The sequence below is a fragment of the Nocardia sp. JW2 genome (genome assembly GCF_051843015.1).
GTDB lineage: Bacteria > Actinomycetota > Actinomycetes > Mycobacteriales > Mycobacteriaceae > Nocardia > Nocardia coubleae.
Genome location: NZ_JBPXLK010000037.1, coordinates 1 through 43,388 on the forward strand (window position 1 = coordinate 1; position 43,388 = coordinate 43,388).

42 protein-coding genes and 1 pseudogene are annotated in these 43,388 nt (G+C 68.2%); 16 read left to right on the forward strand and 27 right to left on the reverse strand.

Annotation, left to right across the window (positions count from 1 at the left end; translation table 11 throughout):
* Positions 1-205 precede the first annotated feature (205 nt).
* Complete coding sequence (locus ACSVDM_RS29075; RefSeq protein ID WP_067498562.1) at positions 206-838, forward strand: response regulator transcription factor; 633 nt, start codon at positions 206-208, stop codon at positions 836-838.
* A 3-nt stretch (positions 839-841) separates the two neighbouring features.
* Here ACSVDM_RS29075 and ACSVDM_RS29080 read toward each other — a convergent pair whose 3' ends face one another.
* Positions 842-1,621, reverse strand: coding sequence for a sigma 54 modulation/S30EA ribosomal C-terminal domain-containing protein (locus tag ACSVDM_RS29080; RefSeq protein ID WP_439268937.1), 780 nt, complete (start codon positions 1,619-1,621; stop codon positions 842-844).
* 146 nt (positions 1,622-1,767) lie between these two features.
* On the opposite strand from ACSVDM_RS29080, the gene ACSVDM_RS29085 reads away from it, so the two are divergent.
* On the forward strand, positions 1,768-3,591 hold the full coding sequence (locus tag ACSVDM_RS29085; RefSeq protein WP_439268938.1) for a GAF domain-containing protein: 1,824 nt from the start codon (positions 1,768-1,770) through the stop codon (positions 3,589-3,591).
* Between the two features lie 3 nt (positions 3,592-3,594).
* Here the strand turns inward: ACSVDM_RS29085 and ACSVDM_RS29090 are convergent, their stop codons facing one another.
* Entirely contained in the window at positions 3,595-4,740 is a 1,146-nt protein-coding gene (locus tag ACSVDM_RS29090) for a beta-ketoacyl synthase N-terminal-like domain-containing protein (protein ID WP_439268939.1), read from the reverse strand.
* Positions 4,741-4,872: 132 nt separating this feature from the next.
* On the opposite strand from ACSVDM_RS29090, the gene ACSVDM_RS29095 reads away from it, so the two are divergent.
* Genes ACSVDM_RS29095 through ACSVDM_RS29105 form a run of 3 tightly spaced genes read left to right on the forward strand, consistent with a single transcriptional unit; the run spans position 4,873 to position 8,877 of the window.
* Complete coding sequence (locus tag ACSVDM_RS29095) at positions 4,873-6,183, forward strand: diguanylate cyclase domain-containing protein (protein ID WP_439268941.1); 1,311 nt, start codon at positions 4,873-4,875, stop codon at positions 6,181-6,183.
* 13 nt (positions 6,184-6,196) lie between these two features.
* Entirely contained in the window at positions 6,197-6,535 is a 339-nt protein-coding gene (locus tag ACSVDM_RS29100) for an antibiotic biosynthesis monooxygenase family protein (protein ID WP_439268942.1), read from the forward strand.
* Between the two features lie 44 nt (positions 6,536-6,579).
* Positions 6,580-8,877, forward strand: coding sequence for a HelD family protein (locus ACSVDM_RS29105; RefSeq protein ID WP_439268944.1), 2,298 nt, complete (start codon positions 6,580-6,582; stop codon positions 8,875-8,877).
* 54 nt (positions 8,878-8,931) lie between these two features.
* Here the strand turns inward: ACSVDM_RS29105 and ACSVDM_RS29110 are convergent, their stop codons facing one another.
* Together ACSVDM_RS29110 and ACSVDM_RS29115 are read right to left on the reverse strand one after the other, a co-directional pair.
* A complete protein-coding gene (locus ACSVDM_RS29110) occupies positions 8,932-9,384 on the reverse strand; it encodes a universal stress protein (RefSeq protein WP_067498187.1) in 453 nt (150 codons plus the stop codon).
* 290 nt (positions 9,385-9,674) lie between these two features.
* Positions 9,675-10,511 (reverse strand): DUF6597 domain-containing transcriptional factor, encoded by an 837-nt coding sequence (locus ACSVDM_RS29115; RefSeq protein WP_439268946.1) that lies wholly within the window; start codon positions 10,509-10,511, stop codon positions 9,675-9,677.
* Between the two features lie 56 nt (positions 10,512-10,567).
* On the opposite strand from ACSVDM_RS29115, the gene ACSVDM_RS29120 reads away from it, so the two are divergent.
* On the forward strand, positions 10,568-11,032 hold the full coding sequence (locus ACSVDM_RS29120) for a VOC family protein (RefSeq protein ID WP_439268948.1): 465 nt from the start codon (positions 10,568-10,570) through the stop codon (positions 11,030-11,032).
* A 23-nt stretch (positions 11,033-11,055) separates the two neighbouring features.
* On the opposite strand, the gene uvrB is transcribed toward ACSVDM_RS29120, so the two are convergent.
* On the reverse strand, positions 11,056-13,236 hold the full coding sequence (gene uvrB / locus ACSVDM_RS29125; protein ID WP_067497998.1) for an excinuclease ABC subunit UvrB: 2,181 nt from the start codon (positions 13,234-13,236) through the stop codon (positions 11,056-11,058).
* 90 nt (positions 13,237-13,326) lie between these two features.
* On the opposite strand from uvrB, the gene ACSVDM_RS29130 reads away from it, so the two are divergent.
* Positions 13,327-13,851 (forward strand): DUF402 domain-containing protein, encoded by a 525-nt coding sequence (locus ACSVDM_RS29130; RefSeq protein WP_067498001.1) that lies wholly within the window; start codon positions 13,327-13,329, stop codon positions 13,849-13,851.
* A 50-nt stretch (positions 13,852-13,901) separates the two neighbouring features.
* On the opposite strand, the gene ACSVDM_RS29135 is transcribed toward ACSVDM_RS29130, so the two are convergent.
* Positions 13,902-14,324, reverse strand: a complete 423-nt coding sequence (locus tag ACSVDM_RS29135) for a hypothetical protein (RefSeq protein WP_181697694.1) — start codon at positions 14,322-14,324, stop codon at positions 13,902-13,904.
* A 120-nt stretch (positions 14,325-14,444) separates the two neighbouring features.
* A complete protein-coding gene (coaE, locus tag ACSVDM_RS29140) occupies positions 14,445-15,650 on the reverse strand; it encodes a dephospho-CoA kinase (RefSeq protein WP_439268949.1) in 1,206 nt (401 codons plus the stop codon).
* Between the two features lie 149 nt (positions 15,651-15,799).
* Between coaE and ACSVDM_RS29145 the strand changes: the two genes are divergently transcribed.
* Positions 15,800-16,012, forward strand: coding sequence for a hypothetical protein (locus ACSVDM_RS29145; RefSeq protein WP_067498193.1), 213 nt, complete (start codon positions 15,800-15,802; stop codon positions 16,010-16,012).
* A gap of 155 nt (positions 16,013-16,167) precedes the next feature.
* On the opposite strand, the gene rpsA is transcribed toward ACSVDM_RS29145, so the two are convergent.
* Positions 16,168-17,643 (reverse strand): 30S ribosomal protein S1, encoded by a 1,476-nt coding sequence (gene rpsA / locus ACSVDM_RS29150; RefSeq protein ID WP_067498011.1) that lies wholly within the window; start codon positions 17,641-17,643, stop codon positions 16,168-16,170.
* A gap of 295 nt (positions 17,644-17,938) precedes the next feature.
* Between rpsA and ACSVDM_RS29155 the strand changes: the two genes are divergently transcribed.
* Positions 17,939-18,811: a methyltransferase domain-containing protein gene (locus tag ACSVDM_RS29155; RefSeq protein ID WP_439268950.1), complete on the forward strand. Its 873-nt coding sequence runs from the start codon at positions 17,939-17,941 to the stop codon at positions 18,809-18,811.
* On the opposite strand, the gene ACSVDM_RS29160 is transcribed toward ACSVDM_RS29155, so the two are convergent.
* From ACSVDM_RS29160 to ACSVDM_RS29175, 4 genes are all read right to left on the reverse strand, one after another.
* On the reverse strand, positions 18,808-19,362 hold the full coding sequence (locus ACSVDM_RS29160; protein ID WP_067644619.1) for a hypothetical protein: 555 nt from the start codon (positions 19,360-19,362) through the stop codon (positions 18,808-18,810). The genes ACSVDM_RS29155 and ACSVDM_RS29160 overlap by 4 nt on opposite strands.
* 179 nt (positions 19,363-19,541) lie before the next feature.
* The gene (locus tag ACSVDM_RS29165) at positions 19,542-19,712 is read right to left on the reverse strand and encodes a hypothetical protein (RefSeq protein ID WP_439268951.1); all 171 of its coding nucleotides are present in this window, start codon (positions 19,710-19,712) and stop codon (positions 19,542-19,544) included.
* An 8-nt stretch (positions 19,713-19,720) separates the two neighbouring features.
* Positions 19,721-20,605 carry an SPFH domain-containing protein gene (locus tag ACSVDM_RS29170; RefSeq protein ID WP_439268952.1) on the reverse strand — a complete coding sequence of 295 codons (885 nt, stop codon included), beginning with the start codon at positions 20,603-20,605 and terminating at the stop codon, positions 19,721-19,723.
* Positions 20,606-20,670: 65 nt separating this feature from the next.
* Positions 20,671-22,005, reverse strand: coding sequence for an FAD-binding oxidoreductase (locus tag ACSVDM_RS29175; RefSeq protein WP_439268953.1), 1,335 nt, complete (start codon positions 22,003-22,005; stop codon positions 20,671-20,673).
* 70 nt (positions 22,006-22,075) lie between these two features.
* Here ACSVDM_RS29175 and ACSVDM_RS29180 point away from each other — a divergent pair, with 70 nt between their 5' ends.
* The gene (locus tag ACSVDM_RS29180; RefSeq protein WP_439268954.1) at positions 22,076-22,975 is read left to right on the forward strand and encodes a LysR family transcriptional regulator; all 900 of its coding nucleotides are present in this window, start codon (positions 22,076-22,078) and stop codon (positions 22,973-22,975) included.
* 87 nt (positions 22,976-23,062) lie between these two features.
* Entirely contained in the window at positions 23,063-24,607 is a 1,545-nt protein-coding gene (locus ACSVDM_RS29185) for an acyl-CoA carboxylase subunit beta (RefSeq protein ID WP_439268955.1), read from the forward strand.
* Here ACSVDM_RS29185 and ACSVDM_RS29190 read toward each other — a convergent pair.
* Positions 24,594-25,511, reverse strand: a complete 918-nt coding sequence (locus ACSVDM_RS29190; RefSeq protein ID WP_439268956.1) for a LysR family transcriptional regulator — start codon at positions 25,509-25,511, stop codon at positions 24,594-24,596. The genes ACSVDM_RS29185 and ACSVDM_RS29190 overlap by 14 nt on opposite strands.
* Positions 25,512-25,599: 88 nt before the next feature.
* Here ACSVDM_RS29190 and ACSVDM_RS29195 point away from each other — a divergent pair, with 88 nt between their 5' ends.
* Together ACSVDM_RS29195 and ACSVDM_RS29200 are read left to right on the forward strand one after the other, a co-directional pair.
* Positions 25,600-26,442: an oxidoreductase gene (locus ACSVDM_RS29195; RefSeq protein WP_439268957.1), complete on the forward strand. Its 843-nt coding sequence runs from the start codon at positions 25,600-25,602 to the stop codon at positions 26,440-26,442.
* 6 nt (positions 26,443-26,448) lie between these two features.
* Positions 26,449-26,784: a hypothetical protein gene (locus tag ACSVDM_RS29200; protein WP_439268958.1), complete on the forward strand. Its 336-nt coding sequence runs from the start codon at positions 26,449-26,451 to the stop codon at positions 26,782-26,784.
* Positions 26,785-26,790: 6 nt separating this feature from the next.
* On the opposite strand, the gene ACSVDM_RS29205 is transcribed toward ACSVDM_RS29200, so the two are convergent.
* Together ACSVDM_RS29205 and ACSVDM_RS29210 are read right to left on the reverse strand one after the other, a co-directional pair.
* Positions 26,791-27,270 (reverse strand): ABA4-like family protein, encoded by a 480-nt coding sequence (locus tag ACSVDM_RS29205; protein WP_439268959.1) that lies wholly within the window; start codon positions 27,268-27,270, stop codon positions 26,791-26,793.
* Positions 27,267-28,214, reverse strand: coding sequence for a hypothetical protein (locus ACSVDM_RS29210; protein WP_439268960.1), 948 nt, complete (start codon positions 28,212-28,214; stop codon positions 27,267-27,269). The genes ACSVDM_RS29205 and ACSVDM_RS29210 overlap by 4 nt, the downstream gene beginning before the upstream one ends.
* Positions 28,215-28,316: 102 nt before the next feature.
* Here ACSVDM_RS29210 and ACSVDM_RS29215 point away from each other — a divergent pair, with 102 nt between their 5' ends.
* Positions 28,317-28,964, forward strand: coding sequence for a MerR family transcriptional regulator (locus ACSVDM_RS29215; protein ID WP_439268961.1), 648 nt, complete (start codon positions 28,317-28,319; stop codon positions 28,962-28,964).
* A 119-nt stretch (positions 28,965-29,083) separates the two neighbouring features.
* Here the strand turns inward: ACSVDM_RS29215 and ACSVDM_RS29220 are convergent, their stop codons facing one another.
* The 4 genes from ACSVDM_RS29220 to ACSVDM_RS29235 form a co-directional block, all read right to left on the reverse strand.
* Positions 29,084-29,836 (reverse strand): amino acid ABC transporter ATP-binding protein, encoded by a 753-nt coding sequence (locus ACSVDM_RS29220; RefSeq protein WP_133734253.1) that lies wholly within the window; start codon positions 29,834-29,836, stop codon positions 29,084-29,086.
* A gap of 23 nt (positions 29,837-29,859) precedes the next feature.
* Positions 29,860-30,798 carry an amino acid ABC transporter permease gene (locus ACSVDM_RS29225; protein WP_067644652.1) on the reverse strand — a complete coding sequence of 313 codons (939 nt, stop codon included), beginning with the start codon at positions 30,796-30,798 and terminating at the stop codon, positions 29,860-29,862.
* A 1-nt stretch (position 30,799) separates the two neighbouring features.
* Entirely contained in the window at positions 30,800-31,639 is an 840-nt protein-coding gene (locus ACSVDM_RS29230) for an ABC transporter substrate-binding protein (protein ID WP_439268968.1), read from the reverse strand.
* Between the two features lie 192 nt (positions 31,640-31,831).
* On the reverse strand, positions 31,832-32,920 hold the full coding sequence (locus ACSVDM_RS29235; protein WP_439268962.1) for an isocitrate/isopropylmalate dehydrogenase family protein: 1,089 nt from the start codon (positions 32,918-32,920) through the stop codon (positions 31,832-31,834).
* Between the two features lie 61 nt (positions 32,921-32,981).
* Between ACSVDM_RS29235 and ACSVDM_RS29240 the strand changes: the two genes are divergently transcribed.
* Positions 32,982-33,494 carry a 2'-5' RNA ligase family protein gene (locus tag ACSVDM_RS29240; RefSeq protein WP_439268963.1) on the forward strand — a complete coding sequence of 171 codons (513 nt, stop codon included), beginning with the start codon at positions 32,982-32,984 and terminating at the stop codon, positions 33,492-33,494.
* A 49-nt stretch (positions 33,495-33,543) separates the two neighbouring features.
* On the forward strand, positions 33,544-33,918 hold the full coding sequence (gene trxA, locus ACSVDM_RS29245) for a thioredoxin (RefSeq protein WP_067644661.1): 375 nt from the start codon (positions 33,544-33,546) through the stop codon (positions 33,916-33,918).
* Between the two features lie 76 nt (positions 33,919-33,994).
* Here trxA and ACSVDM_RS29250 read toward each other — a convergent pair whose 3' ends face one another.
* The 8 genes and pseudogenes from ACSVDM_RS29250 to ACSVDM_RS29285 form a co-directional block, all read right to left on the reverse strand.
* On the reverse strand, positions 33,995-34,417 hold the full coding sequence (locus ACSVDM_RS29250; RefSeq protein WP_067644664.1) for a 2-keto-3-deoxygluconate kinase: 423 nt from the start codon (positions 34,415-34,417) through the stop codon (positions 33,995-33,997).
* A gap of 377 nt (positions 34,418-34,794) precedes the next feature.
* On the reverse strand, positions 34,795-35,568 hold the full coding sequence (locus tag ACSVDM_RS29255) for an acyl-[acyl-carrier-protein] thioesterase (protein WP_439268964.1): 774 nt from the start codon (positions 35,566-35,568) through the stop codon (positions 34,795-34,797).
* Positions 35,569-35,745: 177 nt separating this feature from the next.
* Positions 35,746-36,171, reverse strand: a complete 426-nt coding sequence (locus tag ACSVDM_RS29260; RefSeq protein WP_439268965.1) for an SRPBCC domain-containing protein — start codon at positions 36,169-36,171, stop codon at positions 35,746-35,748.
* Between the two features lie 91 nt (positions 36,172-36,262).
* A complete protein-coding gene (polA, locus tag ACSVDM_RS29265) occupies positions 36,263-38,995 on the reverse strand; it encodes a DNA polymerase I (protein ID WP_439268966.1) in 2,733 nt (910 codons plus the stop codon).
* A gap of 110 nt (positions 38,996-39,105) precedes the next feature.
* A complete protein-coding gene (locus tag ACSVDM_RS29270; protein ID WP_245655548.1) occupies positions 39,106-39,801 on the reverse strand; it encodes an ABC transporter ATP-binding protein in 696 nt (231 codons plus the stop codon).
* Between the two features lie 150 nt (positions 39,802-39,951).
* Positions 39,952-40,902, reverse strand: a pseudogene (locus tag ACSVDM_RS29275) (ABC transporter ATP-binding protein); the annotation flags it as partial.
* Positions 40,899-42,308, reverse strand: coding sequence for a branched-chain amino acid ABC transporter permease (locus ACSVDM_RS29280; RefSeq protein WP_439268967.1), 1,410 nt, complete (start codon positions 42,306-42,308; stop codon positions 40,899-40,901). The gene ACSVDM_RS29280 and the pseudogene ACSVDM_RS29275, both read right to left, overlap by 4 nt.
* Positions 42,305-43,342: a branched-chain amino acid ABC transporter permease gene (locus ACSVDM_RS29285; RefSeq protein ID WP_067498077.1), complete on the reverse strand. Its 1,038-nt coding sequence runs from the start codon at positions 43,340-43,342 to the stop codon at positions 42,305-42,307. The genes ACSVDM_RS29280 and ACSVDM_RS29285 overlap by 4 nt, the downstream gene beginning before the upstream one ends.
* Positions 43,343-43,388 lie beyond the last annotated feature (46 nt).

Genomic DNA, 43,388 nt, shown 5'->3' on the forward strand with positions numbered 1-43,388 from the left:
GGCCGCTACGCCGCTTCGCGGCGGACCCTCCTCGAGGTCGGGTCGTGCGGGGCTGGGAATGCGGTCATGGCGGACTTTGGGTGAGCGAGTTTGCTGTCTGCGCACAGGATTTGGGTGGGCGATTGTCTGTCTCTGCACAGGATTCGGGCGGGCGGATTATGTTGGACCGAACAGGGGGGACGTTCTACGTGATGAAGGGGCCGCCGTGCTCGAGGTGTTTCTGGTCGACGACCACGAGATCGTGCGGCGCGGGTTGATCGATCTGCTCGAGGGTGATCCTGAACTCACTGTGATCGGTCAGGCAGGTGGCGTGGCCGAGGCGATGGTGCGGATCAGGGAGACCCGGCCCGATGTGGCGGTGCTCGATGTCCGATTACCCGACGGCAACGGCATCGAGCTGTGCCGCAATCTGCTGGCCGAGTTCGAGGACCTGCGCTGCCTGATCCTCACCTCGTTCTCCGACGAGCACGCCATGCTCGACGCCATCCTGGCCGGTGCCAGCGGATATGTGGTGAAGAACATCGACGGGATGAAGCTGGCCGACGCGATCAAGCAGGTCGGCGCCGGTCACTCCCTGCTCGACACTCGCGCGGCCGACGCGCTGCGCGCCCGGCTGCGCCGCAGCACCGAACCGACCGGTCCCCTCGCGGGTCTGACCGACCAGGAACGGCGGCTGCTCGAACTCCTCGGCGAGGGGCTGACCAATCGTCAGATCGCGGCCCGCATGTTCCTGGCCGAGAAGACGGTCAAGAACTACGTCTCGCGCCTGCTGGCCAAACTCGGCGTCGAACGCCGCACCCAGGCCGCGGTGCTGGCGACCAAGCTGCGCGAACCGTAGAAATCAGGACGGGACGACGATGGTCAGGTCCCCGTCGTAGCGGCGGTAGAGCAGGTTGCCCCGGCCGCTGTGACTGTCGGTGAAGAACAGATACGGCAGGCCGCCACGGCACAGCACGTCCGATGCCTCGTCCTCGGCATAGACCGGGGCCGCGTCCTTCACCACCCGCACCGGCATGGCGCTGGCGGTGAGCGGCAGGTGCGCCGAGTCGCCCGCGGCGACGGTGCGGTGCTGGCGGGCCAGGCGCACGCCGTGCGGGTCGGCCCAGGTGACGATGGCGTCCTCGCCGGTATCGGCGTCGGTGAACAGATACGCGTCGTAATCCATCGCGTCCAGGACAGTGCTGGCTTCCAGCGGGGTACCGGTCATCAACGCGCAGTCCTTGCGGCGGATGATCGGGCGGGTCTCGGTGACCTGGGCCAGCGGGCGCCGGGCCGGGTCGGGCCAGGCGCCACGTGCTTCCTTACCCGCGCGGCGCGCCAGCTGACGATCCAGGCGTTCGGCGGCGAACGTCACCGCGAACCCGCCCGGCCCGGTGACCTGCACGCGGGTGAGGGTGTCGTTGGTGCGGATGTTGGCCTGCACGAGGGTCGGCTCGTCGTTTCCGCGCGGAGCGGTGACGCGCACCCGTGCCGGACTGTCGAGATGATGGCGCCGCATCACGCGGGTGATGGCACGCACCGCGCGGGTGACGTCTTGAGCCGGTACCTCGCCACGGGTGGTCACCGCGAGCTCGGGGTCGGCGGCGGTAGTCCAGTGCTGGGTGCTCGACAACGAATACATCTCTTGCCCCACTTCTCGATCCGGCGTCCCCCCGCTGCCCTATGCCACCACTGTGCGCGGTGCGGTAGAAGGGCCGAAAGTCCCCAACCTCGAGGACTAGACTTCTCCTGACTCGGTACGAAGGTGGGCGGCGACGGGATACGGCGATGGCGAATGACGGTCGGAGCGGCCGATATTCGGCGGGCCGCACCGCGTCTCAGCAGCGCCTACGCGCCCTGCTCGGTGAGGTGGCCGACCGGGTCGAGGTGATGATCGGCTCGCGAGACCGGATGGACGGCCTGGTCGAGGCCATGCTCACGGTCACCGCGGGCCTCGATCTCGACGAAACCCTGCGCACCATGGTGCGCACGGCGATGAACCTGGTCGACGCCCGCTACGGCGCGCTCGCGGTCCGCGGACACGGGCAGCAGGTGGCGCAGTTCATCGATGAGGGTATGCCCGAACACATCCGCGACCGGATCGGGCGATTACCGGCTGGCCGCGGCGTGCTCGGCGCCGTGTTCGCGGAGAAGGCACCGCTGCGGCTCGCCGATCTCACCGAGCACGAGTCGTCGGTGGGTTTCCCGCCCGGCCACCCGCCGATGCACTCGTTTCTCGGTGTCCCCGTGCGCATCCGGGACGAGGTGTTCGGCAGCCTGTACCTGACCGAGAAGTCCGACGGGCAACCGTTCACCGAGGAGGACGAGGTGCTCGTCCTCGCGCTGGCCGCGGCGGCGGGTATCGCGGTCGACAACGCGCGCCTCTACGAGCAGGCGCGCACCAGGCAGGCCTGGATCGAGGCGACGCGCGACATCGCCACCGAATTCCTGGCGGGCACCGAATCCGACCGGGTACTCGCCCATGTGGTCGACCACGCCCGCGGGCTGACCGGTTCGCACCAGGCGTTTCTGGCCTCGGTACCGGTGCCGGACGAATCCCCGGGTGAGGTCGGCGAATTGGTCGTCACCCAGTGGACCGGCCCCGACGCAGGCCAGGACTGGCAGACGATCCCGATCGCGGGCACAGTACTCGGCGACGCCTTCAGCAGGCGAACACCGCTGCGCTTCGACGACGTGTCCGAGGTCGTCCTCGGCGTCGACTTCCCGGTCGCCGAATTGCCCGGTGCCGGACCGGCTCTCGTCCTTCCGCTGTGCACACCCGACGCCACGCTCGGCGTGCTGGTGACCATCCGCCCACCCGGCTTCGCGCCCTACTCCGACGAGATGCTCGAACTCACCGCCGCGTTCTGCGACCAGGCGGCGCTGGCGGTGCGCCTGGCCGACGCGCAACGGCGGATGCGTGAGCTCGATATCGTCGCCGACCGCGACCGCATCGCCCGCGACCTGCACGACCATGTGATCCAGCGCCTGTTCGCGATCGGCCTCACCGTGCAGGCCACCATGCCCAAGGCGGTGGTTCCCGAAGTGCGGCAACGGCTTTCGACGGTGATCATGGATCTGCAGGAGGTGGTGCAGGAGATCCGCACCTCCATCTTCGACCTGCACGCCAGCGGTTCGGGCCACAGCGAGGGGTTACAACAGCGGCTCGAACTGGCGATCCGGCGCCAGACCGCCGACATCGCGATGCGCGCGACCATCCAGGTATCGGGTCCGCTCTCGGTGCTCGACCCGCAACTGGCCGATCACGCCGAAGCCGTTGTGCGCGAGGCGGTGAGCAACGCGGTGCGTCACTCCGGCGCCGACACCGTGGCGATCGTGATCGAGGTGGCCGACGATCTCACGATCACCGTGAGCGACAACGGGTGGGGCATCCCTAATCACGTCATCCGCAGCGGGCTGCGCAATCTCGAGCAGCGCGCACTGGAGGCGGGCGGCCGGTTCCAGATCGCGCCCGCGGTGCGAGCCGACGCCGACGGCGACCATTCGGAAATGCCGGGCACGCGACTGCGCTGGGCGGTTCCGCTCCCGCAGGACCAACCGACCACCGGCGGTTTCGCCCTGGCGGGCGGGCCGGAGGCGGGCGAGGACTGAACCTCAGGCCGGACCGACGACGAGAGCGGAGTTGTTGCCGCCCATCCCCATCGACAGATTCACGGTGAGACCACCGCGCATCGGTGTCGGCCCGTCGAGCAATCGCGGATGCGCAGGCGCGACGACCGGTGCCGACGCGACGACGCCGGTGTCGTAGGACAGCGCGATCAGTGCCAGTTCGACGGCCGCCGCGGCGCCCTGGCAGTGACCGGTGAGCGGCTTGACCGAGATGATCGACGGTTGGTCGTCGAAAACGGTGGTGAGCACGTCGCGTTCAGCGGCGTCGCACTGACGGGTGCCGGTGCCGTGCGCGTTCACGTAGTTCACCTCCGATGCGGCTACCCCACTGTCGCGCAATGCTTTCCGGACGCATTCGAGGTACTGCTCGTGCGTCGGCTCGACCGAGACCACGTGGTAGGCGTCGTTGTTCATGGCACCGCCGAGCACCCGCGCGTAGGGCTGATCCACCGCGTCGGTGAGCAGCATCGCCACCGACGCCTCCGCCATCACGAACCCCAGGCTGCCCTCCTGGAACGGGCGGCACGCGGTGAACGGGTCCACATCGGACACGGCCGCGCCCATCCCGACGAAATGCTCGAGCATCTCCGGGGTGGCCGACAGGTCGGTGCTCACGCACAGCACGTCGTCCACCAGGCCCGCGTCGCGCCACTGCCGCGCCGTGAGCACGGCGACATTGCCGGAGCTGCACGCCGCCGACACGTTCATGGCTGGGCCGTGGAAGCCGTACTGCTGCATCACCACCGAGATGGGGGTCGAGGGCAGCATCGGCAGGTAGTCGCGGGAGCGGCGGTGCCCGCCGTCACGCAGATAGAAATCGCGCCAGTCGGCCACGTCGCCGAGGGTGATGGCGTGCACCAGGCCGACCGTTCGGCCCTCGGCGCGCCAGCCACGCGCGCGGGCGTCGGCCACCGCCTCGGCGGCCGAGGCGACCACGGCGCGCCCGAACAATCCGCGACCGTGCGCCGGGTCGCCGCCGTCCGGAATCCGGCCGACCCAGGCGTGCTCGTCACGTCCCGGCCCGTAACCCGGATACAGACCGGCGGCCGGTTTTCCCCCCAGCACCCCCTGAAACAATTGTTCACGCCCCCAGCCGTAGCCGGAGACCACACCGATACCACCGATCGACATAGAATCGACTCGGTGGGCCATGCCGCCGGGACGTCCTTCCGGTCTCACGTCGCTCCTCGCGGATCTCGTCGAGGGTCACCACGATAGTCCGGTGTGTCATCCGAAGACCAGGCCGAGATCGGGGGTATCGCAGTGAGAAAACCCAACACCGACGCGGCGAACGCCGAGCTGCTCGCGCAGCGGTACCGCTCGCTGGTCGAGCACACTCCCGATGCCATCTGCGTGCACGAGGCGGGCGTCATCGTCTACGTGAACCCGGCGATGGTGCGACTGCTCGGCGCGCACACGGCCGAGGACCTGCTCGGATTGCGGATCACCCATTTCGTGCATCCCGACTCCATTCCGGCGATGCTCGACCGGATCGCCCAGCTCACCGCCGAGGGCGCGGCGTCACCGCCGACCGAAATGGACCTGTTGCGCATCGACGGGCAGAAGGTGCCCGTGCAGACGGTGTCGGTGCTCACGGCCTGGCAGGGCGAACTGGCCTATCAGGTGGTGGTGCACGACCTGACCGCGCAGCGGGCCGCCGAGGCCTCCGCACGGCAGGCCGAGGCGTACTTCACCACCGTGGTCTCCCAGCTCGAGGAGGGTGTGCTGGTCGTCGACCGGCGGGGCAGGCTCGAATCGATCAATCCGGCGGGCAGGCGCATCCTCGGCATCGCCGACTCCGCGCCGGTCCTCGGTGCGCGTTTCGACGAGCTGCCCGTCACGATGATCGACTGGGAGGGTCAGCCGCTGCCCGTTGGCAGGCATCCGATGGCGCACACGTTGACGACCGGCGAACCGGTGACGCGGTTCGTGTTCGGGGTGCGCCGGGCCGACGGCCAGCAGGTGTGGCTGTCGTGTAACTGCCGGCTGCTCAATCCCGACAGCCCGGACTCGGCGGGGGTTTCGTCGTTCGCCGATGTCACCGAATACCGGGCAAGCAAGATGCAGCTCGAGTACCAGGCCACCCACGACGCGCTGACGGGACTGGCGAACCGGTCGCTGATCCTGTCGCAGTTGTCGGCGGCACTGGCCGACGAGGGCGGCGCCCTGGTCACCACCGTGCTGTTCATCGATCTCGACGGCTTCAAGGCGATCAACGACACTCTCGGCCACGCCATCGGCGACACGGTCCTGCAGATCGTCGCCCAGCGCCTGCAACGCGCGCTGCGCGCCGAGGACTTGGTCGGCAGGCTCGGTGGGGACGAGTTCCTCGTGCTGCTCGCCGGGCAACCGCAGCGCACCGATCTGCCCCGCCTGATCGAACGGCTGCGCGTCACCATGGCCGAGCCGATCATCGCGAGCGGGCACCGTCTCGAAGTCAGCGCCTCGATCGGCGTCACCGAACTCGGCCCGCACGAGCGCCGCACTCCCGAAGCCGTACTGCACGACGCCGATCTGGCCATGTACCGCGACAAGCCCTCCGGTCGCCGCAACCACACCACGCACGCGTCCTGACAAACTGGTCGGCGTGATCGTCGAACACGCCCTGCTGCCTGTCCGTCCCGGTTCCGCCGCCGCCTTCGAAGCGGCCTTCGCGCAGGCCTACCCGATCATCGCCGGTATGCCCGGCTTCGGCGGGCTGTCGTTGTCACGGTGCGTGGAGCGGCCCGACACCTATCTGCTGCTGGTGCGGTGGGCGCGGCTGAGCGATCACACCGAGGGGTTTCGCGGGTCGCCGGAATATCAGCGCTGGCGTGCGCTGTTACATCACTTCTATGAGCCTTTCCCGGAGGTCGAGCACTTCACGCCGGTGACCGGTGACGAAGTCTTCCCCGCGACGGGCGCGCCGCCGTCCGGGGGCAAGTAGACTCGACAACTCTGTTCTCAACGCGGTGACAAAGGAGTCCTGTTTTGCCCGACCGCCTCGCCGACGACCGCGCCACCGCCGACCAGGGCGGGCGCGGCCGCGAGATCGAACAGGAACAGCAGTACCTCACGGTGCTCTACGACCGCCTCGACGCCATGCGCGACTACGCGCAGAACCGGCTCAAGACCGTGCTGCTGGAAGCGGGCGGCACCCCGCAGGCGCGCAGCGAACGCGAGTCGTTCACCGCGCTCTACAGCGAAGACCTGGCCAAATACGACGCCGCCGAGCACGGTCTGTGCTTCGGCCGCATCGACCTGGACGCCACCGAGGACGCCGCCCGCTACATCGGGCGCCTCGGCATCCTCGACGAGGACAACGACTACGAGCCGCTGCTCCTGGACTGGCGCGCTCCCCTGGCGCGCCCGTTCTACCTGGCGACCACCGCCAATCCCGAGAACGTGGTCCGCCGCCGTCACATCCGCTCGCGTAACCGCACGGTCACCGCGATCAACGACGAGTACCTCGACCTGGGCGCCGCCGAACGCGACGGCGCGGTGGGTACCGACGACGGCGTGGGCGGCGAGAGCGCCCTGCTCGCCGCGCTGAACGCGGCCCGCACCGGGCACATGAACGACATCGTCGAGACGATCCAGAGCGAACAGGACGCGATCATCCGCTCCGAGCACAAGAGTGTGCTCGTGGTGCAGGGCGGTCCCGGCACCGGCAAGACGGCGGTGGCGCTGCACCGGGCCGCCTACCTGCTCTACACCTTCCGCCAGCAGCTCGCCAAGAGTGGTGTGCTCATCATCGGCCCGAACGCCACCTTCCTCGACTACATCGGGCAGGTGCTGCCCTCGCTCGGTGAGACCGGTGTGCTGCTGTCCACCATCGGCGACCTGTATCCGGGGGTGAAGGCGGTCCGCGAGGATTCGCTGCGCGCGGGTGAGATCAAGGGTTCGCTCGACATGCTCGAGGTGCTCAAGCAGGCGGTGCGCGACCGGCAGGAGGTGCCCGCCGAGCCGGTGCGGCTCACCTTCGACGGTTACCCGGTGCTGCTGGACCGCAAGATCGCGACCCGGGCGCGTGGCCGGGCTCGTTCCTCGCGCCGTCCGCACAATCTCGCGCGGCCGATCTTCGCGTCGTCGGTGATCGACGCGCTCACCGATCAGCTGGCCGCGACGATGGGCGCAGACCTGTCCGGCGGCACCAGCCTGCTCAGCTCGGCCGATCTGAGCGAGATCGGTGACGAGATGCGCGCCGACCCGCAGGTGCAGGCCGCGATCAGCGCGCTGTGGCCGGTTCTCTCCCCCCAGGAGGTCCTGGCCGATCTGCTCGCCGACCCGGCCCGGCTCGACCGCGCCGCCAAGTCGCTGAGCCCCGAGGACCGCGCCGAACTCGTCCGCCCCGACGACGGCACGTTCTCCGCCGCCGACGCACCGCTGCTCGACGAACTCGCCGAACTGCTCGGCGTGGACGACACCGAGGAGCGTGAACGGGCCCGCCGCCGGTGGCGCGCGCAGCTGGCCGAGGCCCAGGACGCACTCGACATCCTCACCGGTTCCGCACCCCAGGACATCGAGGACGAACTCGACCCCGAGATCCTCATGGCCTACGACCTGATCGACGCCTCCCAGCTGGCCCAGCGCCAGGAGTTCGGCAACCGGCAGACCACCGCCGAACGCGCCGCGGGCGACCGCACCTGGACCTACGGGCACGTGATCGTCGACGAGGCGCAGGAACTGTCGGAGATGGCGTGGCGAATGGTGATGCGCCGCATCCCGAATCGCTGGATCACCGTCGTCGGCGACGTCGCCCAGACCGGCGACCCGGCGGGCGCGTCGTCGTGGCAGCGGGTGCTGGAACCCTATGTGGCCAAACGCTGGAAGCTCACCGAGCTTACGGTCAACTACCGCACGCCCGCGGAGATCATGGCCGTGGCCGCCGACGTCCTCGCCGCCATCGATCCCACCGCCCAGGCACCGCGCTCGGTCCGCGAAACCGGCAATCCCCCTCGCGCACATCGTGTTTCGCCTGCGGAAGTACAGGACCAACTGGCCCGGCTGATCGCCGCCGAGCAGGCCCCCGGCACCGCCGCCGTCCTCGCCCCCGCCGCTCTCGTTCCCGAATTGTCCCCGCTGGCAGGCGAATCGGTGCAGGTCCTCACGGTTCACGACGCCAAGGGCCTGGAGTTCGACCGCGTCTACCTGGTGGAACCACAGGCCATCGTCAAGGAGTCCCCGCGCGGCCTCAACGACCTCTACGTCGCGCTCACCCGTGCCACCCAGCGGCTCTCGGTGGTGCACACCGAAGAGCTCCCCGAGGTGCTCTCGGCACTGGCCTGAAAAGACGAAGTGCCGGTACCCCAGCGGGCACCGGCACTTCTCGTCCGACCAGTACTACCGCACCGTGTGGACGATCAGGACGTCCGAGCGGGACTTGCGGGCCACGTCCGAGGGGACGGAGCCGAGCAGGCGGCCGGTGAGGGTGTTGAGGCCACGGTTACCGACGACGAGCAGGTCGGCCTTGGTCTCCTTGATCAGCTCGAGCAGGGAATCCACCGGCTCGCCGACGATGGCGCGCTCGACGATGTTCTTCGCACCGGCGGCCACCGCCTTCTCGCGGGCGACGTGCAGGATCTCGTTGGTCGGCGCGGAGCCACGGACCTGGTAGGCCTCGTCCTTGAGCACATCGGCGGCGGCGGCGACATCGCGATCATCGGTCGGGAAGTAGGCGCAGGCCAGCACGAGAGTCGCGTCCGCGTCGGCAGCGAGCGCCGCAGCCTTCTCCACCGCGACGTACGACGAATCCGAGCCATCAGTACCGACGACAATGGTCCGGTAGGCGGTCATCTCTCCTCCAACTTGGTCGGTGCAGCGCCGAACGACCCGGGAATCGAGCATCGGCGCGGCAATTGCGTCGACCATAACGCCACAACGCGCCGATTTATCGACAATTCGCAACAGATCACACCGGGAGTGTTGGGTCACTTTGTCCGGCGGTGCCGGATTATGGGCGCCGCCGTCGGCATTCACCTGCGCCGATCGAACGGTGAGCCGACGAAATTGTGGCAGATCACAACACTATCAACGCCGCTGCGGGCCTGGGATTTTCGTCACAACACCGCCGGTACCGTGCCCGTTCACAGCGTTGCGGCGGCCGCGTCCACCGCGCGGGCGCGGCGCGCGTATTCGCGGGGCGGCATCCCGATCTGCGCGGTGAATTCCCGGCTGAAATGCGCCTGATCGAAATAGCCGAGACCGGTGGCCAACTCGGCCAGATCCGGGTCGGAGTGGGCGAGCAGATCGGCGGCGTCCTGCAACCGGAACCGGCACAGCACCCATTTCGGGCCGGCGCCCACATAGCGGCGGAACAACCGCTGCACGGTGCGCATGGGCACCGCGAACCGTTCGGTGACCTGGTCCACGCGTGTGAGCTCGGGATCCCGCTCCATCGCCGTCACGATGCGCGACACCAGCGCGAACTGCGGGTCGTCGGCACCGCCACGGCCGCCGAAGAATTCCTCGACGATCCCGACCCGGTTCTCGTCGGACGGTTCGGCCAGTACCCGCTCGGCCAGCCCCGCCGCTTCAGGCAGCACCTCGGTGAGCAGCGCCGAACCGTCGCGTAAGACACCGACATCACATCCGGTGAAGGCTCCGAAACCGCCGGGGCGGAAACGCATTCCGAATGTCTCGCCCTCGCCGTCGAGATCGCGCACGTACTTGGTGGTGCACACACCGTTCACGAATCCGCCGGTACGGGTGCTGCTGCGTTCGAAGGTGACGTTCACGCACGGAAACGACAGCACCTCGGCACGGAACGCGGGCCTGCCACGCAGATCCCAGCGCACCACCCAGTACCGGTCGGCGAATTCCGCCAGCGCGGGACCCACCTCGAGCCGCCGCAGCGAGCGGTGTCTGGCCTGCTCGCGCGGGAGCAGGATCCCCTTAGCGTCGTCGAGATCGCCGCTCGTCATCGCCGATGTCGCGTTCTTACAAGACCGGCGAGCGCCGGGTGAGCAGGATCGAAACCATGAACGTTGCACCCATCCCCGAGGGCTACCACTCCATCGCCTGTTTCCTGGCCGTCGCCGACGGCGAGGCGGCCATCGACTTCTACTCCGAGGTCTTCGGCGCGAAGGTGCTCAGCCGCGCCGACGATGCCGAGGGCAGGCCCGTCCACGCGGAGCTGCTCATCGGCGATTCCACCCTGCAGCTCGGAATCCCGCTGCCCGACAACAGCGTTCGCGCCCCCGAGGGCTGGGTACACACCTCGATCGTGCACTACTGCCCCGATGTCGACGAGGCGCTCGCGCGTGCCGTCGCCCGCGGCGCCCGCGTCGTCGAGGAAACCCAGACCTTCGTCACCGGCGACCGCTACGGCGTGATCATCGATCCGTTCGGCCACCGCTGGGCCGTGATGACCCGCGTCGAGGACGTCTCCCGAGAGGAGGCCGACCGACGCGTAGCCGCCTGGATGGCGACTCAGTCCACCTAGCGGCCCGCGGCGCGTCGCCATCCTCAGCTCAACCCCGCAGCGTCCATTCCGCGCAGTTCCTTCTTCAGGTCGGCGATTTCGTCACGTAAGCGGCCTGCCAGCTCGAACTGCAGTTCGCGGGCGGCATTCATCATCTGGTCGGTGAGGGAGGCGACGAGGTCGGCCAGTTCGGCGCGCGGCATCGACTTCACGTCGCGTTCGGCGTAGATGCCCGCGCTCACCGCACGGCCGGGTTCGCCCTGGGCGCGCCTGCCACGGCTGACATTGCGGCCGGAACCACCGACGGCCACCTCGTCACCCGCTTCCAGGTACACCTGGTCGAGGATGTCGGCGATCTTCTTGCGCAGGGGCTGCGGGTCGATGCCGTTGGCCTCGTTGTAGGCGATCTGCTTGGCGCGGCGGCGGTCGGTCTCGTCGATGGCGTGGCGCATCGAGTCGGTGATCTTGTCGGCGTACATGTGCACTTCACCCGACACGTTGCGGGCCGCGCGGCCGATGGTCTGGATGAGGCTGGTGCTCGACCGGAGGAAGCCCTCCTTGTCGGCGTCGAGGATCGCCACCAGCGACACCTCGGGCAGGTCGAGGCCCTCGCGCAGCAGGTTGATGCCGACGAGCACGTCGTATTCGCCGAGGCGCAGCTGACGCAGCAGTTCCACGCGGCGCAGGGTGTCGATCTCCGAGTGCAGGTACCGCACCCGGACCCCGAGCCCGAGCAGGTAGTCGGTGAGGTCCTCGGACATCTTCTTGGTGAGCGTGGTGACGAGCACGCGCTCGTCGCGCTCGGTGCGCTGCCGGATCTCGTGTACCAGGTCGTCGATCTGGCCCTTGGTCGGTTTCACCACGACCTGCGGGTCGACGAGACCGGTCGGGCGGATGACCTGTTCGACGACCTCACCGCCCACCTGACCGAGCTCGTACGGGCCGGGCGTAGCCGACAGATATACCGCCTGCCCGATCCGGTCGGCGAACTCCTCCCAGGTGAGCGGGCGGTTGTCGACCGCCGAAGGCAGTCGGAACCCGAATTCGACGAGGTTGCGCTTGCGCGACATATCGCCCTCGTACATGCCGCCGATCTGCGGGACGGTGACGTGGGATTCGTCGATGACCAGCAGGAAGTCGTCGGGGAAGTAGTCGAGCAGGGTGGCGGGCGCCGACCCGGCGGGGCGACCGTCGATGTGCCGCGAATAGTTCTCGATGCCCGAGCAGAACCCGACCTGGCGAATCATCTCCAGGTCGTATTCGGTGCGCATGCGCAAACGCTGCGCCTCTAGCAGTTTGCCCTGGCCCTCGAGCTCGGCCAGGCGGGCGGCCAGCTCCTCCTCGATGGCGGCGACGGCCTTCTCCATGCGCTCCGGGCCCGCCACGTAGTGGGTGGCGGGGAAGATACGCAGCGAGTCGACCTGCCGGACCACATCGCCGGTGAGCGGGTGCAGGTAGTACAGCGCCTCGATCTCGTCACCGAAGAACTCGATGCGGACCGCGAGCTCCTCGTAGGAGGGAATGATCTCGACGGTGTCGCCACGCACCCGGAACGACCCACGCGTGAACGCCATGTCGTTGCGGGTGTACTGCACGTCGACCAGCAGCCGCAGCAGCGCGTCGCGGTCGATCTCGCCGCCGACCTCGAGCTGCACCGAACGGTCGAGATAGGACTGCGGAGTACCGAGACCGTAGATGCACGACACCGACGCGACAACCACCACATCGCGACGCGACAGCAGGCTGGAAGTCGCCGAGTGCCGCAGCCGCTCGACGTCGTCGTTGATCGAGCTGTCCTTCTCGATGTAGGTGTCGGTCTGGGCGATGTAGGCCTCGGGCTGGTAGTAGTCGTAGTACGAGACGAAGTACTCGACGGCGTTGTGCGGCAACATCTCCCGCAGTTCGTTGGCCAGCTGGGCCGCGAGGGTCTTGTTCGGCGCGAGCATCAGGGTGGGCCGCTGCAGCTTCTCGATCAGCCAGGCGGTGGTCGCCGACTTGCCGGTGCCGGTGGCACCGAGCAGCACCACGTCCTTCTCCCCCGCGTTGATGCGGCGCTCGAGCTCGGCGATGGCGGCGGGCTGATCGCCTGCCGGCTGATGCGGGCTGACCACCTCGAAGCGGCCACCCTTGCGCTCGATCTCACCGACCGGGCGGTGCTCCGAATGCGCGAGCGGGTGCCCCCGCTCTTCGTACCCTTCGGCCGGGATCTCGGTTGCGAATGCCATGCACACCAGGTTAGGCGCAGCCACCGACAGATTTGTCCCGGCGCGAAAGCGAGCGGCACACCTGCCCGCGTGCCGGTAGATTCTGCGCACATGACCCAGGCCTCGACCGTGCACGTGCACCCGCCCAAAATCGAGCTGTTCGACGTGGCGGCCAAGACCAACACCGACCCGAAGGGTTTCGTACGACCGGTCGAGGTCTACCGGGAGGAGCCGTGGGGCCTCTACATGGGGCGGCACTCCGACCACGCCAGCTTCCACTATCTGGAATCGTGGCTGCTGCCGAGTCTGTCGCTGCGCGCGTCCAAACTCTGGTACAACCCGGGCATCGAGCAGTGGCAGGACGTGTACGTCGATGTCGGCGTCTTCACCAGGGACTCCCCGACGCTGTGGCGCTCGGTGGACCACTACCTGGACCTCCTGGTCCGCACGGGCCGCGATGTGCGCCTGGTCGACATCGACGAACTGCTCGCCGCGCAGACCGACGGCCTGCTCGATGCCGAACAGGCTCAGGCGGCGATCGAACACGCGGTCGCGGCGGTCGACGGGATCGCCGCGCACGGGTACTCGCTCGAGGCGTGGCTCGCCACCCTCGGCATGACCCTGACCTGGCGCTGAAACGACGAAACCGCCCGCGACCGGACAGTCGCGGGCGGTTTCGCCATCGATCAGCCTGCCGAACCGCTGCCGAGCAGGTCGCCGAGGCCACCACCGCAGCCTGCGCTGCCGGTCGCGGCCGCCTCACCGACGGTGACGGTGATCGAGTCGCTGATCAGCAGCTGCCGCGCCTCGAGCTTGTGCTGGCCCGTCGTGGTCGGCTTCCAGGTCATGCTCACCGTGCCGGAGAGCAACGAGGGGGAGACAGTGCCGATGTCGCGGCCGTTGTCGGTGAACTTCACCGAGGTCAGCCTGTCGACCTCGACGCTGGCCGTCAGCTTGTAGCTGCACCCGACCTTGTGATCGGTGCCCGCGACGCTGAGGTTGCCCACCCAGGCCGAGGCCTGCGGGGCGGCCAGCACGATGGTGGCGGCGACAGCGCCGAACGCGGTGATGCCGAAGCCCGCACGGCCGAGACGGTGATGTGTTGTCATACGCGCTACAACTTCCCTGTGAATCGAGTCACCCGGTAGTGACTCGCCACAATGTAACCAGCGCGCCGTCCACTACGGACAGTTTTTGAAACATTGATGTTTAACAGATGCCGACCGGGGTTACGCGCGGGCGCGAGCCCACTCACCGACCCTCGGGTAGACCACGTCGAACCACGGTTCCTTCACCGCGTAATAGGCCTCGCCCGCCGCCTCGCCCGACTTCCCCGCCGCCGCCCGTTCGGCCGTCCGCTTGATCTCCAGATACTCCGTCCGCACGTCCTCCTCCGCCCGCAGCCAGTCGCGGAAGTCGAGCGCGAGCCGCTGGCCGGGCGAATCCCGCACGCGCAGATGGATATTCGCCGGTCGGCCGGGATCCGCGTTGCCGTGCAAGCGTTTTGCCCACAGGTCCACGTCGGTGCCCGCCGGATCCTCGGGCGTGGGCTTGGGGTTGTCGTGCGTGATGCCGACCGCGCGCGGGAATCCCGCGGCTGCCAGTGAATCTGCCAGTGCGTCAGCGGTTTCCAGGTCGGCCACAGTCACCTGGATGTCGATGAGGTCCTTGGCGGGCAGCCCGCTCACCGCCGTCGAACCGACATGGTCGATACGCACCGCCGCCGCACCGCACACCAGGTGCAGCCGGGCGATGATCCGGCGGGCCTGCGCGCCCCACTCCGGGTCGTGCGGCACCAACCGGTACTCCGCCCGAGTCCGCACCCCCTCGCGCTGATTGCGTTCGAACGGGACGAGCCGATGCTCCCACAGCGCCCGCACCTGTTCCTCGACCGCGCCGGGGGCGCCGTTGTTGTCCAGCCACACGTCGGCCACGGCGTGCCGCTGCTCGTCGGTGGCCTGCGCGGCGATCCTGGCCAGCGCGTCGGCCTCGGCGACACCGCGCTGCTCGACCAGCCTGCGCAAGCGGGTCTCCACATCGGCGCCGACCACGACCACCAGCTGCATGAGCGGAGCGAGCCCGTTCTCCACCAGCAGTGGAATGTCTTGTACCACAATGGCGTCGGCGGGTGCGGCGCCGATGAGTTCGGCCGTGCGGGCGCCGACCAGCGGATGGGTGATGGCGTTGAGCTTGCCGCGTGAGGTGTCGTCGGCGAAGGCCACCGCCGCCAGCGCGGGCCGGTCGAGGCTGCCATCCTCGGCCAGGATCGCGTCACCGAACTCGGCGACGAGCGCGGCCAGACCCGGCGTTCCCGGCGCGACGACCTCGCGGGCGATGGCATCGGAGTCGATCACCACCGCCCCCAACTCGACCATGGTCCGCGCCACTGTGGACTTACCCGCTCCCATGCCTCCGGTGAGGCCGATCCGCAACATGGGCCAAGTCTCGCATCCCCGCGCCCGGAGCAGGTCAGGTGTTCCCGACACGCCGATATGCGGCGGCGGCAAATCCGGGGCCGGGCGCGTCGCGTCGACTAACCTTCGCGCAGGCGAGAAGGCCAATCACCAGCGAGCGAAGGATGATCATGGGCACCACACAACACCGGACGGCTCGCCACCGCCTCGGCATGCCCGGCGGTGTGCACTGCGTTGAATTCCCTGCTGTGGCAGCGACTCTCGCCGAATATCGCCGGTCCTGGTTCACCGCTCTGATCTCGCCCGCCAGACACAGTTTCGCCGCGATGCGCAAGCGCACCAGCATGGGTGCCACCTACTGGGTGCCCGCCGCCGCGAACTGAACACCGACCACCCGAGCCCACCCGTTGCGAACGGGTGGGCTCGTTGTCGTGCACGGCCCGCGTGATCGACGGGCCGGAAAGGCCGAAGGCCCCGGTCCGTGTGGACCGGGGCCTTCGACTGTGTTGCTCTACCTGAATCAGGCGTTGCCGCTCACTCAGGCGTTACCGCTGAGCTTCTCCCGCAGAGCCGCCAGCTGCGCGTCACTGGCGAGCGAACCGCCGGTGGACTCGGCAGGACCGGAGGTGGCCTGCGTGGCGTTGCCGCTCTCGGAGGAGTAGTTGCCGGCGGCCGGACCGCCCGCGGCGGCTTCGGCAGCCGCGTCGGCAGCCATCTTCTCCATCTGAGCGGTGTGCATCTTGTGGCGACGCTCGGCCTCGGCGTAGCGGCCTTCCCACTCTTCACGCTGCTTGTCGAAGCCCTCGAGCCATTCGTTGGTCTCGGGATCGAAGCCCTCGGGGAAGATGTAGTTGCCCGCTTCGTCGTAGCTGTCGGCCATGCCGTACTTCGACGGGTCGAACTCGGCGTGGTAGTCCTCGTTCGCCTGCTTCAGCGACAGCGAGATCCGGCGACGCTCCAGGTCGATGTCGATGACCTTGACCATCGCGTCGTCGCCGACGGCCACGACCTGGTCCGGGACCTCCACGTGGCGCTCGGCCAGCTCGGAGATGTGCACCAGGCCCTCGATGCCCTCTTCGACGCGCACGAAGGCACCGAAGGGAACCAGCTTGGTGACCTTGCCGGGCACGATCTGGCCGATGGCGTGGGTCCGGGCGAACTGACGCCACGGGTCTTCCTGGGTCGCCTTGAGCGACAGGGAGACGCGCTCGCGGTCCAGGTCGACGTCGAGAACCTCGACGGTGACCTCGTTGCCGACCTCGACGACCTCGGACGGGTGGTCGATGTGCTTCCAGGACAGCTCGGAGACGTGCACCAGGCCGTCGACGCCGCCCAGGTCCACGAAGGCACCGAAGTTGACGATCGAGGAGACCACACCCTTGCGGACCTGGCCCTTCTGCAGCTGGTGCAGGAACTCGCTGCGGACCTCGGACTGGGTCTGCTCGAGCCAGGCGCGACGCGACAGGACCACGTTGTTGCGGTTCTTGTCGAGCTCGATGATCTTGGCCTCGATCTCCTTGCCGACGTACGGCTGGAGGTCGCGGACACGACGCATCTCGACGAGCGAGGCGGGCAGGAAGCCACGGAGACCGATGTCGAGGATCAGGCCGCCCTTGACGACCTCGATGACGGTGCCCTTGACGGCCTCGTCCTTCTCCTTGAGCTCCTCGATCGTGCCCCACGCGCGCTCGTACTGAGCCCGCTTCTTCGACAGGATCAGGCGGCCTTCCTTGTCCTCCTTGGTGAGAACCAGGGCCTCGACCGCATCGCCCACGGAAACGACCTCGTTCGGGTCGACATCGTGTTTGATGGAGAGTTCACGGGAGGGGATGACGCCTTCGGTCTTGTAACCGATGTCGAGCAGGACCTCGTCACGATCGACCTTGACGATGGTTCCCTCGACGATGTCGCCATCGTTGAAGTACTTGATCGTGGCGTCGATGGCGGCGAGGAAATCCTCGGCGGAGCCGATGTCGTTGACGGCTACCTGCGGCGAGGTGACGGTGGTGGGCATATGTGGGTTTGCTCCGGACGGATTGTGGTCGGTTGCGGACATTGGAACTTTCGGTACGCTGCGAGATCACCGCGACGAGGCGACGAGGGACCGAACAAGTATCGCACGGACCGCCGACATTGCCGCTGATCAAACTCAGCACGGGCGACTCCGTCATCGGATACTGTACGCATCAACCCCGGCGCACAGCGTTCCTCGTGAGAGGTTCCTCGAAAGACACTCGCGTGCCTCAGCGTACGCGAGGGTGTTCCAGCCGGGCAAACCACCCCCCGTTCCCGCCGATACCCTTGGCGCCGTGTCCGATGACGAACGCCATGCGCAGGCGAACGCGCTGCTGGGAACCGCGGCGACCACCCGAACCAGGATCGGCTCGGCCGACAGCGAACGCGCCAGCAGGCGCTGGTGGGACGCCGACGCCGACCAGTACCACCAGACCCACGCCGATTTCCTCGGTGTCGACTCCCCCGGCGGCGAGTTCGTGTGGTGCCCGGAGGGGCTGCACGAGGGCGACATGCATTTTCTGGGCGACGTGACGGGCAAGCGGGTGCTCGAGATCGGGTGCGGCTCGGCGCCGTGTTCGCGCTGGCTGGCGGGGCAGGGCGCGCATCCGGTCGGGCTGGATGTGTCGATGGGGATGCTCGCGCGCGGGATGGCCGCGATGGAGCAGGGCGGACCGCGGGTGCCGCTGGTCCAGGCGGGCGCGGAGGCGCTGCCGTTCGCGGACGAATCCTTCGATCTGGCCTGTTCGGCGTTCGGCGGGGTGCCGTTCGTCGCCGATTCGGCGCGGGTGATGCGCGAAGTGGCGCGGGTGCTCAGGCCGGGCGGGCGGTGGGTGTTCTCGGTGAATCACCCGATGCGCTGGATCTTTCCCGACGATCCGGGTGAGGCCGGTCTGGTGGCCCGTATCCCGTATTTCGACCGCACGCCCTATGTAGAGGTCGACAGCGAGGGCGTGCCGACCTATGTCGAGCACCACCGCACGATCGGTGACCGGGTGCGTGAGATCGTCGGCGCGGGCCTGACCCTGCTCGACATCGTGGAACCGGACTGGCCGGAATGGCTCGACCGCGAATGGGGGCAGTGGTCGCCGTTGCGCGGGGAGATCTTCCCCGGCACGGCCATCTTCGTCACCGAGAAGCCCGCCGGCACCGGGCTGTCTGGCGCCTAGAAGTCGGGCAAAGCCGCGAACGACGGGGCGACCTGGACGTTCGGCACCGTTTCGGCGACCCAGCGGCGCGCCCTGGTGAGCGCGTGGTGCGGGAATTCGGCGTCGAAGCGGACGTCGTCGGACAGCAGGTACGGCAGTTTCCCGCGCAAGCCCGGCGCGTAGGGGTGGGGCGGGCACATCTCGTCGCGGCGGAATCGGCTGCCGATCGTACGTTCCCGCTCCCCCGGCGGCCCCGTCTCCGGGCAGATGATCTGGAACACCGCCGAGCAGCGGTCCTTGGGCACCACGATGGACGCCGCGAACACGAGCTCACCGTGCGGACCCGGCATCCGCGTCTTCTCGACGCGCAGCAACGCGGGCAACTGGTCGACCCACACCACGAATGCCTCGATCAGGCAGCCGGTGCGCGCGTGATGTTCGGCCAGCCGCCTGCGCAACCGCTTCGGATCGTCGAGCCGCGCGGGCAGATCGGGTGCGCCGTTGACGTAGTTCAGCGCGACGACATCACGAGTGGCCGGATTCCCCCAGGTCGTGTCGTCCAACTGTTGCATTCCAGGAATGTCGAACGAGATGGGCACCGGATCAATTTACCGGCGCGGTCGAGTTCGGTTGTCGCCGTGCACGGCTCGGCGCGTCGTTCCAGACGAAACCTGGTGTTCGCCCAGGTCGGCCGGTCGGGCGCCGTGACAGATCACCACGTCGAACGTCCGAGGGCCCCGATCCGAGCGACTCAGTCGCGCTTGGGTTTTCGGCCGACCTGTTCGAGGGCGAGGCGCAGGGCGTATTCGATCTGGGAGTTGATGCTGCGCAGGTCGTCGGCCGCCCACTTGGCGATGGCCTCGTGGACGGCCGGGTCGAGCCGCAGCAGAACCCTTTTGGGTTCTCTCTTCGGCGCGGACACAGTCGACCTCAGTAGAGGGATCCGGTGTTGACGACCGGTTGCGTCGCGCGGTCGCCGCAGAGGACAACGAGCAGGTTGGAGACCATGTTGGCCTTGCGTTCCTCGTCGAGTTCGACGGTGCCCTGTTCGGCCAGGCGGTCGAGCGCCAGGGCGACCATGCCGACGGCGCCCTCGACGATCTGGGTGCGGGCGGCGACCACCTGCGCGGCCTGCTGCCGGACCAGCATCGCCTGCGCGATCTCGGGTGCGTAGGCCAGGTGGGTGATGCGGGCCTCGATCACCTCGATACCGGCGGTGAGGGTGCGTTCGCGCAGTTCGACGGTGAGTTCCTCGGCCACCTCGGCGCCGTCGCGCAGGCTGGTGCGGGCGTCGTCGTGGGCGTCGTAGGGATGCGTGGTCGCCAGGTGACGGACCGCGGCCTCGGACTGGGTCTCGACGTACTCCTCGTAGTCGTCGACCGCGAAGGCTGCCTTGAAGCTGTCGACCACCTTGTAGACCACCACGGCCGCGATCTCGACGGGGTTGCCGTCGGCGTCGTTGACCTTCAGTTTCTGGGTCTCGAAGTTGCGCACCCGCAGCGAGATGGACTTGCGGTCGCTGAGCGGGACCACCGAGAAGAAACCGGGTTCGCTGACCGAGCCGATGTAGCGGCCGAAGAAGGTGACGACCTTGGCCTCGTTGGGGTCGACCACGATCAGCCCGGTGGCCAGCGCCGCGACGATCACCACGCCGAGAACGCCGACCACCGCGCCTGCCCAGGCGAGCGCGCCGCCGTCGTGCTGGGACACCGAGATCAGCGACAGCACCGCGAGGGCACCGAACAGCAGGGTGGACACCAACCACCCGAGTAGGACGGCAAATCCGTTGAAGCGAAAGGCGGGCCGCAGTTCCATGACATCCTCCGATATCTGAGTGATATCATTACAATAGCAGATACAGACTGCGGCGACAACGCCGGTTACGCGCCGGGGATGGTGCGATTGGCGCGGAACATGCCGTGCGGGTCGTACTTCGTCTTCAAGGCCCGCAGCCTGTCGAAATCGGCACGGGGATAGCCCGCCGCCGTCTGCTCGTGGCCTGCCGCGGCGCCCGCGCCGTAGAGGAAGTTGAGGCTGTGGCCGATCGTCCACGGCGCCAGCGCTTTTCGCACCGTGTTCAGCGCTTCGGGAGCGGCGTCGCCTGCGCCCGCGTCGGTGATGACCCGCACGATGTACTCGGCGTCGCGATGACCGACCGACGCGGTCCCCCGGCGCAGCGCCCCACCGAGATGACGGATGTCGACCACGGCGTCGACCGGTCCGCCGGGTGCGGTCTGCGCCCGCAGCGCGGCCAGCGCTTCAGGGGTGAGGTCGGCGAGCAGCGCGTTGGTCGCGGCGTAGGCGTGCGGGAAGTCGGGATCGCTGTGCACCGTGTGGGATTCGGTGTAGGGCATCGTGCGCAGGTCGTCGCGCAGGCGGTCACCGATCGCGCGCAACGGTGCGATCAAGGGCTCGGCCGCCTCGGCGGGCAACGTGGTCGCCACCCGGATGGAGGCAACGTGCCTGCCGCGCAACGGCTGCGGGACCGGCGGGATGTCGGGGAAGGTCAGCACGGCGACGGTGGAGGTGATCTCCTCGGGCACGGTCGCACTCCACTGCCGCCAGGTGTCGAGCACCGCGTCGACGAGCGGAGTATCGAACATCAGCTGGCCGCCAAAGATTTCGGTGACGGGCACGAGGTCGAGTTCGAGGGCGGTCACCACGCCGAAGTTGCCGCCGGTACCGAGGACCGCCGTGAACAGTTCGTCGGCGGGGCCGATGGTGCGGACGCGACCGTCGGCGGTGACGAGTTCGATCGAGCGCACATGGTCTGCGGCGTAACCGAATTCGCGGCCGAGCAAGCCGAGACCGCCGCCGAGCACATAGCCGACCACACCCACCGACGGTGACGAACCGTTCAGCGGGGCCAACCCGTGCGCGGCGGCGGCCTCGACCAGTGCGCCGGCCCGGACACCGGCGCCGACCCTGGCGGTTCGTTTGTCCGGGTCGACGGTGATCGCGTTCATCCGGCCGGTGGTGACGAGCACCCCGCCGTCGACGGCGACCGACAGGCCGTGCCCGGTGGCCTGCACCGCGAGGGGAACCCGGTGCCGCGCCGCGTATTCCACGGCGGCGCGCACATCCTCGGTGTGGACGGCACCGGCGACGAGTGCGGGCCGGTGGGTGTAGGCGGTCTGGAATCCGGCGATCTCCTGCTGGTACCCGGCGTCGTCCGGGGTGAAGACGGGGCCGGTGAAAGTGGCGGTTTCAGTCATGACTCCACTGTGCTCACCCTGGCGGAATAAGCCCAACAGATAGTTTTTCTCGCTCCTATAATCAGTGATTATGGAGCTGCGGCAGCTGCGGTACTTCGTGACCGTCGTCGACGAGGGCGGCTTCACCCGGGCGGCCCAGCGCCTGCACCTGAGTCAGCCGGGTCTGAGCGCGCAGCTCAAACAGCTCGAGCGCGAACTCGGCCAGCGGCTCCTGGACCGCGGCGCCCGGACCGTCACCCCGACCGAGGTGGGCCGGGCCGTCCTCGACCACGCCCGCGCCGCCCTCGCCGCCGTCGATCGCATCGACCAGACCGCCCAGGAGTTCAGCGGATTGCTGCGTGGCCGGGTGCGGTTGGGTGCCGTCTCCGGCGCGGCGGCCGACGAGTTCGACATCGCGAGCGTGCTGGCCGGCTTCCACGACGACCACCCCGGTGTCGCGATCAGCCTGACCGAGGACACCTCCGAACGCATGCTCGCCGCGCTCGACCGCGACGACCTCGACCTCGCCCTGGTCGGCCTCACCGGCGCCGAGCTCGGACCCGGCATCGCCACCGACGTGGTGCTCGAGACGCCGCTCGTCGCCGCGGTCGCCGCCGAATCCGACGAACCCGCCGACACCATCACCCTGCGGGCGCTCACCGAACGTCGCCTCATCTGCCTTCCCCGGGGCACCGGCCTGCGCGGAATCTTCGAACGTTCCTGCACCGCCGCGGGTTTCGTTCCGGACATCGCCTTCGAGGCCGCCGCTCCCCCGCTGCTGCTCGAGCTCGCCGCACGCGGCCTCGGCACGGCGGTGGTACCCGCGCTCGGGGCCGAGGAAGCGGCGGGATTCGGGGTTCGGGTGCTCCCGATCGTCGAGCCGGCGATCCGCGGCAGGCTGGCGCTGGCCTGGCGAGGTGATCGCCCGCTCGCCCCGGCGGCCAAGGTGCTGCTCGGTCAGCTGCGCATCGCGCTGCGCACCGGCACCTGATGCCGCCCGCGCCGCCGTCGTCACGGCGGCGTTAGGCTCGCACCACACTGATGAAGGAGAGCTCGACCACGACAGGAAGGGCGCGACATGGGGCAGTCGACAACCGCGGGGAAGTTGCGGGAGCTGCGGCAGAATCTGGTGGCGGCACAGGAACCGGCGGGGGAAGCCGGCGTCGCCAAGCGAGCGGCCAAGGGGATACCGAGTCCGCGTGAACGGATAGACATGCTGCTGGACAAGGGCAGTTTCGTCGAAATCGGCGCCCTCGTGCGGCAGCCGGGCGACGGCCTCTACGGCGACGGCGTGGTCACCGGGCACGGAACCGTCGACGGGCGCCCCGTGGTGGTGATCGCCCACGACCAGACCGTGTACGGCGGGTCGGTCGGTGAGATGTTCGGGCGCAAGGTCGCCATGGCCATGGACCGCGCGGCCGACGTGCAGTGCCCGTTCATCGCGATCAACGACTCCGGCGGCGCCCGCGTGCAGGACGCGGTGACCTCGCTGGCCTGGTACGCGACCATGAGCCGCCGCCAGCTCCGCCTGTCGGGCCTGGTGCCGCAAGTGTCGATCATGCTCGGCAAATGTGCTGCGGGAGCGGTGTATTCGCCGATCAACACCGATGTGCTCATCGCCACCCAGTCGGCGTACATGTTCGTCACCGGTCCCGAGATCATCCGCGAGACCACCGGTGAGGTGGTCACCCTCGAGGAGCTCGGTGGCGCGTTCAACCAGGCACAGAACGGCAACATCCACCACGTCGCCGCCGACGAGCGGGCCGCCTTCGACTGGGCGCGAGCGTATCTGAGCTACATGCCGTCGAGTTGTTTCGACGAGGCGCCGGTGGTGAATCCCGGCCTCGAACCCGAGGTCACCGAGTCCGATCGCGAACTCGACTCGCTGATCCCGGATTCCGATCGCGCCGGTTACGACATGTACGACGTGCTGTTACGCATCTTCGACGACGGCGACTTCCACGAGATCGGTGGCAACGCCGCCCGCAATCTCATCACCGGTTTCGCGCGCGTCGACGGGCGAAGCGTCGGCGTGATCGCCAACCAGCCGCTCGTGTCCAGCGGCGCGATCGATGCCCGCTGCTCGGACAAGGCGGCCCATTTCATCCGGCTCTGCGACGCGTTCGGATTGCCGCTGGTGTTCGTCGTCGACACACCCGGTGTGCTGCCGGGGGTCGAGGAGGAGAAGATCGGCGTCATCAAGCGCGGCGGTCGGTTCTTCTACGCGGTGGTCGAGGCGACCGTGCCGATCGTCACCGTCGTCGTACGCAAGGCCTACGGCGGTGGATACGCCGTGATGGGCTGCAAGCAGCTCGGCGGCGATGTGAACCTGGCGTGGCCGACCGCCCGCATCGCGGTGATGGGTGCGGAGGCGGCGGTCGGGTTGACCCAGCGGCGGCAGCTGGCCGCGGTCCCCGAGGAACAGCGCGGCCAGGTCCGTCAGCAGATGATCGACTTCTACAACACCACCGTGGCCACCCCGTGGATCGCCGCCGAACGCGGCTACATCGACGCGGTGATCGAACCGTCGCGGACCCGCCTGGAAATCCGCAAGGCCCTGCGCCTGCTCGCCGACAAGCGCGAGATCCGAGGGCCACGCAAACACCTGCTCATGCCGTTGTGACACCGGGCTCGGCCCGGCGCCCACGCCGGGCCAGCCCGCACGCCGCCACATAGCCGCGGACCAGGGGGCGGGTGTCGTCGCGACGCCAGGCCAGGACCAGTTCGCAGGGGCTGATCCCGGTGACCGGCCGGCACACCACGCCGTCGCGGGTCACCATCGGTGCGTTTCCGGTGGCCAGCAGCACGACGCCGTCGCCGTTGACCAGGGCCTCGTAGGTTTCCTCGGTGCTCGAGACCTCCGCGCCGATGACGGGTTCGCGGCCGTCACGGGCGTCGAGGGCGAGCCAGTAGTCGCGCAGGATCCCGGCCGAATGCGGTAGCGCCAGAAAGGGTTCCGCGAGAAGGTCCGCGAAGTCGATCTGCTCGCGGGTGGCGAGCCGGTGGGTGCTCGGCAAGGCGACCAGCCGCGGTTCCGTCGCGACCACGTGCCAGTCGTAGCGGGCGCGGCCGAGCGGCAACCAGACGAAGGCGACATCACTGGACCCATCGGCCAACCCCGCGGACGGATCTTCCCAACTGAACTGGCGCAGTAGCGGTTTCGCGTGCGGAAACACGGTGCCGAACCGGGAGCGGATGGCGGGCAGGATGCCACGACCCGGGCTCGTGCTGATCCCGATCGTCAGGACCGCCGCCTGCGTGGCCTTCGCGGCCGCGACCGCGGCTTCGCCGAGCTCCCACGCCGCGAGCACCTGACGCGCATGCGGCAGCAGCGCCGCACCCGCCGCCGTCAAGGTGACCGCCCGCGGTCCACGCACGAACAATGCGGTACCGATCTGCCTTTCGAGCTTGCGGATCTGTTTGCTCAGCGCGGGCTGGGACACATACAGCCGTTCGGCGGCGCCGGTGAAGGTGAGTTGCTCGGCGACCGCGACGAAGTAGCGCAGATCGCGCCCGTGCACATCCATAACCATTGGTTATCACAACGGGTCTTGGACGGCATCCGCGGACACGAGCAGGATCGGGGGCGAAACATCAACGGGTAGAGGAGTTCTGATGAGTGTTCCGCAGATCTGGTTGGTCACCGGGGCGAGCAGTGGTTTCGGCCGGGCCATCGCGCAGGCGGCGATCGAGGCGGGCGACATCGTCGTCGCCGTCGCCCGGCGCACCGCCGCCCTCGACGATCTGGTCGCCGCGCATCCCGATCAGCTCGAGACCGTCGCCCTCGATGTCACCGACATCGACCGTATCGACACGGTGATCGCCGATATCGTGGCCCGCCACGGCCGCATCGATGTGCTGGTCAACAATGCGGGCCGCACCCATGTGGGCGCGGTGGAAGAGACCACCGATGCCGAACTGCGCGCTCTGTTCGACCTGCATCTGTTCGGCCCCGCGGCATTGACCAGGGCGGTACTGCCGCACATGCGCGCGCAGCGCGGCGGTGCGATCGTGCAGATGAGCAGCGTCGGCGGGCAACTGTCCTTCGCCGGGTTCTCCGCCTACAGCGCGACGAAATTCGCCCTCGAGGGCCTGTCGGAAGCACTGGCCGAGGAAGTGGCGCCGTTCGGGATCAAGGTGCTGATCGTGGAGCCCGGTGCCTTCCGCACGGGCCTGTTCGGACCGGGCGCGGCCGCCTTCAGCGCGGAGTCCGAGGTGTACGCCGACACCGCGGGCGCCACCCGCCGCATGGTCGAGGGCGGCGACGGCACCCAGCCGGGCGACCCAGCCAAGGCCGCCGCCGCCATCCGCACCGCCCTCGCCGCCGAGCACACCCCGCTGCGACTGCCGCTGGGGCCCGACTCGGTCGACGCGGTGCTCGGCCACCTCGACGCGGTCCGTGACGACGTACTGACCTGGGAGAAGGTCTCCCGCGACACCACCTTCGACGAGAACTGAAAGACGATGCGCACCAGACTGTTCCGCACTCTCGCTCCGCTGGTCCTGGTCACCGCCGCACTGCTCGGATCGGCCTGCGGTGACAACACCGCGGCCGCCCCGCTGCCGCCGACAACCTCCCAACAGGTGCCCCAGGACGCGGGGCACGCACGGCTGAACCAACTGATCGGCAAGTGGACGGCCGAGAAGTCCACGTTCGTCGCGGGCGGCACGCCGGAGAACCCGATCGTCACCCGCGACGCGGTCTCGCGGTGGAGCTGGATCGCCGAGACCGGACGGTCATGGAGCTCTACTTCACCCCGCCGGGCGAACCGGGGCGGCTCGCCGACCGCGTCGTACTGACCAGGCTCAGCTGACCTCGCCGACAGCGTTCACACGATGGCCGGATCCGCCTGCGGGTGCGGGCGGATTCGGCGCCCGGCTCGCCACTGTCCGCAACACGAGATAGATCGGGAACGCGATGGGCGACAAGAGGATCGTGCCGACCAGCAGGGGGCCCATGAGCAGCGGGTGGATGGCGCGGTCACGGCTGTCGAGGTAGATCCAGCGGCCGAGGAACAGGTCCCAGGCGAGGATCTGGGCCCACAGCGCGGTCAGGACGGCGGGGTCGGCGGCGGCGTCGGTGATGGCGGCCAGCGACGGCGAGGTCACCAGCGACCACAGGGTCCCCAGGACCGGGATCGCCACGATCGCCCAGATCACCAGGGACGGCGCGACGATCCACGGCGAGGCGATGATCGGGCGGGTGCGCCGCCACGTCGGCGCGAAGATCATCAGCGCCCAGAACGGCACCGTGACATAGAACGACAGGTCGAACAGCGTGCTCATGCGGTGACCACCTTCCGGTTCCCGATCGCGCTCGCGAACGAAACCAATACTCCGACAACAACTCCCACGGCGATCGCCGCGGCGACGACAAGGGTTGTCCGGTCCGGGTGGACGAGCGGCTGCCCCCGCAGCGCCTGCCAGGTCACCAGGGCCAGCACCGCGGCGTAACCACCCGAGGCGGTGAGGATCAGGCCGAGCCGCACGCGTGCGTGCCGCAGCAACGGAATCCGTGGCGCGAGGACTACGAGCCCGGCGGCGAGCAGCGGCAGAATCTGCAACGCGTGCATGCCGACGAAGTGCGGAATGCGCAGGTCACCGTTGGTGGTGCTCCAGCCGGTGATCGGCATACCCGGTGTGCCGTCGGGCGCGCCGACGGTGTGCGCACCCGCAATGCCCTCCATCCCCGATTCCTGCATGGGCATCAGTTGCCCGAGCGCCAGGCCGACGAGGGTGATCGCGAGCCCGAGCCGGATCGACCAGGTGACCGCGGCATCGCCGATGCGGGTGCGGGACAGACCGACCGCGACGGCCATCGTCGCGAGGAACAGCACGACGATGGTGACGGCCATCGTCACCCAGAGCACCGTGTCGAACACGGTCGTCGTGTTGAAGTGACTGCGGGTGCCGCGCACCACCTGCCCGACGATGATCACCTGCTCGACGGTTCCGGCGATCACGATCACCGTGGCCATCCACCACAGGAATCGGGAAGGCTTGGGCCGCAATGAGATCAGCCAGGCCAGCGCCATGCTGTAGAGCACGAACGACAGGGCGAATTTGGACGGCTTGAACCAGGCGGTCGATCCGGCGATCACCCGGTCGTCGACCAGCATCCCGACGACGGTCACCACCGCCAGGAGCGCGTTGACGGCGGCGAAGTACAGCAGCGGCCGATGCAGTGGGGCGTGGCGGCGAGGCAAGGACTCTGCGAATGAGACGGACATGCGAATCTCCCGATGTGCTAGATAGCTACACTATCCGTTATGGATAGTTAGACTATCCATGAATGGGGCGCTAAGCAAGAGGGGCGAACGAAGGAGGCGACGGTGCGGATCTCGGAGTTGAGCGAACGCAGCGGCATCGCGGTGGCGACGATCAAGTACTACCTGCGTGAAGGGCTGCTGCCGCCCGGCGAACGCACCGGCCCCAACCAGGCCAGTTACGGAGACGAGCATGTCCGTAGGTTGCGCCTGGTGCGGGCGCTGATCGAGGTCGGCGGGCTACCGGTGGCCACGGTGGGTGACGTCCTGCGGGCCGTCGACACCCCCGACCTGCCGATGTTCAGCCTGCTAGGCGTGGTGCAGGGCAGCCTGATCTCCCCCGCTCCCGCCGCCTCCGACGCCGAGTGGGAGCGTGCCTACGAGACCGTGCGCGGGGAAATGGATCGGCGGGGATGGTCGATGAAACCGGCCCAGCCGGTGATCGAGGCCCTCACCGCCGTCCTCGTGCGCGCCGCTCAGCTCGGTTACCCCGAGTGGGGCGAGACAGCGTTGCCGGCCTACTTCGACGGCGCGCGCATCGTCGCCGAAACCGATGTCGCCACGGCGCTTTCGGCAGGCGAACGCGACGCCGTCGTCGACGCGGTCGTCGTCCTGACCGTCCTGGGCGACACCGCCCTCGCCGCCATCCGCCGCATCGCCCAGGCCCAGGTGTCCCTGGAAAAGCTGAGGTCGGACTCCGCTCCCAGCACCTGATCTCGCACGAACATGGGTAACTCGCCGGGGACGGGCAAACGTCCCCGGCGAGTTACCGCCGACCGCCCGGCGCACAGGACTCACCACCTGAGTCCGGCCGAAATACGCGGAGAGGCGGGTCAGAGCAGACGTGACAGGAAGGACTTCGTCCGTTCGTGCTGGGGGTTGGACAGCAGTTCACGCGGCGGTCCCGACTCCACCACCACACCGCCGTCCATGAACACCAGCTCGTCGGCGACTTCGCGGGCGAAGCCCATCTCGTGGGTCACCACCAGCATCGTCATGCCCGAATCGGCCAGCTCACGCATGACCGTGAGCACCTCACCGACCAGTTCGGGGTCGAGTGCCGAGGTCGGCTCGTCGAACAGCATCAGCTTGGGATCCATGGCGAGCGCACGCGCGATCGCCACCCGCTGCTGCTGACCACCCGAGAGCTGGGCAGGGTAGGCGTTGCGCTTGGCCGACAGACCGACCCGCTCGAGCAGTTCCTCGGCCCGGGCGATGGCCTCGGACTTGCGGATACCACGCACCTGGGTGGGCGCCTCGATGACGTTCTCGAGCGCCGTGCGATGCGGGAACAGGTTGAAGTGCTGGAACACCATGCCGATGTCGCGGCGCTGCACCGCGGCGTCGCGCGGATGCATCTCGTAGAGCTTGCCGTTCTTCTCCCGGTAGCCCACGAGTTCGCCGTCGACGTAGAGCCTGCCCGCGTTCACCTGCTCGAGATGGTTGATGCAGCGCAGGAAGGTCGACTTGCCCGAGCCCGACGGGCCGACCAGGGTGAGCACCTTGCCCCGGTGCACCTCCAGCGAGATGCCCTTGAGCACCTGCAGCGCACCGAAGTTCTTGCACACCCGATCGGCGAGCACCATGGGAGGTGCGGTTACTGCTTCGCTCATTTCGCCTTCACCGCCGCCTGTGCCGTGGCCAGTTCCTCGAGCTGCTTGGCCGTCAGCTGCCGGGTGGCACCGCGCGAGTAATACCGTTCCAAGTAGTACTGCCCGACCATCAGCACGCTGGTGATCGCCAGGTACCAGGTGGCGCAGACGAGCAGCAGCGGGATCGGCTGGAAGTTCACGCCGTAGATGTCGCGGGCACGACCGAACAGGTCGGTGCTCAACGGGATCGCGGTCACCAGCGAGGTGGTTTTGAGCATGCCGATCAGCTCGTTGCCGGTGGGCGGGATGATCACCCGCATCGCCTGGGGCAGCACCGTGCGGCGCATGGTCTGCGTCCACGACATGCCGAGCGCCACCGACGCCTCACGCTGACCCTCGCCGACGGAGTTGATCCCGGCGCGCACGATCTCGGCCATGTACGCGGCTTCGTTGAGGCCGAGGCCGATCACCGCGAACAGGAACGCGGCCTGCAGGTTCTGCACGTCGATGTGGAAGAACTGCGGGCCGAACGGCACACCGAGGTCGATCTGCTTGTACAGCGACGGGACCAGACCCCAGAACACCAGCTGCACGAACACCGGGGTGCCGCGGAAGATCCACAGGTAGACCCACGCGGTGGTGCGCAGCACCGGGTTCGGCGACAGGCGCATCACCGCGAGCACGGTGCCCAGACCCACCGCGATCGCCATCGCGAGCACGGTGAGTTCCAGGGTGACGATCGCGCCCTGGGTGATGCGGCTGTCGAACAGGTACCTGCCGTAGGTGTCCCACTTGTAAGCGGGGTTGGTGGCAGCGCCGTAGACGAACAATCCGACCAGGATCAGGATGATTGCCGCCGCGATCCAGCGACCCGGCCTGCGTAGCGGGACCGCTTTGATCGGTTCGGGTTCGGTGCCCGGTCCGGGCACCTCCACCGTGTCTTTCTCGTCGGTCACGTCAGCTCACTGCGCCGTTGATAACCGAGGTCTTGATCTGACCGGATTCGACACCCCAGTTCGTGGTGATCTCGCCGTACTTGCCGTTGTCGATCAGGTGCTGCAGCGCCTTCTGCAGCGACACCGCGAGCGGCGAGCCCTTCTGCACGGCCCAGCCGTAGGGCGCCGAGTCGAACAGCGGGCCCGAGGACTCGATCTTGCCTTCGCTCTGCTTGATCGCGTACGCCGTCACCGGCGAATCGGCCGACATCGCGTCGACCTGACCGAGGACGAGCGCGTTGGTCGCGGCGCTCTGCTCGTCGAACGGCTTCATATCGATCGGCGGCTTGCCTTCGGCGACGCACTTGGCGCTCTTGGCGGGAATCTCTTCGGTGTGCTCGACCGTAGTGGCCTGTACGGCGACTCGTTTACCGCACGCATTGTTCGGATCGATGGTTTTGCCGGTTTGCTGGGCCCACTGGATACCCGCGTTGAAATAGGTCGTGAAATCGACCTGCTGCTCGCGTTCGCGCGAATCGGTGATCGAGGACATACCCACGTCGTAGGTGCCCGCCTGGATCGCGGGAATGATCTTCTCGAAGGCGGACTCCTGATAATCGACCGTCAGCCCGAGGGTGGCGGCGACCGCGTCGAGCAGGTCCACGTCGAAGCCGACGATCTTGCCGCTGGCGTCCTTGTACTCGTTCGGCTGGTACGGCACGTTCACGCCGACGACGATCTTGCCTGCTTGCTTCACCTTGTCGGGCAGCGTCGCGGCGATCGCGTCGACCTTCTCGGCCGAGACCTTGGTGACCTCGGTGGTATCGCCCTCGGTGTTTTCCGCGCAGCCGGTCAACACCATCGCGCCCACGGCGGCGGTACAGAGCAACCGCACGGCACCGCGGCCGAGCACAGTTCGAACAGACAAAGGAGCCTCCACATTTCACGTCGACGCCGGCCACGTGTCAGCGCCTGTTTGGCAATGTATGCGAACCGGACACAGCGTGGTGCGACAGTAACCGAAGATTAATCAGCGAATGTGAAAGGGGTGGGTTCACCTCCGGTGCACGCGGGCGGCGACCTGTTCGGTGAATTCGCTGGTCGAGGCGAGACCACCGAGATCCGCGGTGGCGATTCCGGCGGCGAGCGTCGCCGCGACCGCACCGGAGATCCGGTCCGCCGCCGCGTTCAGCGCACGATTTCCGTCGCGAACTCCCAACCAGCGCAACAACATTGCCGCCGACAGTTGCAATGCCACCGGATTCGCCCGATTGTGTCCGGCCAGGCCGGGTGCGGCACCGTGCACCGCCTGCGCCATCGCCTTGGTGTCGGAGCAGTTGAGCGAGGGCGCCATGCCGAGCGACCCGCTCAGCTCGCCCGCCAGGTCCGAGAGGATGTCACCGAAGAGGTTCTCGGTGACGATCACGTCGAACTCGCCGGGCGCGCGCACGAGGTGCGCGGCCATCGCGTCGACGTGCGCGTCGTCGACCCGCACGTCCGGGTATTGCCCGGCAATCTCGTAGCACACGTCACGGAACAGTCCGGTGGTCATCGGGAGCACATTCGCCTTGTGCACCACCGTGACCCGCTTGCGCCGTTCGCGCGCCAGCCGCAGCGCCTGATGGGCGATCCGTTCGCACGCCTGCCGGGTGATCACGGCCACCGCCATGGCCACGTCCTCGGTCGGCTTGAACTCCCCCGACCCGGCGAACATATTGCGATCGGCATAGAAGCCCTCGCTGTTCTCCCGCACGATCACCAGGTCGATATCGGCCGCTGTCGCACGCACTCCCGGGAAGGCAACGGCGGGACGGATGTTCGCGTACAGACCGAGGCGCTTGCGGATGGCACCGCCGGGCGCCACCCGCATGTCGGCCGGGTAGGAGGCGTTGTCGTGCGGGCCGAGGATCCAGGCGTCGAGCTCGTCGAGTGCCGCGAGGGTCTGCTCGGGCAGCGGATGACCGAATTCGGCGATGGCGTCGTGGCCGATGCGCAGCGGCACCCAGTCCACCGGGTCGAGCCCGGCCGCGCCGACCGCCTCGTCGACCACCACGCGGGTGGCGGCCACCACCTCGGGTCCGATGCCGTCACCGTCGATCACTCCGAGCCGCACGCTCGCCTTCGTCGTGTTCACGCGCTCCATCCTCGCCCCTGCCGCCACGTCACCGGCACGCGGACATACCGGAGCGACTAGTTTCTGGGTCATGGTGCAGTCGGTGGAGCTCCTCCTGGACGACGCGGGCGAGGCCGAGGTTCGCAGGCAGTGGGCCGAGCTGGCCCGTCTCGGCCTTGCCGCGCCGCGCGGGGACACCCATCGGCCACACATCACCGTCGCGGTGGCCCGCGAGATCTGGCCGAGGATCGACCGGGCGCTGACGGGCCTGGAGTTCGCACCGGTGCCTGTCCAACTGGGCGGGCTGCTGATCTTCGGGGCACGCAGGCCGATTCTCGTGCGATCGGTGATCGTCACCGAGGAACTGCTCGACCTGCACCGCCGGGTCGACGAGCTGGTCCGGGGATGCCCCGGTATGCCCGCGAACACGCGGCCCGGCGCGTGGACACCACACGTGACCCTCGCCCGCCGCGTGACCCCGGAACAGCTCGGCACGGCGGTGGACGCGGTGGCCACCGACCACGAATTTCCGGCCGTTGTGGTGGGCATTCGCCGGTGGGACGGAGACGCGCGGCAAGAGCATGTGGTAGTCGGTGGAAGATAGAGGGACGCCGAGGCGTTACAGCCGAGGACACCGACAAGGAGAGGACGTCATGGCCACCCAGACGCTGACCCAGCAGAACTTCGACGAAGTCGTCACCGGAAACGACGTGGTACTCGTCGATTTCTGGGCTTCCTGGTGCGGGCCCTGCAAGAGTTTCGCACCGACCTTCGAGGCGTCGTCGGAGAAGCACACCGACGTCGTCCACGGCAAGGTCGACACCGAGGCCGAGCAGGGGCTCGCCGCCGCCGCCAACATTCGGTCGATCCCGACCATCATGGCCTTCCGCGAGGGCGTGCTCGTGTTCGCCCAGCCCGGTGCGCTGCCGCCCGCCGCGCTCGAGGATCTGGTGACCCAGGTCAAGGGCCTGGACATGGACGAGGTGCGCAAGCAGATCGCCGAGCAGCAGAACTCGCCTGCCGAATAGGTCGCCTACTCGACCGCTGAAACGTCAAGGGCCCGTTCACCTTTCGTGAGGTGAACGGGCCCTGCGCGTTGTTCTGTCAGTTGGCGAGCAAGTTGACGCCCGCGATCATGGCGCGCACGGTCGACTCGGCGCCGCCGGCGCCCATCGCCGCGGCCCACCCGCGCTTGCCGTTGAACTCGCACTGCACGAAGGTGGCGATACCGGCGTCGGTGCGACGCTGGTGGAAGCGCAGGATCTCGAGGGGGTAGCCCTCGTCGTAGAGCGCCGAGGTCATCGCGGCGACCGGGTTACCGGCGGCGATGACGGTGCGCAGGTGGTTGCCGAGTTCCAGCGTGGCGGTGAAATCCGTTCCGGAACAAGTGAATTCGCCGAGGGTGACCGGCCCGGTGATCCGGATGTAGCGGGCGGCGAAGTCGGCGGGGTCGAGGTCACGGAGCTCGGCGCGCAGGGCCTTGGGCGCGGCGTCGAGCATGGCATGGTCCAGTGTGAGCAGTGTCATTGCAGGTGAGGTCTTCCCGAAGATGTCTTCGTTGGCAGAGGGACCAGCAGTACAAAAGAGAAATCAGCCCGCAGCGAGGGGGCCGGTCCGAATCAGACCCCGCTACGGCGGGTTACTACGAGAAGAATCTGCCGTGTGGCTGCCGGCGCGGTCTGCGCAGCAGCGACCGCGCGGTCGCGGTGAGCGACAAGCGGCGCGGCGAAGCGGTCGGCGGGATTCGGCACGACTACGACAATAGGGGCGCCGTCGCGAAATCGCAACCTTGTTTCCCGCTCGACGTGTCTACTCGTGAGTACCATCACTGCAGCTCAGGGCGCACGGTTGAGCACGCGAGCGCTGAAGCCGCTGTGCGGCGACAAGAGCTCGGGCGGTTGCCGTCAGCTCTCGTCGCGGGCGGGCAGTGCGGTCACCGAGGCCAGTGCGCGAGCCGAGCCGTCGACGTCCATCTGCATTCGCAGCCCGGTCGGACGCACGCTCGTGCGCAGGACCACCTTGTCGCGGGCCATCACCGGGCCCACGTGTTCGATGATCGCGCGGTAGGGCAGTTCGTGGGTGTCCGGGTGGGCGGCGAGGGTTTCCTCGAGCGCTTCCCAGTACACGGCGTTGTTGACGTGGCCGAGGCGGTCGACATCGGTGACGCGCAGCGGGAACGGCACCGTCTCCACGTCGGGGTCGTCGAGTTCGGTGAGGGCGGCTTTCCAGCGCAACCGGTGCTCGGTGGTGCTGGCCAGCATCGGCGCCATGAAGGCGTCGGTCATCCGGGCGGGGCGCCCCGCCACGGGGTCGATATGGATCAGGAACGCGGCCGCTTCGATGTGCCCACCGCGCTCGCCTTTCAGCTGGATCCGCATATCGCACCAGCGGTTCGACAGCGCGTCGGCCCAGCGCCGCAACTGCACCCGGTCGCCGAACACGATCGGCTCGTACACGTCGATGACGGTGCGCCGCACGATCCAGGCCTGATGGATGTCGCCGTCGGCGACCGCGTCCAGGTGGTCGAACCCGATGTCCTGCAGGTAGCGCGCCACCGCGTCGAGCCGCAACCGGTCCTGGTCGTCGGTGTCGCCGAGACGGACCGGCCACGACCGCGCGAAGGCCCGCGTGATGTCGAGGCAGTCGGGCAGCGGGGTGGGGATGACGTCGACGGGCATGAGCCGATGCTGTCACACATCGGGGGCGCAGTCCGGGGACGACTCGCGAGTCGCGGGTGCTCACAACTGCGCGGGCGGTCCCTGGTGCACCGGCACGGCCAGCTCACGTCGTGCGGCCACGGCCGACTCGTCCACGAACCGGCCCGGCATGCTCGGCGTCGGCCGCATGCCGGGCGCTCACTCTTCGGCGGCCGCCTTGATCCCGTCGACGTGGGCGGTCCACATCTGCCGGGAGTGCTCGGCGTCCGCCTCGGTGGCGTTGTTGTCCTGACTCAGCGACAGGTGTGTCGTCGTGTCGTCGCCGCTGAGCTCGTAGGTGAGCGTGTGGTAGTTCGCGGGAAGGTCGGGCTGCCCGCTCAGGGGGCTGTAATGCGTCATCCGCAGCAACCGGCCGGGCTCGGCTGCGAGGATCTCACCGCGGTCCTCGTATGCCCGGCCCTGGAACTCCCCCGTCCAGGTGATCGGACTACCCGGCTGCCAATCGGTGCGCACCTCGGCACCGAACATGAACTTGCGGATCTGCGCCGGGTCGGTCAGCACCTCCCACACCCGCTGTGGAGAGGCGTCGACGTCGGTCCGCACGGTCGCGACGAATCCGGTCATGATGCTCAACTCCTTCGGTCGATCACCACCACCTTAGGACCGCCCCCGGCGCGCTGTCTTGGACAAACGCGCCAGGTCGCGGCCGGTGAACTCAGTGTGCGGCGGCGTCCCAGCTGCGCCCGGTGCCCACCGAGACGGTGAGCGGCACCGACAGCTCGATCGCGTTCGACATCTGTTCGCGCGCGAGGGCTTCCAGCGCCTCACGCTCACCCTCGGCCACCTCGAACACGAGTTCGTCGTGGATCTGCAGCAGCATGCGCGAGCGCAGACCCGCCTCGCGGATCGCGGTGTGGACGTTGATCATGGCGACCTTGATGATGTCGGCGGCCGTGCCCTGGATCGGGGCGTTGAGCGCCATCCGCTCGGCCGCCTCGCGGCGCTGGCGGTTGCTCGAGTCCAGATCGGGCAGGTAGCGGCGACGACCGAACAGGGTCTGGGTGTAGCCGACCTTGCGGGCCGCCTCGACGACCTCCGACAGGTAGTCGCGGATGCCGCCGAAGCGGTCGAAGTAGACCTCCATCTGGTCCTTCGCCTCGGCGGTGCTGATCTTGAGCTGGGCGCTGAGGCCGTAGGAGCTCAGACCGTAGGCGAGGCCGTAGGACATCGCCTTGATGCGGCGGCGCATCTCCGGCGTGACCTCCGACAGCGGGATGTCGAACGCCTTGGACGCGACGAAGGTGTGCAGGTCCTCCCCCGAATTGAACGCCTCGATCAGGCCCGCGTCGCCCGACAGGTGCGCCATGATGCGCATCTCGATCTGGCTGTAGTCGGCGGTCATCAGCTCCGAGTAACCGGGGCCGACCACGAAAGTGTCGCGGATCATGCGGCCGGTGTCGGTGCGGATCGGGATGTTCTGCAGGTTCGGTTCGGTCGAGGACAGTCGACCGGTGGCGGCGATGGTCTGGTTGAACGTGGTGTGCACGCGGCCGTCGTCGGCGACCGACTTCAGCAGGCCGTCGACAGTCACCTTGAGCCGGGTCGCGTCGCGGTGGGCGAGCAGGTGTTCGAGGAAGGCGTGGCCGGTCTTCTCGAACAGCGATTCCAGCGCGTCGGCGTCGGTGGTGTAACCGGTCTTGGTTCGCTTGGTCTTCGGCATGTCGAGTTCGTCGAACAGCACCACCTGCAGCTGCTTGGGCGAACCGAGATTGATCTGCTTGCCGATCACGTCGTAGGCGGCGTTGGCGGCCTCGCTGACACGGTCGGCGAACTGCTGCTGCAGATTCTCGAGCTGGGTGACGTCGACGGCGATACCCGCCTGCTCCAGCTCGCCGAGCACGCCGAGCAGCGGCAGCTCCATCTCCTCGAGCAGGGCGGTGGATTCGATCTTGGCCAGTTCCTCGTCCAGGGCCTCGGCCAGGTCGGCGACGGCGCGGGCGCGCAGCATCTCCTCGCGCGCGATGCCCTCCGCGACACTGTCCTCGTCGTCGAGCAGCGACAGCTGGGTCTGCTCGCTGGTCTCGGCGCGCAGTTCGCGCTTGAGGTAGCGCAGCGACAGGTCGTCGAGGTTGAAGCTGCGCTGGCCCGGACGGACCAGGTAGGCGGCCAGCGCGGTGTCGGTGGTGAGCCCGGCGAGGGTGAAACCGCGCCCGCGCAGGGCGTGGCCTGCCGACTTCGCCTCGTGCAGCGCCTTGGATACCGCCGGGTCGGCGAGCCAGGCCGCCAGCGCGGTCTCGTCCTCGGGTGTGAGCACGGTCAGGTCGATGTAGCCGCCCTCGCCGTCGGCCGCGGCGATAGCGAGCGCCCGGGCTTCACCGTGCACCGGCGTGCCCGTGCCGACGATCGAAAGCCCGTGGCGCGCACCCGCTTTCGCATGCTCTGCCAGCCAGTCCGCGATCGCGCCCTGGTCGAGTGCGCCGCCGCTGATCTCGAAACCCGACTCGGCTTCGGGCTCGGGCGAACCGAGGGTGTCGAACAGCCGGTCGCGCAGCACGCGGAATTCCAGGTCGTCGAAGAGCTGATGGATCTTCTCCCGGTCCCAGGGCGCCTTGACGAGCTGGTCGGGGGTGTAGGCCAGCGGTACCTCACGCACCATTTCGGTGAGCTGGCGGTTGAGGACCACACTCGACAGGTTCGCGCGCAGCGCGTCGCCTACCTTGCCCTTCACCTGGTCGACCCGCTCGACGAGCGTGGCGAGGTCGCCGTACTCGCGGATCCACTTGGCCGCCGTCTTCTCCCCCACCCCCGGGATGCCGGGCAGGTTGTCGCTCGGGTCGCCGCGCAGCGCCGCGTAGTCGGGGTACTGCGCCGGGGTGAGCCCGTACTTCGTCTCCACCTCGGCGGGCGTGAACCGCGTGAGATCCGAGACGCCCTTCTTCGGGTAGAGCACCGTGACATCGTCGTTGACCAGCTGGATCGCGTCCCGGTCGCCCGTGACGATCAGCACCCGGTACCCCTGGGCCTGCGCCTGGGTGGTGAGCGTGGCGATCACATCGTCGGCCTCGTACCCGTCGATGGCCATCACCGGGATGCCCATGGCCCCCAGCACGTCTTTGGTGAGTTCGACCTGGCCGCGGAACTCGTCGGGCGTGGCACTGCGGTTGGCTTTGTACTCCGGGTACGCCTCGGTCCGGAACGTCTTGCGCGACACATCGAAGGCCGCGGCCACATGCGTCGGCTGTTCGTCGCGCAGCAGGTTGATGAGCATGGACGTGAACCCGTACACCGCGTTCGTCGTCTGCCCGGTGACGGTCTTGAAGTTCTCCGCCGGTAGCGCGAAAAACGCGCGATAGGCAATCGAATGCCCATCGAGCAGCAGCAGCGTGGGCCGCTCGCCCTCCGCGGCAGTGGTCGTAGTCGATGCCTGAGCAGTCGTCGGTGAACTCACCCGCATGAGTGTAGGGACACCCACCGACACTGCGGCTATTGGTGCGCGGGCGTGCTCCGAAAAAAGGCCGGGCACGCTGTCGCAGCGTGCCCGGCCTCCTCAGTCCCCGATCAATCCACGCCCAAGTACGCGGACATCACCGCCGGATCGGTCAGCAGATCGGCGCCCGCACCGGTCTTGGTCACCTCGCCGGTTTCCAGGATGTAGGCCCGATCACTGCGGGTCAGCGCCTGCTGGGCGTTCTGCTCGACCAGCAGCACGGTCGTGCCCTGCCGGTTGATCTCGCTGATGATCCGGAAGATCTGCTGGATCACCATCGGCGCCAGACCCATCGACGGCTCGTCGAGCAGCAGCAACTTGGGCCGTGCCATCAGCGCGCGTCCGATGGCCAGCATCTGCTGCTCACCACCGGAGAGCGTGCCGCCCACCTGCTTGCGGCGCTCGGCCAACCGGGGGAACAGCTCGAACACCCACTCGAGCGTCTTCTGATACTCCGCCTTGTCGTCGAAAGGCCTGCCGTAGCAACCCATATCGAGGTTCTCCAGCACCGTCATGCCGGGGAAGACCCCGCGGCCCTCTGGCGCCTGGATGAGCCCTTCGACCACCCGGTCGTGGGCCTTCATCGTGGTGATGTCCTTGCCCTCGAACAGGATCCGGCCCGAGGTGAGCGGCAGCAGGCCCGACAGCGCCCGCATCGTCGTGGTCTTGCCCGCGCCGTTGGCGCCGAGCAACGTGACCAGCTCACCCGGCGCGACCGACAGCGAAATACCGTGCAGTGCTTCGATCCGGCCGTAGTGCACCACCATGTCGCGCACTTCGAGCAGCGGTGCCTGCGCGGCGGACTCGGCGGGTTCGTCCTTCTCGAGCACCGTGGTACTCGCCACGGTCGCCCCCGCCGCCGGAGTCGCGCCCTCCGCCGCGGCGGCATCGGCTCCCTCCCGCACCTCGGCCACCGTATCCGCATCGGGCACACCGAGATACGCCGCGATCACCGCCGGATCCTCGCGCACCTGGGTCGGCAGCCCGTCGGCGATCTTGCGGCCGAACTCGAGCACCACGATGCGGTCGGTGACGCCCATCACCAGCCGCATGTCGTGCTCGATGAGCAGCACGGTGTACCCGTCGTCGCGGATCTTGCGGATCAGGTCCATCAGCGCCGACTTCTCACTGGGGTTGAACCCGGCGGCCGGCTCGTCGAGGCACAGCAGTTTCGGCTCGGTGGCCAGCGCACGCGCGATCTCGAGCCTGCGCTGGTCGCCGTAGGACAGGTTGCGCGCCTTCTCCACCGCGCGCGGCGCGATACCGACGAATTCGAGCAGGGCCATGCCGCGCTCGATGGCGTCACGTTCCTCGCGCCGGTGCTTGGCGGTGCGGAACACCGCGCCGGGCACCGAGGTGGTGTGGCGCGCGTCCGTGCCGACGACGACGTTCTCGAGCGCCGTCATCTCCCCGAACAGCCGCACGTTCTGGAAGGTGCGCGCGATCCCGAGCCGGGTGATCTCGTTGCGCTTGGTCTTGGCCAGCGGTTTGCCGTCGAAGTGCACGCTGCCCGCCGCCGGTTTGTACACACCGGTGATGGCGTTGAAGCAGGTGGTCTTGCCCGCGCCGTTGGGGCCGATCAGCCCGAGGATCTCGCCGCGGCGGATCTCGAAACTCACCCCGTCCAGAGCCGTCAGACCACCGAACTTCACCGTCAGCCCGTCGGTGCGCAACAGCGGCTCACCGACGGCGGTCTCGATCGCGCGGTGCGGTGCGACGACGTCGGCCACGGCCTCGGCATCACCCAGCTCCGGCATCACCGCGGTCACGTCGACCTCGCCCGCGGGCTCGACCTCCGGTGCCGCTTTGTACCCGGCGGCCATGTCCTCGTTGTCGTACAGCGCGTCGCCCGCGCCCGGCCCGGTCATCGCCTTGCTCCGATCAGTTCGGCCGGCTTGCGCACGGCCTGGTACACCTGTCTGCCGTAGGTGAGCAGTTTCTGCCGCACCGGGAACAGGCCCTGCGGTCGCAGAATCATCATCACCACCAGCGCGATGCCGAAGTAGAGGTACTTCAGGTCACCGAGGGACTGCGCGCCGCCCTGGCGGTGCAGCAGCACACTGCCGAGCAACAGCAGCCCGAGGATCACCGCGACCACCGCGCCGGTGGTCACCGCGCGCGTGGCCCACACCCCCAGCGTGTTGCCCCGCCGGCGCCACAGCAGCCACAGCCCGACCAGGACGGCGACATCGACCGCGAGCAGCAGATAACCGGTCGATTCGTTCGACACCAGCTGCACCGATTGCAGCCGAACCGGCAGGTAGGCGATGAGGAACGCGCCGACGATCACGCCGAGCTTGTTGCCCGATCCGCCGAGCACCACCGCGCACAGGAACAGCATCGACAAGATGATGTCGAACTGCTTGGGATTGACGTAGGTGACCTGACCGGCGTACATCGCGCCCGACAGGCCGCCGACCGACGCACCGATCACGAACGCCCACAGCTTGAACTTGAACGTCGGCACGCCCATGATCTCGGCGGCGTCCTCGTCCTCGCGGATCGCGACCCAGGAGCGACCGACCCGGCTGCGCTCGAGGTTGCCGATCACCAGCAGCACTACCACGACCAGCGCCAGGCCGAGCCAGAACCACCAGGCGCCGTTGCTCGCCCTGGTGAACGGATTCCAGCTGTCGGGGTCACCGAGGTTGCCCGGGGAGAAGAATCCACCCGGTTTGGTCTCGGACTCGCCGACTTCCGGATAGGAGATCTTGGACAACCCGAGGCTGCCGTTGGTGAGATCGCCGAGGTTGTCGGCCATCAGGCGCACGATCTCACCGAAGCCGAGCGTCACGATGGCCAGGTAGTCACCGCGCAACCGCAGGGTCGGCGCGCCGAGGATCAGGCCGGCCACCGCGGTGAGCGCCACCGCGAGCGGCAGGCACGCCACCCAGGCCCAGCCGGGTTCGAGCCAACCACCATCGGTCTGGTTCCACGGACTGTTCGGGCTGGTCAACAGGCCGACGGTGTAGGCGCCGACGGCGTAGAAGCCGACGTAACCGAGGTCGAGCAGGCCGGCCTGGCCGACCACCACGTTCAGGCCGATCGCGATCAGCGCGTACATGGCGAACTGCGCCATCACACCCGCGAAACTCGCGCCCGGCGTGTCGAGCAACGGCGGCGGGAACAGCGGAAGCAGCGCGAGCACGGCGATCACCGGGATGCCGACCGCCCACTGGCCGGGCCGCGAGAGCCCGTCCCACCAGCTGCGTATCGCGTCGCCGATGCCACGCTTGTCCTGTTCCGCCACAGCGGTTTTCGTCGTGTCGGTCATGCGCGTGCCCTCCCCAGACTCTCACCGAGAATGCCGGTGGGCCGGAACATCAGCACGGTCACCAGCAGCACGAACGCGACCACGTCACGCCATTCGGTGCCGAACAGGATCTGCCCGTACTGCTCGGCGACGCCGAGGATCAACCCGCCGAGCAGTGCGCCGCGCAGGTTGCCGATGCCACCGAGGACCGCGGCGCTGAAAGCCTTGATACCGAGAATGAATCCGCCGGAGAAGATGATGCCGGTGGGAATGTAGAGCGTGTACAGCATGGCGGCCGCGCCTGCCAGCAGGCCGCCGATGAGGAAGGTCAGCATGATGACCCGTTCCCGCGAGACGCCCATGAGGGTCGCGGTGTCGGGATCCTGGGCCACGGCACGGATGCCGCGGCCGAACTTGGTCCGGTTGATGACGACCTCGGTGATGATCGCGAGCACGATCGCCGCCGCGAAGATCACCAGCGCCACGTTGGTCACCTGCGCGCCGAGGAAGGTGAACTGCACCTTCGGCTCGACCAGGCGGATGCCGGTCTGCGCGTTGGAACCGCCGAGGCCCGGCTTGATCTTGGGCAGGATGTAATGCACGAATTCCTGGATCACGAACGACATGCCGATCGCCGTGATGAGGAAGGCGAGCGGTTTGGCGCCTCGCCTGCGCAGTGGCCGGTAGGCGACGCGTTCCAGACCGACGGCGGCGATACCCGAGACCAGCATGCCGAACAGCATCGCCAGGCCGAGATAGGTGATCGTCAGGACGACACCCTGGGAATACACATTGCCGCTCGGGGCGAAGCCGAGCAGCTCCAGCCCCACGTAGGTACCGAACATACCGAGCATGAAGATCTCGGAGTGGGCGAAGTTGATCAGTCGCAGCACGCCGTAGACCAGCGTATAGCCGACGGCGACCAGCGCGTAGATCGAGCCGTAGGTGAGACCGTCGACCGTCAGTTTCCAGAACTGGTCGATCACCCCGGACACATTGAAATCGATGGACCCCTCGGCCAGCAGGGTCACACCGAGCGATGCGGCTGATGTCATGGTTACTCTCGCGTCAGGCGAGCGGTGCGCGTGGCAACAGCTGCCA

Excerpts from the sequence above, each read along its gene's own strand:
- ACSVDM_RS29135 (WP_181697694.1), bottom strand. The coding sequence starts at position 14,324 with ATGACAACACATCACCGTCTCGGCCGTGCGGGCTTCGGCATCACCGCG.
- ACSVDM_RS29280 (WP_439268967.1), bottom strand. The coding sequence starts at position 42,308 with ATGACCGACACGACGAAAACCGCTGTGGCGGAACAGGACAAGCGTGGC.
- ACSVDM_RS29240 (WP_439268963.1), top strand. The coding sequence starts at position 32,982 with ATGGTGCAGTCGGTGGAGCTCCTCCTGGACGACGCGGGCGAGGCCGAG.
- ACSVDM_RS29180 (WP_439268954.1), top strand. The coding sequence starts at position 22,076 with ATGGAGCTGCGGCAGCTGCGGTACTTCGTGACCGTCGTCGACGAGGGC.
- ACSVDM_RS29255 (WP_439268964.1), bottom strand. The coding sequence starts at position 35,568 with ATGCCCGTCGACGTCATCCCCACCCCGCTGCCCGACTGCCTCGACATC.
- ACSVDM_RS29120 (WP_439268948.1), top strand. The coding sequence starts at position 10,568 with ATGAACGTTGCACCCATCCCCGAGGGCTACCACTCCATCGCCTGTTTC.
- ACSVDM_RS29190 (WP_439268956.1), bottom strand. The coding sequence starts at position 25,511 with ATGGATGTGCACGGGCGCGATCTGCGCTACTTCGTCGCGGTCGCCGAG.
- ACSVDM_RS29110 (WP_067498187.1), bottom strand. The coding sequence starts at position 9,384 with ATGACCGCCTACCGGACCATTGTCGTCGGTACTGATGGCTCGGATTCG.
- ACSVDM_RS29220 (WP_133734253.1), bottom strand. The coding sequence starts at position 29,836 with ATGGTGCTCGCCGATCGGGTGTGCAAGAACTTCGGTGCGCTGCAGGTG.
- ACSVDM_RS29185 (WP_439268955.1), top strand. The coding sequence starts at position 23,063 with ATGGGGCAGTCGACAACCGCGGGGAAGTTGCGGGAGCTGCGGCAGAAT.
- ACSVDM_RS29230 (WP_439268968.1), bottom strand. The coding sequence starts at position 31,639 with ATGGTGTTGACCGGCTGCGCGGAAAACACCGAGGGCGATACCACCGAG.
- ACSVDM_RS29270 (WP_245655548.1), bottom strand. The coding sequence starts at position 39,801 with ATGGTGGTGCACTACGGCCGGATCGAAGCACTGCACGGTATTTCGCTG.
- ACSVDM_RS29260 (WP_439268965.1), bottom strand. The coding sequence starts at position 36,171 with ATGACCGGATTCGTCGCGACCGTGCGGACCGACGTCGACGCCTCTCCA.
- ACSVDM_RS29210 (WP_439268960.1), bottom strand. The coding sequence starts at position 28,214 with ATGTCCGTCTCATTCGCAGAGTCCTTGCCTCGCCGCCACGCCCCACTG.
- ACSVDM_RS29250 (WP_067644664.1), bottom strand. The coding sequence starts at position 34,417 with ATGACACTGCTCACACTGGACCATGCCATGCTCGACGCCGCGCCCAAG.
- uvrB (WP_067497998.1), bottom strand. The coding sequence starts at position 13,236 with ATGGCATTCGCAACCGAGATCCCGGCCGAAGGGTACGAAGAGCGGGGG.
- ACSVDM_RS29235 (WP_439268962.1), bottom strand. The coding sequence starts at position 32,920 with ATGGAGCGCGTGAACACGACGAAGGCGAGCGTGCGGCTCGGAGTGATC.
- ACSVDM_RS29130 (WP_067498001.1), top strand. The coding sequence starts at position 13,327 with ATGACCCAGGCCTCGACCGTGCACGTGCACCCGCCCAAAATCGAGCTG.
- ACSVDM_RS29175 (WP_439268953.1), bottom strand. The coding sequence starts at position 22,005 with ATGACTGAAACCGCCACTTTCACCGGCCCCGTCTTCACCCCGGACGAC.
- ACSVDM_RS29090 (WP_439268939.1), bottom strand. The coding sequence starts at position 4,740 with ATGTCGATCGGTGGTATCGGTGTGGTCTCCGGCTACGGCTGGGGGCGT.
- trxA (WP_067644661.1), top strand. The coding sequence starts at position 33,544 with ATGGCCACCCAGACGCTGACCCAGCAGAACTTCGACGAAGTCGTCACC.
- ACSVDM_RS29170 (WP_439268952.1), bottom strand. The coding sequence starts at position 20,605 with ATGGAACTGCGGCCCGCCTTTCGCTTCAACGGATTTGCCGTCCTACTC.
- rpsA (WP_067498011.1), bottom strand. The coding sequence starts at position 17,643 with ATGCCCACCACCGTCACCTCGCCGCAGGTAGCCGTCAACGACATCGGC.
- ACSVDM_RS29285 (WP_067498077.1), bottom strand. The coding sequence starts at position 43,342 with ATGACATCAGCCGCATCGCTCGGTGTGACCCTGCTGGCCGAGGGGTCC.
- ACSVDM_RS29160 (WP_067644619.1), bottom strand. The coding sequence starts at position 19,362 with ATGCAACAGTTGGACGACACGACCTGGGGGAATCCGGCCACTCGTGAT.
- ACSVDM_RS29145 (WP_067498193.1), top strand. The coding sequence starts at position 15,800 with ATGGGCACCACACAACACCGGACGGCTCGCCACCGCCTCGGCATGCCC.
- ACSVDM_RS29115 (WP_439268946.1), bottom strand. The coding sequence starts at position 10,511 with ATGACGAGCGGCGATCTCGACGACGCTAAGGGGATCCTGCTCCCGCGC.
- ACSVDM_RS29080 (WP_439268937.1), bottom strand. The coding sequence starts at position 1,621 with ATGTATTCGTTGTCGAGCACCCAGCACTGGACTACCGCCGCCGACCCC.
- ACSVDM_RS29200 (WP_439268958.1), top strand. The coding sequence starts at position 26,449 with ATGCGCACCAGACTGTTCCGCACTCTCGCTCCGCTGGTCCTGGTCACC.
- ACSVDM_RS29195 (WP_439268957.1), top strand. The coding sequence starts at position 25,600 with ATGAGTGTTCCGCAGATCTGGTTGGTCACCGGGGCGAGCAGTGGTTTC.
- coaE (WP_439268949.1), bottom strand. The coding sequence starts at position 15,650 with ATGTTGCGGATCGGCCTCACCGGAGGCATGGGAGCGGGTAAGTCCACA.
- ACSVDM_RS29205 (WP_439268959.1), bottom strand. The coding sequence starts at position 27,270 with ATGAGCACGCTGTTCGACCTGTCGTTCTATGTCACGGTGCCGTTCTGG.
- ACSVDM_RS29085 (WP_439268938.1), top strand. The coding sequence starts at position 1,768 with ATGGCGAATGACGGTCGGAGCGGCCGATATTCGGCGGGCCGCACCGCG.